Source organism: Comamonas guangdongensis (genome assembly GCF_041079535.1).
Lineage (GTDB): Bacteria > Pseudomonadota > Gammaproteobacteria > Burkholderiales > Burkholderiaceae_C > Comamonas > Comamonas guangdongensis.
In genome coordinates this window covers 168,655-225,639 of record NZ_JBFYGN010000003.1, presented here as the reverse complement: position 1 = coordinate 225,639, position 56,985 = coordinate 168,655, and the positions used below count along the sequence as shown (strand labels likewise).

Annotated in this window: 54 protein-coding genes (2 of these 54 cut by a window edge); 34 read left to right on the top strand and 20 right to left on the bottom strand. The window is 65.3% G+C overall.

Going from position 1 to position 56,985, the window contains the following annotated elements:
- A protein-coding gene (gene uraD / locus AB6724_RS04085; protein ID WP_369337225.1) for a 2-oxo-4-hydroxy-4-carboxy-5-ureidoimidazoline decarboxylase crosses the window boundary here: on the bottom strand, nt 1-146 show its 5' end (the start). It extends 406 nt beyond the left edge of the window; only the first 146 of its 552 coding nucleotides appear in the window; it begins with the start codon at nt 144-146; its stop codon lies off the left edge, out of view.
- A gap of 68 nt (nt 147-214) precedes the next feature.
- A complete protein-coding gene (locus tag AB6724_RS04080) occupies nt 215-1,147 on the bottom strand; it encodes a LysR family transcriptional regulator (protein ID WP_369337224.1) in 933 nt (310 codons plus the stop codon).
- A gap of 130 nt (nt 1,148-1,277) precedes the next feature.
- Here AB6724_RS04080 and AB6724_RS04075 point away from each other — a divergent pair, with 130 nt between their 5' ends.
- The 4 genes from AB6724_RS04075 to AB6724_RS04060 are packed head-to-tail and all read left to right on the top strand — an operon-like array spanning nt 1,278 to nt 4,024.
- A complete protein-coding gene (locus AB6724_RS04075) occupies nt 1,278-2,615 on the top strand; it encodes an MFS transporter (protein WP_369337223.1) in 1,338 nt (445 codons plus the stop codon).
- A gap of 12 nt (nt 2,616-2,627) precedes the next feature.
- A complete protein-coding gene (locus AB6724_RS04070; protein WP_369337222.1) occupies nt 2,628-3,143 on the top strand; it encodes a hydroxyisourate hydrolase in 516 nt (171 codons plus the stop codon).
- A 31-nt stretch (nt 3,144-3,174) separates the two neighbouring features.
- A complete protein-coding gene (gene uraH / locus AB6724_RS04065) occupies nt 3,175-3,510 on the top strand; it encodes a hydroxyisourate hydrolase (RefSeq protein ID WP_369337221.1) in 336 nt (111 codons plus the stop codon).
- Between the two features lie 25 nt (nt 3,511-3,535).
- Nucleotides 3,536-4,024, top strand: coding sequence for a nucleoside deaminase (locus tag AB6724_RS04060; RefSeq protein ID WP_369337220.1), 489 nt, complete (start codon nt 3,536-3,538; stop codon nt 4,022-4,024).
- 77 nt (nt 4,025-4,101) lie between these two features.
- On the opposite strand, the gene AB6724_RS04055 is transcribed toward AB6724_RS04060, so the two are convergent.
- Entirely contained in the window at nt 4,102-4,659 is a 558-nt protein-coding gene (locus AB6724_RS04055) for an HNH endonuclease (protein WP_369337219.1), read from the bottom strand.
- Nucleotides 4,660-4,826: 167 nt separating this feature from the next.
- On the opposite strand from AB6724_RS04055, the gene AB6724_RS04050 reads away from it, so the two are divergent.
- The 3 genes from AB6724_RS04050 to lspA all read left to right on the top strand — a co-directional run bounded on the left by AB6724_RS04050 (nt 4,827) and on the right by lspA (nt 9,477).
- Nucleotides 4,827-5,888: a bifunctional riboflavin kinase/FAD synthetase gene (locus AB6724_RS04050; RefSeq protein ID WP_369337218.1), complete on the top strand. Its 1,062-nt coding sequence runs from the start codon at nt 4,827-4,829 to the stop codon at nt 5,886-5,888.
- 105 nt (nt 5,889-5,993) lie between these two features.
- The gene (ileS, locus tag AB6724_RS04045) at nt 5,994-8,849 is read left to right on the top strand and encodes an isoleucine--tRNA ligase (protein WP_369337217.1); all 2,856 of its coding nucleotides are present in this window, start codon (nt 5,994-5,996) and stop codon (nt 8,847-8,849) included.
- A 112-nt stretch (nt 8,850-8,961) separates the two neighbouring features.
- The gene (gene lspA, locus AB6724_RS04040) at nt 8,962-9,477 is read left to right on the top strand and encodes a signal peptidase II (protein WP_369337216.1); all 516 of its coding nucleotides are present in this window, start codon (nt 8,962-8,964) and stop codon (nt 9,475-9,477) included.
- A gap of 49 nt (nt 9,478-9,526) precedes the next feature.
- On the opposite strand, the gene AB6724_RS04035 is transcribed toward lspA, so the two are convergent.
- On the bottom strand, nt 9,527-9,694 hold the full coding sequence (locus tag AB6724_RS04035; protein WP_369337215.1) for a hypothetical protein: 168 nt from the start codon (nt 9,692-9,694) through the stop codon (nt 9,527-9,529).
- A 290-nt stretch (nt 9,695-9,984) separates the two neighbouring features.
- Between AB6724_RS04035 and AB6724_RS04030 the strand changes: the two genes are divergently transcribed.
- Complete coding sequence (locus AB6724_RS04030) at nt 9,985-11,712, top strand: Na/Pi cotransporter family protein (RefSeq protein ID WP_369337214.1); 1,728 nt, start codon at nt 9,985-9,987, stop codon at nt 11,710-11,712.
- An 11-nt stretch (nt 11,713-11,723) separates the two neighbouring features.
- Here the strand turns inward: AB6724_RS04030 and AB6724_RS04025 are convergent, their stop codons facing one another.
- Nucleotides 11,724-12,527, bottom strand: coding sequence for an NUDIX hydrolase (locus AB6724_RS04025; protein WP_369337213.1), 804 nt, complete (start codon nt 12,525-12,527; stop codon nt 11,724-11,726).
- Between the two features lie 105 nt (nt 12,528-12,632).
- On the opposite strand from AB6724_RS04025, the gene AB6724_RS04020 reads away from it, so the two are divergent.
- A complete protein-coding gene (locus AB6724_RS04020) occupies nt 12,633-13,532 on the top strand; it encodes a DMT family transporter (protein ID WP_369337212.1) in 900 nt (299 codons plus the stop codon).
- A gap of 47 nt (nt 13,533-13,579) precedes the next feature.
- Here the strand turns inward: AB6724_RS04020 and AB6724_RS04015 are convergent, their stop codons facing one another.
- The 9 genes from AB6724_RS04015 to AB6724_RS03975 form a co-directional block, all read right to left on the bottom strand.
- Nucleotides 13,580-14,377 (bottom strand): SDR family oxidoreductase, encoded by a 798-nt coding sequence (locus AB6724_RS04015; protein WP_369337211.1) that lies wholly within the window; start codon nt 14,375-14,377, stop codon nt 13,580-13,582.
- Between the two features lie 95 nt (nt 14,378-14,472).
- Nucleotides 14,473-15,780 (bottom strand): DUF3422 family protein, encoded by a 1,308-nt coding sequence (locus AB6724_RS04010; protein WP_369337210.1) that lies wholly within the window; start codon nt 15,778-15,780, stop codon nt 14,473-14,475.
- A gap of 124 nt (nt 15,781-15,904) precedes the next feature.
- Nucleotides 15,905-17,416 (bottom strand): tripartite tricarboxylate transporter permease, encoded by a 1,512-nt coding sequence (locus tag AB6724_RS04005; RefSeq protein ID WP_369337209.1) that lies wholly within the window; start codon nt 17,414-17,416, stop codon nt 15,905-15,907.
- A 15-nt stretch (nt 17,417-17,431) separates the two neighbouring features.
- Nucleotides 17,432-17,920: a tripartite tricarboxylate transporter TctB family protein gene (locus tag AB6724_RS04000; RefSeq protein ID WP_369337208.1), complete on the bottom strand. Its 489-nt coding sequence runs from the start codon at nt 17,918-17,920 to the stop codon at nt 17,432-17,434.
- A 192-nt stretch (nt 17,921-18,112) separates the two neighbouring features.
- Nucleotides 18,113-19,915 carry a type IV pilus assembly ATPase TfpB gene (gene tfpB / locus AB6724_RS03995; RefSeq protein WP_369337207.1) on the bottom strand — a complete coding sequence of 601 codons (1,803 nt, stop codon included), beginning with the start codon at nt 19,913-19,915 and terminating at the stop codon, nt 18,113-18,115.
- A gap of 106 nt (nt 19,916-20,021) precedes the next feature.
- Nucleotides 20,022-20,360: a FlxA-like family protein gene (locus AB6724_RS03990; protein ID WP_369337206.1), complete on the bottom strand. Its 339-nt coding sequence runs from the start codon at nt 20,358-20,360 to the stop codon at nt 20,022-20,024.
- A 51-nt stretch (nt 20,361-20,411) separates the two neighbouring features.
- Nucleotides 20,412-21,269: a spermine/spermidine synthase domain-containing protein gene (locus tag AB6724_RS03985; RefSeq protein ID WP_369337205.1), complete on the bottom strand. Its 858-nt coding sequence runs from the start codon at nt 21,267-21,269 to the stop codon at nt 20,412-20,414.
- A 15-nt stretch (nt 21,270-21,284) separates the two neighbouring features.
- On the bottom strand, nt 21,285-21,812 hold the full coding sequence (locus AB6724_RS03980; protein WP_369337204.1) for a DNA-deoxyinosine glycosylase: 528 nt from the start codon (nt 21,810-21,812) through the stop codon (nt 21,285-21,287).
- A 153-nt stretch (nt 21,813-21,965) separates the two neighbouring features.
- On the bottom strand, nt 21,966-22,787 hold the full coding sequence (locus AB6724_RS03975) for a TatD family hydrolase (protein ID WP_369337203.1): 822 nt from the start codon (nt 22,785-22,787) through the stop codon (nt 21,966-21,968).
- A gap of 133 nt (nt 22,788-22,920) precedes the next feature.
- On the opposite strand from AB6724_RS03975, the gene AB6724_RS03970 reads away from it, so the two are divergent.
- Nucleotides 22,921-24,339: a methyl-accepting chemotaxis protein gene (locus AB6724_RS03970; RefSeq protein WP_369337202.1), complete on the top strand. Its 1,419-nt coding sequence runs from the start codon at nt 22,921-22,923 to the stop codon at nt 24,337-24,339.
- Nucleotides 24,340-24,388: 49 nt separating this feature from the next.
- Here AB6724_RS03970 and lolD read toward each other — a convergent pair whose 3' ends face one another.
- The 3 genes from lolD to AB6724_RS03955 all read right to left on the bottom strand — a co-directional run bounded on the left by lolD (nt 24,389) and on the right by AB6724_RS03955 (nt 26,865).
- Complete coding sequence (lolD, locus tag AB6724_RS03965) at nt 24,389-25,078, bottom strand: lipoprotein-releasing ABC transporter ATP-binding protein LolD (RefSeq protein ID WP_369337201.1); 690 nt, start codon at nt 25,076-25,078, stop codon at nt 24,389-24,391.
- Nucleotides 25,071-26,324, bottom strand: a complete 1,254-nt coding sequence (locus AB6724_RS03960) for a lipoprotein-releasing ABC transporter permease subunit (protein WP_369337200.1) — start codon at nt 26,322-26,324, stop codon at nt 25,071-25,073. Before AB6724_RS03960 ends, lolD begins: the two co-directional genes overlap by 8 nt.
- Before the next feature lie 67 nt (nt 26,325-26,391).
- Nucleotides 26,392-26,865 carry a MarR family winged helix-turn-helix transcriptional regulator gene (locus AB6724_RS03955; protein WP_369337272.1) on the bottom strand — a complete coding sequence of 158 codons (474 nt, stop codon included), beginning with the start codon at nt 26,863-26,865 and terminating at the stop codon, nt 26,392-26,394.
- Nucleotides 26,866-27,025: 160 nt separating this feature from the next.
- Here AB6724_RS03955 and AB6724_RS03950 point away from each other — a divergent pair, with 160 nt between their 5' ends.
- From AB6724_RS03950 to AB6724_RS03870, 17 genes are all read left to right on the top strand, one after another.
- Entirely contained in the window at nt 27,026-28,021 is a 996-nt protein-coding gene (locus AB6724_RS03950; protein ID WP_369337199.1) for a Bug family tripartite tricarboxylate transporter substrate binding protein, read from the top strand.
- Between the two features lie 57 nt (nt 28,022-28,078).
- Nucleotides 28,079-29,404, top strand: a complete 1,326-nt coding sequence (locus AB6724_RS03945; protein WP_369337198.1) for a sulfatase family protein — start codon at nt 28,079-28,081, stop codon at nt 29,402-29,404.
- A gap of 51 nt (nt 29,405-29,455) precedes the next feature.
- A complete protein-coding gene (locus AB6724_RS03940; protein ID WP_369337197.1) occupies nt 29,456-30,427 on the top strand; it encodes a phosphoglycerate mutase in 972 nt (323 codons plus the stop codon).
- A gap of 82 nt (nt 30,428-30,509) precedes the next feature.
- Complete coding sequence (recJ, locus tag AB6724_RS03935) at nt 30,510-32,225, top strand: single-stranded-DNA-specific exonuclease RecJ (protein ID WP_369337196.1); 1,716 nt, start codon at nt 30,510-30,512, stop codon at nt 32,223-32,225.
- A gap of 293 nt (nt 32,226-32,518) precedes the next feature.
- Entirely contained in the window at nt 32,519-33,106 is a 588-nt protein-coding gene (locus AB6724_RS03930; RefSeq protein WP_369337195.1) for an A24 family peptidase, read from the top strand.
- A 29-nt stretch (nt 33,107-33,135) separates the two neighbouring features.
- A complete protein-coding gene (cpaB, locus tag AB6724_RS03925) occupies nt 33,136-33,987 on the top strand; it encodes a Flp pilus assembly protein CpaB (RefSeq protein ID WP_369337194.1) in 852 nt (283 codons plus the stop codon).
- Between the two features lie 66 nt (nt 33,988-34,053).
- Nucleotides 34,054-35,709 (top strand): type II and III secretion system protein family protein, encoded by a 1,656-nt coding sequence (locus AB6724_RS03920; RefSeq protein WP_369337271.1) that lies wholly within the window; start codon nt 34,054-34,056, stop codon nt 35,707-35,709.
- Nucleotides 35,710-35,724: 15 nt separating this feature from the next.
- Nucleotides 35,725-36,054 carry a hypothetical protein gene (locus AB6724_RS03915; RefSeq protein WP_369337193.1) on the top strand — a complete coding sequence of 110 codons (330 nt, stop codon included), beginning with the start codon at nt 35,725-35,727 and terminating at the stop codon, nt 36,052-36,054.
- A gap of 155 nt (nt 36,055-36,209) precedes the next feature.
- Nucleotides 36,210-36,419, top strand: coding sequence for a Flp family type IVb pilin (locus AB6724_RS03910; protein ID WP_369337192.1), 210 nt, complete (start codon nt 36,210-36,212; stop codon nt 36,417-36,419).
- Between the two features lie 31 nt (nt 36,420-36,450).
- On the top strand, nt 36,451-36,651 hold the full coding sequence (locus tag AB6724_RS03905) for a Flp family type IVb pilin (protein WP_369337191.1): 201 nt from the start codon (nt 36,451-36,453) through the stop codon (nt 36,649-36,651).
- Between the two features lie 101 nt (nt 36,652-36,752).
- On the top strand, nt 36,753-38,003 hold the full coding sequence (locus tag AB6724_RS03900) for a pilus assembly protein TadG-related protein (protein WP_369337190.1): 1,251 nt from the start codon (nt 36,753-36,755) through the stop codon (nt 38,001-38,003).
- A gap of 5 nt (nt 38,004-38,008) precedes the next feature.
- Nucleotides 38,009-38,455 carry a TadE/TadG family type IV pilus assembly protein gene (locus tag AB6724_RS03895; RefSeq protein WP_369337189.1) on the top strand — a complete coding sequence of 149 codons (447 nt, stop codon included), beginning with the start codon at nt 38,009-38,011 and terminating at the stop codon, nt 38,453-38,455.
- Nucleotides 38,452-38,901: a TadE/TadG family type IV pilus assembly protein gene (locus AB6724_RS03890; protein WP_369337188.1), complete on the top strand. Its 450-nt coding sequence runs from the start codon at nt 38,452-38,454 to the stop codon at nt 38,899-38,901. The genes AB6724_RS03895 and AB6724_RS03890 overlap by 4 nt, the downstream gene beginning before the upstream one ends.
- Before the next feature lie 18 nt (nt 38,902-38,919).
- Complete coding sequence (locus tag AB6724_RS03885) at nt 38,920-40,080, top strand: CpaE/TadZ family protein (protein WP_369337187.1); 1,161 nt, start codon at nt 38,920-38,922, stop codon at nt 40,078-40,080.
- 120 nt (nt 40,081-40,200) lie between these two features.
- Nucleotides 40,201-41,529: a TadA family conjugal transfer-associated ATPase gene (locus AB6724_RS03880; protein WP_369337270.1), complete on the top strand. Its 1,329-nt coding sequence runs from the start codon at nt 40,201-40,203 to the stop codon at nt 41,527-41,529.
- Nucleotides 41,530-41,550: 21 nt separating this feature from the next.
- Nucleotides 41,551-42,540, top strand: coding sequence for a type II secretion system F family protein (locus AB6724_RS03875; protein ID WP_369337186.1), 990 nt, complete (start codon nt 41,551-41,553; stop codon nt 42,538-42,540).
- A gap of 27 nt (nt 42,541-42,567) precedes the next feature.
- Nucleotides 42,568-43,479 carry a type II secretion system F family protein gene (locus AB6724_RS03870; RefSeq protein WP_369337185.1) on the top strand — a complete coding sequence of 304 codons (912 nt, stop codon included), beginning with the start codon at nt 42,568-42,570 and terminating at the stop codon, nt 43,477-43,479.
- A 33-nt stretch (nt 43,480-43,512) separates the two neighbouring features.
- Here the strand turns inward: AB6724_RS03870 and AB6724_RS03865 are convergent, their stop codons facing one another.
- Together AB6724_RS03865 and AB6724_RS03860 are read right to left on the bottom strand one after the other, a co-directional pair.
- Nucleotides 43,513-45,225 (bottom strand): methyl-accepting chemotaxis protein, encoded by a 1,713-nt coding sequence (locus AB6724_RS03865; protein WP_369337184.1) that lies wholly within the window; start codon nt 45,223-45,225, stop codon nt 43,513-43,515.
- A gap of 315 nt (nt 45,226-45,540) precedes the next feature.
- Entirely contained in the window at nt 45,541-47,274 is a 1,734-nt protein-coding gene (locus tag AB6724_RS03860) for a methyl-accepting chemotaxis protein (RefSeq protein ID WP_369337183.1), read from the bottom strand.
- A 173-nt stretch (nt 47,275-47,447) separates the two neighbouring features.
- Here AB6724_RS03860 and AB6724_RS03855 point away from each other — a divergent pair, with 173 nt between their 5' ends.
- Both AB6724_RS03855 and AB6724_RS03850 read left to right on the top strand, forming a co-directional pair.
- Complete coding sequence (locus tag AB6724_RS03855) at nt 47,448-48,311, top strand: 3',5'-nucleoside bisphosphate phosphatase (protein ID WP_369337182.1); 864 nt, start codon at nt 47,448-47,450, stop codon at nt 48,309-48,311.
- Nucleotides 48,312-48,329: 18 nt separating this feature from the next.
- On the top strand, nt 48,330-48,974 hold the full coding sequence (locus AB6724_RS03850; protein WP_369337181.1) for an L-threonylcarbamoyladenylate synthase: 645 nt from the start codon (nt 48,330-48,332) through the stop codon (nt 48,972-48,974).
- Between the two features lie 60 nt (nt 48,975-49,034).
- Here the strand turns inward: AB6724_RS03850 and AB6724_RS03845 are convergent, their stop codons facing one another.
- On the bottom strand, nt 49,035-50,294 hold the full coding sequence (locus AB6724_RS03845; protein WP_369337180.1) for a methyl-accepting chemotaxis protein: 1,260 nt from the start codon (nt 50,292-50,294) through the stop codon (nt 49,035-49,037).
- 217 nt (nt 50,295-50,511) lie between these two features.
- Between AB6724_RS03845 and AB6724_RS03840 the strand changes: the two genes are divergently transcribed.
- From AB6724_RS03840 to AB6724_RS03820, 5 genes are all read left to right on the top strand, one after another.
- Nucleotides 50,512-51,180 carry a site-2 protease family protein gene (locus tag AB6724_RS03840; RefSeq protein WP_369337179.1) on the top strand — a complete coding sequence of 223 codons (669 nt, stop codon included), beginning with the start codon at nt 50,512-50,514 and terminating at the stop codon, nt 51,178-51,180.
- 37 nt (nt 51,181-51,217) lie between these two features.
- Nucleotides 51,218-52,522 (top strand): tryptophan--tRNA ligase, encoded by a 1,305-nt coding sequence (locus AB6724_RS03835; protein ID WP_369337178.1) that lies wholly within the window; start codon nt 51,218-51,220, stop codon nt 52,520-52,522.
- Between the two features lie 74 nt (nt 52,523-52,596).
- On the top strand, nt 52,597-53,307 hold the full coding sequence (locus AB6724_RS03830) for a response regulator transcription factor (RefSeq protein WP_369337177.1): 711 nt from the start codon (nt 52,597-52,599) through the stop codon (nt 53,305-53,307).
- Between the two features lie 74 nt (nt 53,308-53,381).
- Entirely contained in the window at nt 53,382-55,100 is a 1,719-nt protein-coding gene (locus tag AB6724_RS03825; protein WP_369337176.1) for a FecR family protein, read from the top strand.
- 116 nt (nt 55,101-55,216) lie between these two features.
- Nucleotides 55,217-56,985 carry the 5' portion of a CHASE2 domain-containing protein gene (locus AB6724_RS03820; RefSeq protein ID WP_369337175.1) on the top strand. The gene runs 589 nt beyond the window's last position, so 1,769 of the gene's 2,358 nt are visible here — the first part of the coding sequence; its start codon is at nt 55,217-55,219; its stop codon lies beyond the right edge, outside the window.

Below are 56,985 nucleotides of genomic sequence, written 5' to 3'. Positions count from 1 at the left end.
CTGTCGAACGGACGCTGGCGCGCGGCCGCTTCGGCCACCCAGGGGGCGTATTCGAAAACCTCGCCGAGCGCGGCCACAAAAGCGGCTGGCGTCATGGTGTTGAGCTCGTCGAGCGTGGGGATGAAGGAGGTAGTGGTGCTGGTCATGAGGCCAGTGTAGGAAGCGCATTTCCCGCCTCACAGTCCTGGCTTGTTATAGCCCGTATAGCAGCCGGCTACGTTGGCGCCGTCAGCACCTGCGAGGCCTGGCTCAGCAGCCCGCGCAGCCAGATATGGGAGGCATCCCGGTGCCGGGACGAATGCCAGAGCTGGTAGAAGCGCATGACGCGGTTGCCCATGGGCAGAGGCACCATGGCCAGCGGCAGGCGCCTGGCGTGATAGGCCGCGAAATGACGGCTGGTGGTCAGCAGCAGATCGGTGTCCACCAGCAGGTCCGGGGCCAGCGAGAAATGCGAGCACTGCACGCGGCCGTCGCGGCTCACCCGCAGGGTGCCCAGGCTGCTCTCCACCACGCCGCGCTGATCGGGCGAGTAAGGCGTGAACACCACATGGGCTGCCTGCAGATAGTGCTCGACCGTGAGCCGGCCCGGCCCGGCCAGCGGATGCTTTTCATCGAGCAGGCAGACCACCTCGTCCTCGAGCAGCGTGGACATGTGCAGATGCTCGGGCGGGCTCGGCCAGTTGCCGACGACGATGTCCACCTCGCCGCTTTGCAGGGCCTGCTCGTAGTCGAAGTTCTGGCCCAGCGGCAGCAGCACCAGCCGGGCACCCGGCGCCTGCGTGCGCATGAGCTGGACCACGCGCGCCATGAAGGGCGGCGCCAGATAGTCGGGCATGGCGATGGTGAAGCGCTGCTGCGTGGTCTCGGCCGCAAATTCCTTGCCGGCGCTCAGCAGCCCGTCGATCAACCCCAGCGCCGCACGCGCCTGCTCCACGGCCTGCAGCGCACGCGCCGTGGGCACCATGCGGTTCTTGTCCCGCACCAGCAGCGGATCGTTGAAGATGGCCCGCAGGCGCCGCAGCGCCGCGCTGATGGCCGGTTGCGACTGATTGAGGCGTATTGCCGCGCGCGACACGCTTTTTTCGCTGATCAAGGTGCACAGCACGCGCAGCAAATAGGTATCGAACGGATCTTCGCTGCGAGACACGTGTTTTCCCTAGAGATATGCATTCTGCTATGCGGCTCATAGCAGGCGCTTAGTTTCGCATATCGCCGCAAGCCGCGACCATGCAAGCGTCCGCCAACCCAACAACAAATTTCCGAGACAAGGACTTGCCATGAGTGCTCACCATGTGCCGATCAGCGGCGCGGCCGCTTCCGTCGACCAGATCGACGCCACCTACTCCAAGATTTCCTGGCGCCTGCTGCCCTTCCTGGGCGTGCTGTGGGTGCTGGCCTGGCTGGACCGCGTCAACATCGGTTTCGCCAAGCTGCAGATGCTCGACGACCTGAAGTTCAGCGAGGCCGTCTACGGCCTGGGCGCCGGCATCTTCTTCATCGGCTACTTCCTGTTCGAAGTGCCGTCCAATCTGCTGCTGCAGAAGATAGGCGCCAAGAAGACGGTGATGCGCATCACCATAGGCTGGGGCCTGATCTGCATCTTGCAGGCCTGGGTGACGTCACCGACCCAGTTCTACATCCTGCGCTTTCTGATGGGCGTGTTCGAAGCCGGCTTCTATCCCGGCATCATCCTCTACCTGACCTACTGGTATCCGTCCAAGCGCCGCGCCAAGGCCTTCGGCACCTTCATGTCGGCCTCGGCCATCGCGGGCGTCATCGGCGGCCCCCTGGCCGGCGGCATCATGACCTGGGCCGCAGGCGCGCACGGCATGCACGGCTGGCAATGGCTGTTCATCATCGAAGGCATTCCCTCGGTGCTGGCCGGTGTCTTCGCCTATTTCTACATGACGGACCGCCCCGAGCAGGCCAAGTGGCTCACCGACGCGGACCGCGCCGTCGTGCGCCAGCAGCTCGAGATCGACCAGAAGGCCCAGGGCGAACGCCACAGCGACTGGCGCACCCTGTTCGGCAACCCCATGGTGTGGCTGCTGATCGCCGTGTTCTTCTGCCTGCTGTGCGCCAACTCCACGCTGACCTTCTGGATCCCCACCGTGATCCGCGAAGCCGGCTTCACCTCCCCCATGGAAGTGGGCTGGATTGCCGGCGCCGCCTATCTGCTGGGGGCTGCAGGCATGGTGTTCAACGGCCGCCACTCCGACCAGCGCGGCGAAGTGCGCTGGCACTTCGCGGGCTCGGCCCTGCTGGGCGCCGGCGGCATGCTGGCCCTGGCCATCACCATGGGCATGGACAGCATCCCCGTAATCGTGGCTCTGACGGCCATGGTCCTGGCCCTGGTGGGCACCATGAGCGCGATTCCCGTGTTCTGGCAGATGCCCAATATGCTGCTCAGCGGCGGCGCTGCCGCCGTGGGCGTGGCGCTGATCAACTCGGTGGCCAACCTGGCCGGCTTCGGCGCCCCCTATCTGATGGGCGTGATCAAGGCCTCTACCGGCAAGGTTGCTCCCGGCCTGTACCTGGTCGCCGTCGTGGAAGTGCTGTCCGCCATCCTGGCCATTGCTTTCATCGCCCGCATCCAAGCTCGCAAGAACGCCTGAAGGAGCCACCGCATGCACCCCACCCAGAACCTGGCGCCGTCGCGCCGGCAATTCGCCCTCTCGGGCCTGGCGCTCGGCGCCTCGGCCCTCACGGCCGCACGCGGCGCACTGGCCGCCGGCACGCCCCCTGCAACGCCAGCCCAGTCCTCCGGGCCCATCGTGCTGCACGGCGTCAGCCCCCGCCTGACCATGCATGCCGTGGACACCTTCCATGGCTCTGCGGCCACGGGATTGCGCATCGACTTCTCGCGCTTCGACGGCGAAGCCTATGTGCCGGTACGCAGCTTTGTCGTGAACGCCAACGGCCGTGCCGACGAACCGCTGCTAATCGACGACAGCTACCGCTGCGGCCGCTACGAGATGCTGCTGCACGTGGACGAGTACTTTGCGGCCAAGGGCGCAAAGCTGCCGCGCCCGGCTTTTCTGTCCAAGCTGCCGGTGCGCTTCCAGATCGTGAACACGGCCGAGCGCATCCACCTGCCTATCCAGTTCGGCCCCTGGAGCTACACCTACTCGCGCGGCAGCTAGCCTGCCGCAACATCCCCATCGAAAGGCATATATGGCAGGCATCAGCACCCATGTACTCAATGTCACCACCGGCCGTCCCATTGCCGGCTTGCGGGTCGAGCTCTACGATGTCGCGCAGACGCCCGCGCAGCGCATCAACAGCACCCGCACCAATGCCGACGGCCGCACCGACGCCCCAATGCTGGCCGCGGCTGCGGCCCGCACCGGGGACTTCGAACTGCGCTTCTACACCGGGGAGCATTTCCAGGAACCCACGGCACTGTCGGAAGAAGTGCTGGTGCGCTTTTCCATCTTCGACGCGGCCCAGCACTACCACGTGCCCATGCTGTGCTCGCCCTGGTTTTTCACCACCTACCGTGGCAGCTGATTTTTTTACCAAGGAGAACGACTCGATGAACAACGATAACGACAGCGGCAAATACCTGCTCGAATCCATCCGCCTGGCCATGGGCAATGTCAAAGGCCGCCAGCAGGCCACCTGGCCCTTCGGCGCCGTGCTGGTCAAGGACGGCAAAGTCCTGGCCCGCGCCGTCAACCAGGTGGACGAGCTCTGCGACCCCTCGGCCCATGCCGAGATGCAGGCCCTGCGCATAGGCGCCAAGGCCCAGGGCAGCACCGATCTGTCGGGGGCCGTCATGCATGCCAGCGGCTACCCCTGCAGCATGTGCTACACGGCCATGCTGCTGGCCGGCGTGAAGAAGGTGTACTTCGCCTATTCCAACGAAGACGGCGAACCCTACGATCTGTCCGCCGCGCGCGGCTATGTGGAACTGGCCAAGCCCGAAGAACAGCGCGAGATGGCCCTGATCGGCCAGCGCGTGCGCGACGCCGGCGAAGACCTCTACGAGGCCTGGCAGAAAGCCGTCTCCACCACCGCCTGAGCGCTCTCCGCCTAAACGCTTTCCCCTTCCTCTATCTCCTGCCCCGCGTGCTCCGGCCCGGGGCTTTTTTTATGCCCCTAGCTGCGCCAGCGCGAATTGCGCGGCACATGGGCCACGAGAAACTCCATCTGGTCGGCCAGGATGCGGCGGTTTCTCAGGATGAAATCCTCCCACAGCGTGGGGGTGTAGGGGGTGTAGAGCAGCGGCATGCGTGCCTGCTCGGGCGTCCTGGCGCCCTTGCGGTGGTTGCAGGCGCGGCAGGCCGTGACCAGGTTCATCCAGGTGTGCAGGCCGCCCGCGCTCACGGGCACGATGTGCTCGCGTGTCAGATCGCTTTCGTGGAACTGGCGCCCGCAATAGGCGCAGACGCAGCGGTCGCGCGCAAACAGCTTGCCGTTGGTCAGGCCCGGCAGCAGCTCGTGCGGGTTGATATTGGGCACGCCCTTGGTGCCGATGATGGAGTTGATGTGAATGACTGACTGCTTGCCGGTCACCGCATTGTGGCCACCGCGAAAGCAGGCGATCTCGGCACCGGCTTCCCAGCGCACCTCTTCTGCTGCATAGTGCAGCGCCGCTTGCTCCAGCGTCACCCAGGACTGCGGCAGCCCCTGGGCTGTCAGCTTCAAGACTTTCACAACACGCCTCCAGTCAGATATCGACCACAGAAACGGCAGAGCGTCTTGGCGCTCTTGTGCTGCCTCCCCAGCTGCATGAATGGAAGCAATATACTCTGAAATTATGTCAAATTGACGGCTTGTGCCGCATGCATCGGCGCCAGCTGCTACAAATAACAAAGCAGCCCATGAAGATTTTCCGTGGAATCAAGCATCCCGGCCTGGCCCCAGCCTGCGCTGTGACCATTGGCAATTTTGATGGCGTGCACCGGGGACACCAGGCCATGCTCGGTCTTCTGAACGCAGAAGCGGCCCAGCGCGGCATTCCTTCCTGCGCCATGACCTTCGAGCCGCATCCGCGCGACTACTTCGCGCAGAAGCTGGGCAAGCCCGATCTGGCGCCAGCTCGCGTGGGCACGCTGCGCGACAAGCTCAGCCAGCTGGAGATCTGCGGCGTCGACCAGGTGGTGATACTGCCGTTCAACGAGGCCCTGGCCAGCCTCAGCCCCGAGGACTTCATCCAGGACGTGCTGATCTCGGGCCTGGGCGCGAAATACGTGCTGGTGGGCGACGACTTCCGCTTCGGCGCCAAGCGCGCGGGCGACTACGCCATGCTGGACAACGCCGGCCAGGCCCTGGGCTTCGACGTGGCGCGCATGAACAGCTACGAGGTGCACGGCCTGCGCGTCTCGAGCACGGCCGTGCGCGAAGCGATGGCCGCCGGCGATATGCAGCAGGCGGCCAAGCTGCTGGGCCACCCCTACCGGATTTCGGGCCATGTGGTCCATGGCCGCAAGCTGGGCCGCAAGCTCGCGGAGTCCGCGCAGGGCGCCAACGACGGCTTTCGCACGCTGAACCTGCGCTTCGACCACTGGAAACCCGCGGCCAGCGGCATTTTTGCGGTGCTGGTCCACGGCCTGGGCCCGACGCCCGTACAGGGCGTGGCCAACCTGGGCGTGCGCCCCTCGCTGGACCCCAGGGATGTCAACGGCGGACGCGTGCTGCTGGAGACCCACTGTTTCGATTGGCCCGCCCAGCTGGGTGGAGAAGAGGCCTACGGTAAAATCATCCGCGTGGAACTTCTGCACAAACTGCACGACGAGCTGAAGTACGACAGTCTCGATGCCCTGACGGCCGGCATCGCCAAGGACTGCGATGACGCGCGCGCGTTTTTCGCCTCCGCCTACACGCCTTCCCACACCTCGTCCCATACCGAGACCCGTCGCCAGACCACGCGCGACCGAATTTGACGCTCGCTGCTCGCACGCCACAGGCGCAGCAGCGCATCTGGCGCTCACCTCACATTCACGCCCAGGCAGTCCTGCCCGGGCACTGCATTGCTTTCAAGGTTCCCCATGTCTGATTCGAAGTCCAACAAGAACGAAGCGTCCGTCTACCGTGCCACGCTGAACATGCCCGACACCCCCTTCCCCATGCGCGGCGATCTGCCCAAGCGCGAGCCGGGCTGGGTCAAGGAATGGGAAGACCAGGGCACTTACCAGAAGCTGCGCGACGCGCGCCGCGGCGCGCCCATGTTCATCCTGCACGACGGCCCCCCCTACGCCAACGGCAAGATCCACATCGGCCACGCCGTCAACAAGATCCTCAAGGACATGATCGTCAAGAGCCGCCAGCTCGAGGGCTTTGACGCGCGCTATGTGCCGGGCTGGGACTGCCACGGCCTGCCCATCGAGAACGCCATCGAAAAGCTGCACGGCCGCAATCTGCCGCGCGACGAGATGCAGGCCAAGAGCCGCGCCTTCGCCACCGAGCAGATCGCCCAGCAGATGGTGGACTTCAAGCGCCTGGGCGTGCTCGGCGACTGGGACCATCCCTACAAGACCATGAACTACACCAACGAGGCGCTGGAGCTGCGCGCCTTGAAGAAGGTGATGGAGCGCGGCTTCGTCTACCGCGGCCTCAAGCCCGTGTACTGGTGCTTCGACTGCGCCTCCTCGCTGGCCGAGTTCGAGATCGAATACGCGGACAAGCAGAGCCAGACCCTGGACGTGATGTTCCCGGCCGCCGACCCGGCCAAGCTGGCGGCCGCCTTCGGCCTGGCAAAGCTGGACAAGCAGGCCTTCATCGTCATCTGGACCACCACGGCCTGGACCATCCCCGCCAACCAGGCGCTGAACGTCAACCCCGATCTGGAATACAGCCTGGTCGACACCGAGCGCGGCCTGGTGATCGTGGCCTCGGCCCTGGTCGAGAAATGCCTGGAGCGCTGGAAGCTGGGCGGCAAGGTCGTCGCCACGGCCCAGGGCAAGGCGCTCGACCATATGCCGTTCAAGCACCCGCTGGCCCATGTGGACAAGGGCTATGACCGCATCTCGCCCGTGTACCTGGCCGAATACGCCACGGCCGAGGACGGCACCGGCATCGTGCACTCGGCGCCCGCCTACGGTCTGGACGACTTCAACTCCTGCGTGAGCAACGGCATGGAGTACAAGGACATCCTGAACCCCGTGACCGGCAACGGCGTCTACGCGGCCGATCTGCCGCTGTTCGGCGGCCAGCATATCTGGAAGGCCGTGCCCGTCATCATCGACGCGCTCAAGCTCGCCGACCGCCTGATGGACACCACGGGCCTGACCCACAGCTACCCGCACTGCTGGCGCCACAAGACGCCGGTGATCTACCGCGCCGCGGCCCAGTGGTTCATCCGCATGGACGAGGGCGAAGGCGTGTTCACCGACCCGGCCCAGAAGCCCGAGAAGACCCTGCGCCAGATCGCGCTGGACGCCATCGACGACACCAGCTTCTACCCCGAAAACGGCCAGGACCGCCTGCGCGCCATGATCGCCGGCCGTCCCGACTGGTGCATCTCGCGCCAGCGCAGCTGGGGCGTGCCCATTCCCTTCTTCCTGCATGTGGACACGGGCGCGCTGCACCCGCGCACCATGGAGATCATCGACCAGGCGGCCGACATGATCGAGCAGGGCGGCATCGAGGCCTGGAGCCGTGTGAGCGCCGAGGAAATCCTGGGTGCCGAGGATGCCAAGCACTACACCAAGAGCACCGACATCCTCGAGGTCTGGTTCGACTCGGGCTCGACCTTCTGGCATGTGATGCGCGGCACCCATGCCGACATGCACCACGACCATGGCCCCGAGGCCGATCTGTATCTGGAAGGCCATGACCAGCACCGCGGCTGGTTCCACTCCTCGCTGCTGCTGGCCTCGGCCATCTTCGGCCGCGCGCCCTACAAGGGCCTGCTGACCCACGGCTTCACCGTGGACGGCCAGGGCAAGAAGATGTCCAAGTCGCTGGGCAACACCGTGGCGCCGCAGGACGTGAGCGGCAAGATGGGCGCCGAGATCATCCGCCTGTGGGTGGCGGCCACCGATTACTCGGGCGATCTGGGTATTGACGACAAGATCCTGGCCCGCGTGGTGGATGCCTACCGCCGCATCCGCAACACGCTGCGCTTCCTGCTGGCCAATACCAGCGACTTCGATGCGGCCAGCGACAGCGTGGCCTACCAGGACATGCTGGAAATCGACCGCTACGCGCTGGCGCGTGCGGCCCAGCTGCAAAAGGAAATCATCGGCCACTACCAGATCTATGAATTCCACCCCGTGGTCACCAAGCTGCAGCTGTTCTGCTCCGAAGACCTGGGCGGCTTCTACCTGGACGTGCTCAAGGACCGCCTCTACACCACGGCGCCCAAGAGCCTGGCCCGCCGCTCGGCCCAGACCGCGCTGCACCAGATCACCCAGGCGCTGCTGCGCTGGATGGCGCCCTTCCTGTCGTTCACGGCCGAGGAAGCCTGGAAGATCGTGGGCCGGAGCGAAACCATCTTCCTCGAGAAGTTCACCGACCTGCCCGAGGGCGATGAGGCGCTGCTGGCCAAATGGACGCGCCTGCGCGAGATCCGCGACGTGGTCAACAAGGACATCGAGGCCGTGCGTGCCGACGGCAAGGTCGGCGCCTCGCTGCAGGCCGAGGTCACCGTGGCCGCCGAGCCCGAGGACCTGGCCCTGCTGCAGTCGCTGGCCGACGACCTGAAGTTCGTCTTCATCACCTCGGCCGCGCAGGCCGTGGCGGGCAATGAGCTGGCCGTGAGCGTCACGCCCTCGGAAAAAGCCAAGTGCGAGCGCTGCTGGCACTACCGCGACGACGTGGGCGCCAATCCCGAGCACCCCACGCTGTGCGGCCGCTGCGACAGCAATCTGCACGGTGCCGGCGAGCAGCGCAGCAAGGCCTAATCATCCAGTGAGCACGCAGCGCTTGCCGGTCGCGATTTTCATGCAGGAAACTGCTTGGAAACGTTTCCAGACAAGCGCTGCCAGCTATCAAAACAAGTAGCGAAGAGCTGCCATGAGCAACACCCAGACTTCTTCCGCGGGCCTCGGCCGCATCTGGCCCTGGCTTTTGTGGGCGCTGGTCATCATCGGCCTGGACCAGATCACCAAGCAGATGATTCTGAGCCACTACCAGTACGGCGACTGGACCCCGATCACGGGCTTCTTCAACATCGTGCGCGCGCACAACACGGGCGCGGCCTTCTCCTTCCTGGCCGGCGGCAGCGGCTGGCAGCGCTGGCTGTTCGTGGGCATTGCCGTGGCGGCTACCATCGTCATCGTCTGGCAGCTGCGCAAGCACCCCGAGCAGAAGCTGTTCTGCCTCTCGCTGTCCAGCATTCTGGGCGGCGCCATCGGCAATGTGGTGGACCGATTGCAGCATGGCTATGTGGTGGATTTTCTGGACTTCTACTGGGGTGCCAGCCACTTTCCGGCCTTCAACGTGGCCGACATGGGCATCACCCTGGGTGCCATCCTGCTAATCCTCGACGAACTCCTCAGATCCAGGCGCGCCCAGGCACCTCGCAGCTAAGGCCGCGACCCGGCCTTGCCAACCCCGCTGAACCGAGAGGCAGCGGGGTTTATTTTTGGCCGCCGTAATCCGGCGCTTCGGCCCAGACCAGCTCGCCGCTTCGCCAGTGGCGCAGCGCAATCGGACTGCCCTCGAAGCAGCCGTCGAACACCCAGTCGGCCATCAGCAGCCGCTCGGGCGGGCTGCCGTAAAGCTGCTGCTCCAGCGTGGGCGCCACTCTGGGCCGCTCCCAGCAATGCGGCCAGCAACAGCAAGACTGCGCCCACCACCGCCGCTCCCGAAACCGCAGGAATCATCGACCACCTTTTTGATAGCTAAGAACTCTTCCCGAATACGCCTATGCCCCAGAAATGACAGAAACCGCCTTAGTAGAAACGATGTTCGAATTTTTCGTTTTTGTTCTATTTCGTTCCTTTATTTCGCACAAAATGGTGCGACATGGGAGAGCGAGCGCTGCAGGCCAATAGCTGCCGGGGTTATATTTGCCCGCTTCCCTGCTAGCAGCACATGAAGCATTTACTGAATCTCTTAGCCGCCATTGCCCTTCTGGTCTGGGGCTCGCAAATGGTTCGCACCGGCGTTTTGCGCGTCTTCGGTGCCAATCTGCGCAACATCCTGGCCCGCAGCATGAGCAACCGTTTCTCGGCGGCTCTGTCGGGCCTGGGCGTGACGGCTCTGGTGCAGTCCAGCACGGCCACCTCGCTGATGACCTCGGCCTTCGTCGGCCAGGGCCTGATCTCCCTGCCCTCGGCCCTGGCCGTGATGCGGGGCGCCGATGTGGGAACGGCGCTGATGGCGGTGCTGTTCTCCGCCGACCTCTCCTGGCTGTCGCCGCTGTTCATCTTTGTGGGCGTGGTGCTGTTCATCACGCGCCAGGACTCCAAGCCCGGCCGCATAGGCCGCGTGCTGATCGGCCTGGGCCTGATGCTGCTGGCCCTGCGCCTGGTCGTGGAAGCCACCGAGCCCCTGCTCCAGGCCGAGGCCGTGCGCACGCTGCTGGCCTCGGTCAGCAGCGATCTGTTCATGGAGCTGCTGCTGGGCGCCGTGCTAGCCGTGCTCGCCTATTCCAGCCTGGCGGTGGTGCTGCTGATCGCGGCCATGGCCAGCTCGGGCGCGATTCCCCTCGAGGTGGCGCTGGGCCTGACCCTGGGCGCCAATCTGGGCAGCGGCCTGGTGGCCGCGCTGACCACGGCCAAATCGGCCGTGGAGGAGCGCCAGGTCACCGTCGGCAATCTGCTGTTCAAGATCATGGGCGTGGCGATCGTGGCGCCGTTCATCGCGCTGTGGGTGCAGTATGTGAGCCCCTATATCGCCAACGCGGGCCAGAACGTGGTGATGTACCACCTGGCCTTCAACGTGTTCAACAGCCTGTGCTTCATCGGCCTGACCCAGACCGTGGCCCGCTGGGTCACGGCCCTGCTGCCCAGGCCCGCCGAGGAGAGCTCGACCCAGCTGCTGCGCCCGCGCCATCTGGACCCTTCGGCCCTGTCCACGCCTTCGCTGGCCATCTCCTGCGCGGTACGCGAGGCCTTGCACCAGGCAGACGTGGTGGAGTCCATGCTGATCGGCCTGCAGAAGGTCGCCGAGACCGACGACGCCAAGCTGTCCGAAGAGGTCCGCAACCTCGAGGCCACGGTGGACGATCTGTACTCGGCCATCAAGTACTACATGACCAAGATCTCGCGCGCCGAACTCGACGAGCGCGAGGGCCAGCGCTGGACGGAAATCATCAGCTTCACCATCAATATGGAGCAGATCGGCGACATCATCGAGCGCGTGCTGCTGGACCTGGAAGACAAGAAGATCAAGAAGGGCCGCCAGTTCTCGGACGCAGGCATGCAGGAGATCCACGAGCTGACCCAGCATCTGCTGGACAATCTGCGCCTGGCCATGAGCGTGTTCCTCAACGGCAATGTGCGCGAAGCGCAGAAGCTGCTCGAGGAGAAAGCGCGCTTTCGCGATCTGGAGCTGGCCTATGCGGCCAGCCATCTGCAGCGCCTGTCCCAGCACACCGTGTCCAGCATCGAGACCAGTTCGCTGCACATAGACATGATCAGCGACCTCAAGCGCATCAACTCGCTGCTGTGCTCCGTGGCCTATCCCATCCTCGAACAGGCCGGAGCGCTGGCGCCCAGCCGGCTCAAGCCCGTGGCGCTCGAAGGCCGGCGCAGGCCGGGCGGCCAGAGCCCCAAGCCCGCGCCAGCCGCCAGGCCGGTCACCCAAACCCGGGCCTGAGGCCGGCCCCCCTACCAGCGCAGATAGGCCGCCAGAATCAGCGAGGCTTCGGGCGTGAAGCGCCCCTGCACCAGCCAGTCCTCCAGCGTCGGTAGATCCAGCAGCTCGAAACGCTGGACCTCGCCATCCTGGTTGTCGGGCCGCAGCGGCTCCGGAACCAGGGCCGAGAACCAGTCTATGCGCTCGCGCATATAGCCCTGGCCCTCGGCCTCGCCGCAGGGGCGCGCAAATTCGACATGGCCGCCATAGCCCAGCGCCGCCAGATCCCGCACGCGCAAACCCGCCTCTTCCCAGGTTTCGCGCTCCAGCGCCTGCTCCAGGGTGTCGGCTGCGGAAATCATGCCGCCCATCAAGGTGTCCCACATGCCGGGGTTGGTCGCCTTGTCGTCGGCGCGCTGCTGGGCCCAGACGCAGCCGTTGGCCGCCGTGCCCACCAGGTGCACGGCCCGCGTGGCAATGCCCAGGGGCCGCACGGCGCCGCGCTCTATCGTGGCCACGGCCAGCCCGTTCTCGTCGCAGACGGCCAGCTGTTCGTTGCGCCAGGCACCGGCCACGCCGGCCACACGCATGGCCTGGGCCAGCCGGTTCAGGTTCTGGCTGGCGCTGCCGGACCCCAGCAATACCCAGCGGCCGTCGCGCCAGTCCAGATCCACGCCATGCGCGGCCAGCAGCTCGGCGCCCAGCTGGCGCGCGAAATGCGCCTCGACGCTGCCCACCAGCCTGCCATCCACCCTCAGCCCCTGGCGCGGCTGCCTGGGCTCTTGCCGAGCCAGGCAGCGCTGCGCTTGCAGCCATTGACTTGTTGTTTGCTTCATTGCATCTCTCCGCTGCAGTGATTGTCTCTGCCCTCGTCGACAGCCATGGCCCGCATCACTATTTACGGCCGGCGCGTCCATGGCCGAGGTTACAGTCCCTAGCCTATGAATTCCACTCTCAAGCCCTCCACCGTGGCCATGCTGACCCTGGCGCCGCTGCTGTGGGCCGGCAATGCCATTGTGGGCCGGCTGGCCCATGAGCTGATCTCACCGTTCGCACTCAATTTCGCGCGCTGGTGCCTGGCCTTTGTCCTGCTGCTGCCGCTGGCCTGGCAGGTGCTGCGCAGCAGCAGCCCGATCTGGCCGCTGTGGCGCGAATACCTGGTGCTGGGTCTGCTTGGCATAGGCTGCTACAACGCGCTGCTGTATCTGGCGCTCAAGACCTCCACGCCGCTGAACGTGACCTTGGTGAGCTCCAGCATGCCCGTCTGGATGCTGGCCATAGGCCGCCTGTGCTGGGGTATTGCGGTCAGCCGCCGGCAGGTGTATGGCGCGCTGCTGTCGGTGCTGGGCGTGGCCGTGGTCCTGTCGCGCGGCGACCTGCCCTCTCTGCTCAAGCTGCGCTTTGTGGCCGGCGATCTGTTCATGGTGCTGGCCACCATGGCCTGGGCCCTATACACCTGGCTGCTGTCGCGCAGCACGGGGCCGCAGGAGGTCAAAACCCAGTGGGCCGGTTTTCTGCTGGCACAGCTGGTGTTCGGCCTGGGTTGGTCGGGCCTGTTCACGGGCGGCGAGGCACTGCTGGGCGAGTTCCGCTTCGTGGCGGGCTGGCCCTTGTTGGGCGCGCTGCTCTTCATCGCCGTCGGCCCGGCCATTCTGGCCTACCGCTTCTGGGGCATGGGGGTGCAGCGCTCCACGCCCGCCATTGCCGGCTTCTTCGGCAATCTGATCCCGCTGTTCACGGCCCTGCTGTCGATTCTGGTGCTGGGCGAGACACCCCGCCCCTACCACGGCATCGCGTTTGCGCTGATCGTGGCCGGGATCGTGGTGTCCTCGCGCAAATAAAAAAGCCCCGCATTGCGGGGCTTTGCCGTTTAGCGATCGCTTGACTATCAGTAAGTGCCGGGGTAGAGGCCGCCGTCGGGCAGTATGTTCTGGCCCGTCATATAGCCGGCCTGGCGACTGCAGAGGAAGGCGCAGATGGCACCGAACTCTTCGGCCGTGCCGAAGCGCTTGGCGGGAATCTGTTCGGCCTGGGCCTTGCGCACGGCATCCACGTCCTGGCCGGTCTTGCTGGCCGTCGCGACATGGGTGGCGCCCAGGCGGTCGGTGTCGAACTTGCCGGGCAGGATGTTGTTGATGGTCACGCCGCTGGCCGCAATGCCCGAGCGCGCCAGGCCCGCCACAAAACCCGTGAGGCCGCTGCGCGCCCCGTTGGACAGGCCCAGGATGTCGATGGGCGCCTTGACCGCGCTGGAGGTGATGTTGACGATGCGGCCAAAGCCGCGCGCCGCCATGCCGTCCACCGTGGCCTTGATCAGCTCGATGGGGGTCAGCATATTGGCATCCACGGCCTTGATCCAGGCCTCACGGTCCCAGGTGCGGAAGTCGCCGGGAGGCGGGCCGCCGGCATTGGTCACGACGATGTCGTAGTCCTTGCCCGGTCCGCCCGCGGCTTCGAACACCGCCGAGCGGCCTTCGGGGGTGGTGATGTCGGCGGCCACACCAATCACCTTGATCTGCGGAGCGATGGCCTGCAGCTTCTGCACGGCCTGCTGCAAGGCCTCGGCGTTTCTGGCGTTGATGACCAGATTCACGCCCTCCTCGGCCAATGCCTTGGCGCAGCCAAAACCCAGCCCCTTGCTGGCGCCGCAGACCAGCGCCCAGCGTCCGGTGATACCCAAGTCCATATCAGTCTCCTTCTACACAGTTTCCGCCCGGACATGACCGGGAATACAAAAATAATAGCTAATAACGCAATCCAGCCATCGGCTTCATGCCAATTTCATGCATGACGCCCATGAAACAGCTTGTGGTGCAGCCGGCGCAGCGACCACCACACGCTGAAGGCCACCACCGGGATCGCGGCCGCGGCCGTCATCTCCGGCGATGCCGGCCAGCCCAGCTTCTGTGCCCCCTTGGCCAGATAGCTGATGAGCCCGGTGATGTAGTAGGTGATGGCCGCCACCGACAGGCCCTCGACCGTGGACTGCAGCTTCAGCTGCATGTCCTGGCGCTGGTTCATGGTGCCCAGCAATTGCTGACTGCTTTGCTGCTGCTCGATCTCCACCCGCGTGCGCAGCAGGCTGCTGACACGCGAGACGCGCTCGGACAGCGCGTTCTGGCGCCGCGTCGCCCATTCGCAGGTGGCGCGCGCCGGCGTCAGCCGCCGGTCCATGAATTCGCGAATGCTCTGGAAGCCGTTGAGCCGCGTTTCCTGCAACTCATGGATGCGCTTGTCCACGAGTTCGAAATAGGCGGAGCTGGCCGAAAAGCGCGAATGCGTGGCCGCATATTCGCTCTCCACCTGGCCGGCCAGGCGGGTCAGCCGGTCCAGCAGGGCCGGCTCGCTGTCGCGGTCCGCCACGCGTATCGCCTGCGCCAGCTCGGCCAGCTCGCGCTCGGCCGTGGCCAGCACGGAGGCGGCCTTGCGCGCGGCGGGCAGGCCCAGCAGCGCCGCCATGCGGTAGGTTTCGATCTCCAGCATGCGCTGCACCAATCGGCCCAGGCGACGCGGCGACAGGCCCGCCCCCGCCAGCAGCAGCATGCGCGAGAAACCGTCGGCATGGATGGCGAAATCGGTATAGATCTTGCCCGCATCGGCGGCCACGCAGGAGCCCACCAGGGTCTCGGTCTGCAGCAGATGGCGCACCAGGGCCGGCGCATCCACCTCCTGCTCATTGAGCACCCACAGATGCAGGCAGCTCAGGCACTGGCCCGGCAGGGCCGCCAGCCATTCATGGGGCACGGCATCGATCGCGGTCGCGGGCTCGCGCACCTCGGCCACCGCGGGCTGCTCCATGGGCGTGGTGAAGGTCCAGGCCACAAACTCCGTGTGCTGCTCCCAGCGCAGGCGAAATGCGCCGAGGTCGATCAGCACATGGGTGGTGGCCGCGTCGGGCAGAGGCTGGTGATGGTTGCGCAGCAGCTCGGCCACATGCTTGCGGCTGGCCTCGCGCTGGGCCGCATCGGCCAGCATCACGATATGGGTGATGGCCAGCGGCGCCTCCATGATCTCTGCGGGGCGCGCGTGGATTTCGTTGTGCAGCAAGACCCGCTGTGGGTGCTGCGCGGGCAAAAGAGATGAAGCCATGCAATCCTCTACAAACTGCGCCTATTGTGCCGCCTGCATCGGCATGGGCCCGCGCAAAACTGCCGGCATAAAAAAAGCGGCCCTTGCGGGCCGCTTTGGCTTGAATCAGCGCTCGGGTCGACTATCAGTCTTCCACGAAAGCTTCTTCGCGCTTGTTCTTCACCGCGGGCAGCAGCACGATGATCAGCAGAGCCAGGGCACCCAGCAGCAGACCTGCGGAGATGGGACGCGTCACGAACACGCTCCAGTCACCGCGCGACAGCAGCAGCGCACGACGCAGGTTCTCTTCCATCATCGGGCCCAGAATGAAGCCCAGCAGCAGCGGTGCAGGTTCGGTACCCAGCTTGTGGAACACATAGCCGATGAAGCCGAAGATACCCACCATCCACACGTCCCAGGCATTGTTGTTGGTGCCGTACACGCCGATCGCGCAGAACAGCACGATGGAGGGGAACAGCCAACGGTAGGGCACGGTGAGCAGCTTGATCCAGACGCCGATCAGCGGCAGGTTCAGGATGATCAGCATCAGGTTACCAATCCACATGGAGGCGATCAGACCCCAGAACAGTTCGGGGTTGCTGGTCATCACCTGAGGACCGGGCTGGATGTTGTGGATGGTCATGGCACCCACCATCAGCGCCATCACGGCGTTGGGAGGAATGCCCAGGGTCAGCAGAGGAATGAACGAAGTCTGCGAACCGGCGTTGTTGGCCGACTCGGGAGCCGTCACACCGCGGATATTGCCCTGACCGAAAGGAACTTCACCGGGCTTGAGCTTGGTCTTCTTTTCGATGGTGTAGGCAGCAAAGGCCGACAGCATGGCGCCGCCACCGGGCAGGATACCCAGGGCCGAGCCCAGGGCCGTGCCGCGCAGCATGGCGGGCAGCATGCGCTTGAAGTCTTCCTTGCTGGGCATCAGGCCGCTGACCTTGGCAGCGAACACTTCGCGCTCGTCTTCGGGCTGGGCCAGGTTGGAGATGATTTCACCGTAGCCGAACACACCCATGGCGATCACGACGAAGTCGATGCCGTCGGTCAGCTCGGGGATGTCAAAGCTGTAGCGGGCCACACCGGAGTTCACGTCGGTACCCACCATGCCCAGCAGCAGACCCAGCACGATCATGGCGATCGCCTTGAGCAGCGAGCCGGAAGCCAGCACCACGGCACCGATCAGACCCAGGGTCATCAGCGAGAAGTACTCGGCAGGGCCGAACTTGAACGCGACTTCGGTCAGCGGAGGAGCGAAGGCGGCCAGAATCACGGTACCCACGCAGCCGGCGAAGAAGGAGCCGATGCCGGCAGCCGCCAGCGCCGGACCCGCCCGGCCTTTTCGGGCCATCTGGTAGCCGTCGATCACGGTCACCACCGAGGACGACTCGCCAGGCAGGTTCACCAGAATGGCGGTGGTCGAACCACCGTACTGGGCGCCGTAGTAAATACCGGCCAGCATGATCAGCGCCGCCACGGGGGGCAGTGCGTAGGTCGCGGGCAGCAGCATGGCGATGGTCGCCACCGGGCCGATGCCGGGCAGCACGCCGATCAGCGTACCCAGCAGACAGCCCACAAAGCAGTAGATCAGGTTCTGGAACGTGAAAGCCACGCCAAAACCCGTCGACAAGTTCTGAATCAGATCCATGGACGATGCTCCTGATTAGCCTGCGATGAAGCTAGGCCATACGGGGAACTGCAAGTTCAGCGCCCACACGAAAGCGATATAGCTGCCGACCGCCAGGATGGTGGACAGAACAGCTGTTTCCTTGAAGTTGAACTTATCGCCGGCACAGCTGGCGATAAAGACCAGTGCGTAGATCGCAACGATCAGACCGAACTGGGGGATGCCCAGGCCGGGAACACCGACCAGCAGGATGCCGAAGGCAAAGTTGGCGGCAAGAATGAAGAACACTTGCTTCCAGGCCCACTTGCCGATCTTGTCACCGCCCTCGGGGCCCTTGGTCAGGCTGCCCACGCAGATGGCGGCGCCCAGGAGGGACATGAGTACACCCAGAATCAGCGGGAAGTATCCAGGACCCATGCGGGCTCCGGTGCCAATGTTGTAGTTGGATGCGCCGATCGCAAAAGCGAGGCCGACGACCAAGAACATCAGACCGGAGAAAAAGTCTTTCTGGCTCTTGATTTTCACAAAACGTCTCCTTACGGAAATCACGACTGGGCGATTTTCGTTTCATTACAAAGCCGACCTGATGTGGATTCCACCTACACAGGGCATACCCTAGTGCCGACGTTTTGCACACATTTCCCGTATCCAGAAAACGGCCATGGAATGCTTTGCCTGCCTGCATCAAGACGCAAGCAGGCGCACACATTGAGCAGCTCAGATTTCGCTCATCAACGGGGTGCAGGCCAGGACTTCCGGCAGGGTGGTCACGCCTTCGGCCACGCGCAAAGCCCCGGCCAGGCGCAGCGGCCGCATGCCGTCCTGCACGGCCTGGCGGCGCAGGGCGTCCATCGATGGCGCCTCATGGATCTGCTTCTTGAGAGCCTCTGTCACCATCAGCAGCTCGTACAGGCCCATGCGGCCGCGGTAGCCCGTCATGCGGCAGTCCTCGCAGCCAACGGGCTTGTAGGGCTGGTAGCTGCCGCTCAGCTTCCAGGGTTTGACGGTTTCGGCCAATTCCTCGGGCGAGGCCGCTTCATCGCGCTGCTTGCAGCTCGCGCACAGCGTGCGCACCAAGCGCTGGGCCAGCACCCCCAGCAAGGTGGCGTTGATCAGATAGGCGGGCACGCCGAGCTCCATCAAACGGCTGACCGCGCTGGGCGCGTCGTTGGTGTGCAGCGTGGAGAACACCAGGTGGCCCGTGAGAGCGGCCTGAACCGCCATCTCGGCCGTGGCCAGATCCCGGATCTCACCGACCATGATGATGTCCGGGTCCTGGCGCATCAGCGCGCGCAGGCCTTCGGTGAAATTGAAATCCAGCTGGGGCTGGACCTGGGTCTGGTTGAAGCTGGCCTCGATCATCTCGATCGGATCCTCCACGGTGCTGACATTGACCTCCTCGGTCGCCACGCGCTTGAGCGTGGAGTACAGCGTGGTCGTCTTGCCCGAGCCCGTGGGGCCGGTGACCAAAATGATGCCGTGCGGGCGCTTGACCAGCTCTTCCCAGCGCTGCGCATCGTGGGCGCTGAAGCCCAGCGCATCCAGATTCTTGACGGTGTTCTCGGGATCGAAGATGCGCATCACCATCTTCTCGCCGAAGGCCGTGGGCAGCGTCGACAGACGCATCTCCACCTCCTCGCCGCGCGGGTTGCGGGTCTTGATGCGGCCGTCGAGCGGCCGGCGCTTTTCCACCACGTCCATGCGGCCCAGCAGCTTGACGCGCGCCACCATGGCATTGAGCACGCCCATGGGCATCTGGTAGACGGGGTGCAGCACCCCATCGATGCGAAAGCGGATCACCCCCTGCTCGCGCCGCGGCTCGAGGTGGATGTCGCTGGCGCGCTGGTCGAAAGCGTACTGCCACAGCCAGTCCACCACCCTGACCACGCCCTGGTCGTTGGCATCGAGCTGCTTGTTGCTCTTGCCCAGTTCCACCAGTTGCTCGAAGCTGGCCGCCGCCGCGGCGCCGCCGGCTTTTTCCGCCGCGCGCACGGACTTGGCCAGGGCGAAGAACTCGGCCGTGTAGCGCTTGATATCGAGAGGATTGGCCACCACGCAGCGCACGCTGCGGCGCGCCTGGCGCTCCACCTCGCCGACCCAGTCGGTGATGAAGGGCTCGGCCGTGGCGATCACCACCTCCTTGGCGCTGACCTGCACCGGCAGCACCTTGTGGCGCTCGGCATAGCTGGCGCTCATGACCTCGCCCACCCGCCCCACGTCCACGCGCAGCGGGTCGATGCGCAGATAGGCCAGGCCGCTGCGCCGGGCCAGGTACTGGGTCAGGCTCTCCAGGTCCAGCGGGCGGCCGGTCTCAAGGCTCACCACCCCCACATTGGCCAGGCGCACCAGCGGCAGCTGCGCACTTTCGGCGGCCGAGCAGCGGGCCACCGTGCGCTGCGCCTCCTGCGCGCTGATCACGCCGTCCTGCTGCAGCCACTGCACCACCGTGCGCCAATCCAGCGGCCCCTGATGCAGGGCAGGCTTGATGGACTGGGAAAAGCTGGCTTCGGTCAGTGACATGGCGGACATGCGGCAACAAAACTGTCCCGAATGTAAACCCTCCGGCGCGCCCGCATCGCGGCGGCCATGTAAAGCTGGGCCCAGACGCCGGCCCGGCTGATCCAGCTCAGGCGTATTCGTCCACCAGGGCGCCCAGGCTGCCGCCGCTGCGGCGCTGCACGGCTTCGGCGCCCTGCTGCCCGGCGGCGCGCTGCGCAGACTTCTGCGCCTCCTGGGCCTGCTGGTTCTGCAAGGCCTCGATCTGCGCCTGCAGCATCTGGATCTTGGCCTGCAAGAGCTGAGTCTGGCGCTGCTTGGTCTCGGCGTCCGTATCGCTGCTCGCGACCTGCTTGAGTTCGTTGCCCGCATCCTGGATCTGCTTTTGCAGCTGCTGGATGCGCGACGCGGTGCTGGCGGCCGTAGCGGCCGGGCCCGAGGAGCTGGAAGAGATGGCGCTGATCGTCATGCACGGATGATCGGCACAAATCCGCGCGACTCAATATCCGCGGAGCCGGCTTTACACAGGCTTTGCAATCGGTCTGGCCTTGGGCTTGGCCGGCTTGGAGCCGGCACCGGCATCGCGCGCGGACACAAACACCTTGGCCCAGCGTGCGGTGGGCAGATCCCAGCGGGCCTGGACGCGGTCGCAGGCCGCATCCAGCTCGGCCGCATCCAGGGCCCGCGGCGTGCGCTGGGCCAGGACCACGGTATTGCCTTCGCGCGTGGGCCTGAAGGCCCAGAGCGCGTCCTCGCCAAAAGCCTGGGCCATCTGGTCCAGGCTTTTGTCAAAGCTGGACGAGCGGCCGAACAGATTGACGGTCATGATGCCGTCCTCGGTCAGCAGATTGCGGCAGTCGGCATAGAACTCGGCGCTGTCCAGCACCGGGGCCGCCGCCTCGTGGTCGTACAGGTCCACGGCCAGCGCGTCCACCGTGCCCTGCCATTCGGGCTTCTTGATTTCCTGGGCCGCGTCGGCCAGCACCACCTTGAGCGTGCTGCTGTCGGGCGGCAGCTTGAACCAGCTGCGGCACACGGCCAGCACCTGGGGATTGAGCTCGATGGCCGTGGTCTTCATGCGCAGCTTCTTGTGGCAGAACTTGGTGATCGCGGCCGCCCCCAGGCCCAGTTGCATCGCATGCTTTTGCGCCACCGAGGCAGGCTCGGCAAACAGCAGCCAGCCCATCATGCGCTGCACATATTCCAGATCGATATCGAACGGGTCCTTGATGCGCATCGAGCCCTGGACCCAGGGCGTGCCCAGGTGCAGATAGCGCACATCGCCGTCGTCGGAGACGCTGACTTCGGGCAGCTCCTGCGGGCCGGCGGCATTCTTGTCTTGCGCGGGCTTGGCACCGCCACGGGTTTTACGAATCACGTTTCTCACCAATCCTCAAAGCAGGCCGTGGCCGCTCAGCGCCTCGCGCCAGGCCTGCAGTTTTTTCTCGAATGACCAGCCGGCATTGGCCGGGCTGGTCGATGGCAGCTTGATGGCGACCAGCCCCAGGGCCTCGGTCTGGCGCGCATGCTTGAAGCTCTCGCCACCGTTGTGCAGCGCCAGCCTCAGATCCGGGCAACGCCGGCGCAGCCCCGCAAAGTCATTGACCGCGGCCGCGCGAATCGCACTGTCCAGGCTGCCCTCGCGCTCGCAGCTCGCGTACACATCCCACAGGCCCAGGCCGCGCGCCAGCAGCCATTCACAGCGGCCCGCGTAATCCTCGCGCGGCGGCTGGAGATGCTGCGGCCACAGGGCCTGCAGCAGCGGCCAGAACTGGTTTTGCGGATGGGCATAGTACTGCTGCAGCTGCAGCGAGCGCTCGCCCGGGAAGCTGCCCAGCACCAGGGCGCGCGTGCGCTCGTCGGCCACGGCGGCCAGGCCTTGCCTGCGCAGGCCGGGGGCAGAAGTGCAATCATGGGACATGGCCGATTGTCGCCCAGGCTGTATGCACCCGCGCTGCGCCAAGGCATTCAAAAGAGGAGCAGCTAGCGCTTTATCCACATGGCCTGAAGCCGGTTTTCGTATTCAAGCCCGCGCATACACCGGATACCGGCCTGGGTCCGGGCCTGGGCTTGACTAGGCCAGCGCGGGCAGACCGCCGAGCGCTGCGCGCGCATTGGCGCTGCTCGCTTCGGCCAACTGCTGCTCGGAGATGCCGCGCAGCTGCGCCACCTGCGCCGCAATGCGCGGCAGCTCCGCAGGGCTGTTGCGTCCCTGGGCCAGGCCGGCCGCGCGCTGCTCGGCCGTGGTGTAGAGCCAGTGCGGCGGAATATCGGGGGCATCGGTCTCCATGACCAGGGCCTCCAGCGGCAAAGTGGCCGCCAGCTCGCGCAGCTTGAGTGCACGTTCATAGGTCACGGCACCGCCGAAACCCAGCTTGAAGCCCAGGTCGATGAAGGCCTGCGCCTGCTGCGCGCTGCCGTTGAAGGCATGGGCTATGCCTCCCACAGGCTTGCCCGCGCGCAAGGCCTTGAGCAGGCGGTCGCTGCTCTTACGCACATGCAGGATGGCGGGAAGGGCGAACTCCCGCGCCAGCCCCAGCTGCTGCTCGTAGAACCAGATCTGTTTCTGCGCATCCAGCCCGGGCACGAAAAAATCCAGGCCTATCTCGCCGACAGCGACCAGCCGCGGATCCTCCCTGTGCTGCTGCAGGGCCTCGCGCAGGGCCGCGATATCGGACTCCTGGGCTCGCGGCGTATACAGCGGATGGATGCCCAGCGCATAGCTGTCGCCATGGCGCCGCGCCAGGGCCGCGACCTGGGGCCAATGGCTGCGCTGCACCGCGGGGATCACCAGATGCGCCACGCCCGCCTCCCTGGCGGCGGCGCGCACCGCGTCGCGGTCCGCCTCGAACTCGGCGGCATCGAGATGGCAATGGGTGTCTATCCAGCAAGGCATGAACGCATCATGCCACCGGCGCGGACCGGGCAGCACCGGCACCACACAGATGCAAGATTCAGCCTTGTCCTACGTGAAACATCTTGAAGCAAATCAACCATTGAGCCTCCGTGAACGGCGAAGGGAGCGCTTCATGACCGGTTTTCTGCACCGTGGCCTCTGGGAACATCTGCACCACAAGCAGCAGCGCAGCGACATGCTGGGAAAACTCGCGGCGCTGGACCAGGTTCAGGCCGTGATCGAGTTCGATCTGCAAGGCCATGTGCTTGCGGCCAACGACAATTTTCTGCGCACCATGGGCTACCGTGCCGAGGAAATCCTGGGCCAGCACCACCGCATGTTTGTTGACGAGGAGACCCGCAACTCGCCCGCCTATGCCGTATTCTGGCAACGCCTGGCCGCCGGGGAACATGACAGCGGCCGCTATCGCCGCATCAACAGCCAGGGGCAGGATGTGTGGCTGCAGGCCAGCTACAACCCCATCCTCGACACTCAGGGCCGGCCCTGCAAGGTCGTCAAATATGCGATCGACATCACCGCCCAGCAGCAGCGCGAGGCCGATGCGCGCGGCCAGCTCGAGGCAATCGCCAAGGTTCAGGCCATCATCGAGTTCGACCTCAACGGCACCATACTCACGGCCAATCCGCTGTTTCTGCAGACCATGGGCTATACGCTGGCCGAAGTGGTGGGCAAGCACCACGGGATCTTTGTGCCGCCGCATGAGCGGCAAAGCGCGGCCTACCAGCAGTTCTGGCGCAAGCTGGGCCAGGGCCAGCATGACACGGGGCAGTATTTGCGCCTGGGCAAGGACGGCCGCCAGGTATGGATAGAGGCCAGCTACAACCCCATCCTGGACGCCGATGGTCGGCCGTTCAAGATCGTCAAGTTCGCCACCAACATCACGCGCCGCGTGACGGCGGCCCAGACCCTGCGCCTGACGGTGCAGGGTCTGACCGACAGCGCCGACCATGCGCGCCAGGCCAATGACCTCGCCCAGGATGCCTGCCAGGTGGCGGAAACCGGGGGACAGACCGTGCAGCAGGTGGTGGCGACCATGGAATCCATCAGCGCCAGCTCGCGCAAGATCAGCGACATCATCGGCGTGATGGACTCGATCGCCTTCCAGACCAATCTGCTCGCCCTCAATGCCGCGGTGGAGGCTGCGCGCGCCGGCGAGCAGGGTCGGGGCTTTGCCGTGGTGGCCAGCGAGGTGCGCCAGCTGGCCCAGCACAGCGCCGAAGCCGCCAAGGAAATCAAGCAGCTGATACAGGCCTCGGTGCAGCAGGTCAGCCAGGGTGTGAGCCAGGTGCGCGCAGCGGGCTCGACCATGGAGGGGATCGTCAGCGCCTCGCGCCAGGTCACGCAGATCATTGCCGAAGTCGTTCAGGCCTCGCTGACCCAATCCGCCAGATTGCGCGAGGTGACCGACGACCTGACCGCCCAGGATGTGGACGGCGGCGGCCGGCCGGGGCCGACGCCCGCCGTCCTGCGCGCCCAGGCGCGCGAACAGGCCAGCCTCGCTATCAGAAACGCAGCTGCAGGCGCTTATTGATAAGCGGCCGCAGCCGCATCAAACTTCAAAGACCGGAAGTCCTGGCGCTTCAGCTCAGCTGACCGCGCACCAGCCTCACCACGCGATCGCAGCGCGCGGCCAGCGATTCGTCGTGGGTGACCATCACGAAGGCCGTGCCATGGCTGCGGGCCAGCTCCAGCATCAGGCCGAACACGGTCTCGGCCGTGCCGCGGTCCAGATTGCCCGTGGGTTCATCGGCCAGCACGCAGGCCGGACGGGTCACCAGAGCGCGCGCGATCGCCACGCGCTGGCGCTCGCCGCCGGACAGTTCCGCGGGGCGGTGGGCCAGGCGCTGCTCCAGGCCCACGGCACGCAGCATCTCGGCGGCGCGCTCCAGGCAGTCCTCCCGGGCATCGCGGCGAATCCGCAGCGGCATGGCCACGTTCTCCTGGGCCGAGAACTCGGCCAGCAGGTGGTGGAACTGGTAGATGAAGCCCAGATGCCGGTTGCGCAGCGCACCCTGCTTTTGCGGGCTGAGCTGATGCAGCGGCTGCTGCATCAGGGTCACGCTGCCCGTGGTCGGAGCATCCAGCCCGCCCAGCAGGTGCAGCAAGGTGCTCTTGCCCGAGCCCGAAGCCCCGACTATGGCCAGCGTCTCGCCGGCCTTGACCTGCAGGTCCACGCCCTGCAGCACGGTCACATCGAGCTTGCCTTCGGCAAAGCGCTTGGTCAGGCCCCGAGCTTCCAGCACGGTCTGGCCCATCACGGAATCATTCATAGCGTAGTGCCTCCGCAGGGTTCACGCGGCTGGCCCGCCAGCTGGGGTAGATCGTGGCCACAAAGGAAAGAATCAGGGAGATGACGGCGATAGGCACGATGTCGCTGCTCTGCGGCTCGCTGGGCATCTTGCTGATCAGATAAATGTCCTTGGGCAGGAAATGCGCGTGCAGCAGCTGCTCGATGGCGGGCACGATCACGTCGATATTGAAGGCGATCGCCAGACCGAGGGCCAGGCCGGCCAGCGTGCCGATCACGCCGACCATGGCGCCCTGCACCATGAAGATGCCCATGATGGACGAGGGCGAAGCGCCCAGGGTGCGCAGGATGGCGATGTCGGCGCGCTTGTCCTGCACGCTCATCACCAGCGTGGACACCAGATTGAAGGCCGCCACCGCCACGATCAGCGTGAGGATGATGAACATCATGCGTTTTTCCAGCTGCACGGCAGCGAACCAGGTCTTGTTCTGCTGGGTCCAGTCGCGGATGAAGAGGCGGTCCGTCAAGGTATTGGCCAGCTCGTGGGCCACGCGCGGCGCCTCGTGCAGGTCCTTGAGCTTGAGGCGGATGCCGGTCGGCCCTTCGAGGCGGAAGATGCGCTGCGCATCCTCGTAATGCATCATCACCAGGGCCGAGTCGTACTCGTAGTGTCCGGAGTCGAAGGTTCCCGCCACCGTCATCTGCTTCATGCGCGGCAGCACGCCGGCGGGCGTGACCTGGCCGCTGGGCGCGATCAACGTGATCACATCGCCTTCGCTCACGCCCAGGGAGCGGGCCAACTCTATGCCCAGCACCACCTTGAACTCGCCCGGGACCAGGCGCTTGAGCACCTCGCCGCTGGTGGCCGCCAGGTCCGTGACCTCGCCCTCGCGCGCCGGGTCTATGCCGCGCACCAGCGCACCCTTCATGTCCTCGCCGCGCGCCAGCAATGCCTGGGCCGAGACAAAAGGCGCGGCGCCGACCACTTCGGGGTTGGAGCGCGCCTCGCGCATGGTGCGCTCCACATCGGGCAACGGCGCGCCCTGCGGCGCAAAAATCTCCACATGGGAAACCACGCTGAGCATGCGGTCGCGCACTTCCTTCTGGAAGCCGTTCATCACGCTCAGCACGATGATCAAGGCTGCCACGCCCAGCGCAATGCCGAGCATGGAGACACCGGAGATAAAGGAGATGAAGCCGTTGCGGCGTGTGGCGCGCCCCGCCCGGGTATAGCGCCAGCCCACGGCCAGTTCGTAGGGGAATTGCATGTTGCCCGCATTGTGGCATTGCCCGCAATGCCTTGCCGACGGTGCCAGTCTTCTGGGGCTTTTCGCCCTAGCGGCCCGCTCGCTTGCTGCGGCCTATGCGCGGCAGATCGGCATAGCGCAGCTGCTGCTCCAGCGTCGCCGCATGGGCTTGCAGCTTGGCCAGCAGGCCGTCGAAAAGCGCCAGCTCCTCATCGCTGAGCGCGGAAACGATGTCGGCATGGATGCGGGCCATCTCGGGCAGGATGAGCGCGTACATGCGCCGCCCCTCCTCGGTCAGGTAGATGGCCACGCGCCGCCGGTCGCCCTCCAGCGGGCGGCGCAGCACCCAGCCCTTGCCCTCCAGCCCGCTCAGCGCACGCGAGGTGCGCGCCCGGTCCAGCAGCGCTTTCTGCGCCAGCTCCGAGGACAGCAGCCCCTCATGGGTGGCCACGGTCGCCATCACCCCCCACTCGCGGCGCGTGAGGCCGAAGCGGGCCTCGCACATGCGCATGGCCACACCGCCCGCCACGCCGAAGAAGCGGTTGATGCGAAACAGCAGCATCTGGTGAATGGAGGTCGGCTCTCGGGTATTCACGGAAATCAGTTGATTAGATCAATTGTGGTGCCGACTCCTACAGTCGCAGCTCCACCAACAGAGACAAGGGAAACCGGCCGGGATTTTCCCAAAGCCCCGCGGTTTCCGCAAACCAGAGAGTGATGCCATGCCCCATCCGATCGCCGTTCGCCGCCGTCTTCTCCAGGCCAGCCTGAGCCTGCTGCTGGGCTGCGCGGCCTCTGCCGGCCATGCCCAGCCCGAGCCGGCAGCCAGCTGGCCCAGCAAACCCGTGCGCGTGATCGTGCCCTTCGCGCCCGCCGGCGCCGCCGACATCCTGGCGCGCAGCGTCAGCAAGTTGCTGCAGCGCGAGACCAAGCAGGCTTTCGTGGTGGACAACCGTCCCGGCGCGGGCGGCAATATCGGCTCGGACAACGCGGCCAAGGCCGCCGCAGACGGCTACACGCTGCTGATAGGCATCGACACCACCCTCACCGTCAACCCCTTCATCTACAAGAGCATGCCGTTCAAGAACAGCGATCTGCGTCCCGTGATGCTGATCGCCTCGCAAGGCATGATGGTGGCCGTCAATCCCAGGACCGGCATCAAGACGCTGGGCCAGTTCCTGGAGCGCGGCCAGAAGGACGGCCTCACGCTCAGCTCGGCCGGCTACGGCACGCCCGGCCATCTGGCCTCGGCCATCCTGAGCAGCGAAACCGGCGCCAAGGTCAGCCATGTGCCCTACAAGGGCAATGCGCCGGCCAGCACCGCCATTCTGGCGGGCGAGGTGGATGGCGGCATCATCAGCTCCTCGGCCATGCTGGGCCAGGTCAGCGCAGGCAAGGTCATGCCGCTGGCCGTGACCACGGCCAAACGCAATCCGCTGGTGCCCAGCGTGCCCACCGTGGCCGAACTCGGCCACAAGAGCCTCGAGCAGGAAGTGCTGTTTGTGCTCTGGGTCCCGGCCGCCATGCCCGAGCCCCTGGTGCAGAAGATTCAGGCCGCCCTGGAGCAGGCCATGAAGGACCCTCAGCTGCGCGAGCGCATGCGCACCAACGACCTGGCCTACGAAGGTCTGACCGGCGATGCGGCCGCCAAGCGCCTGCAAAGCACGGCCAGCCGCTACAAGGCCGTGATCCAGGCCACCGGCATGAAGATGGAATAACGGCCCGGGGCCTGCCAGCGCCCCGGCCTCTCTACGCATAACAACTCCCCGCTTTCCATGACTCGCCCCAACATCATCTTCATCGTGGCCGACGACCTGGGCTATGCCGACCTGGGCTGCTACGGCGGCCGCGAGGCCGACTTCGGTCCTGTTTCACCCGTGCTCGACTCGCTGGCGAAAAACGGCCTCAAGCTCACCCAGGGCTATGCCAATTCGCCCGTGTGCTCGCCCACGCGCTTCGCGCTGGCCACGGCACGCTGGCAGTACCGGCTGCGCGGCGCGGCCGAGGAACCCATCAACAGCAAGACCCGCGGCACGCCGCTGGGCGCCAAGCTGGGCCTGCCTCCCGAGATTCCCACCGTGGCCTCGCTGCTCAAGGACGCGGGCTACCGCACAGCGCTGATCGGCAAATGGCATCTGGGCTACCCGCCCCACTTCGGCCCGCTGCGTTCAGGCTATGAGGAATACTTCGGCCCCATGTCGGGCGGCGTGGACTATTTCACCCATCTGAGCTCGGCCGGCCAGCACGACCTGTGGGTGGGCGAGGAGGAACACCACGACGAGGGCTATCTCACCGACCTGCTGTCGCAGCGCAGCGTGGACTTCGTCAACCGCATGAGCGAGGGCGATGCCCCCTTCTTCCTGAGCCTGCACTACACGGCCCCGCACTGGCCCTGGGAGACCCGCGACGACCGCGAAGCCGCCGAGCAGCTGGGCGCGGGCATCACCCATCTGGCCGGCGGCAACATCCACCAGTACCGCCGCATGATCCATCACATGGACGAAGGCATAGGCTGGATCGTCGAGGCGCTGCGCAGCAACGGCCAGCTGGACAACACGCTGATCGTCTTCACCAGCGACAACGGCGGCGAGCGCTTCTCGGACAGCTGGCCTCTCGTGGGCGGCAAGATGGACCTGACCGAAGGCGGCATCCGCGTGCCCTGGATCGCACACTGGCCCGCCGTGATAGGCGCGGGCCGCAGCAGCACCCAGCAATGCATGAGCATGGACTGGTCGGCCACGGTACTCGATGTCGCGGGCGTGGCCGCCGATCCCGGCTATCCGCTGGACGGCATCTCCATCCTCCCGGTCCTGCAGGGCGAAGGCGCGGAGTTCGCCCGCCCGCTGTACTGGCGCATGCTCTACCGCGGCCAGCGCGCGCTGCGCGTGGGTGAGTGGAAATATCTGCAGGTCGAAGGCAATGAATACCTGTTCAATCTGTCCCGGGACGAGCGCGAGCGCGCCAATCTGGCGGCTCAGGAGCCCGAGCGGCTGCAGCGCATGCGCGCCGACTGGGAAGCCTGGAACGCCGGCATGCCGGCGATTGCGGACGATGCCAGCTACAGCCTGGTCTACACGCTAAAGAACATGCCCGCGAGGTGACAAACCGCCGGGCAGCAGCCCGGCCGGCGGCCATGCACGACAATAGCGCCCATGTCTTTGACCGCGCCTTTGCATCCTGCCGCCCAAGCCCTGGCCGCAGGCGCTTCCGAAATCATTGTTGCCTATGCCGACGGTCCCGCCGATGCGACCAAGGCCTGGGATGGACTGAACCTGCCCCATCTGCAAGCCCTGCTGGCCACGCTTGCGCCCAGCAGTGTGGTGCAGGGCAGCGAACTGGATTTCTCTCCCCCTCACGAACGCGTGCTGGCCGGCGCCATGCAGCTGCCCGATACCGCGGGCCTGATTCCCTGGGCCGCTCTGGCGGCGCGCGAAACGGCGCAGGCCTGCGCCTTCATCACGCCATGCCACTGGCATATCACGCCCGATCAGGTCCACCAGACCGACCCGGCGAGCACGCCGCTGAGCGAGGACGAATCGCGCCAGCTGCTGGCGCTGATCCAGCCCTGGTTCAGCGACGACGGCATCGAACTCGAATATCTGCGTCCCGACACCTGGCTGGCGCGCGGCGCGGCTTTCGAGAAGCTGGCCACAGCCTCCATGGACCGGGCTCTGGGGCGCGATGTGCGCCCCTGGTTTCCCGACCCGATTCAGGGCGCCGTCATCCAGCGCCTGCAGACCGAGCTGCAGATGCTGCTCTACACCCATGTCTTCAACGACCGGCGCAGCGAACGCGGCCTGCCCCCCATCAACTCCTTCTGGGTGCATGGCACGGGCAGCCTGCCAAGCCTGCCCGCGGCGGCGCCGCAGGCCGTGTGCATCGACGATCTGAGCCGACCCGCGCTGCAAGGCGATGTGCAGGGCTGGCGCCAGGCCTGGCAGCAGCTCGACGCGGGCCTGATCGCCCAGCTGCAGCAGCGCGCCGCCCGCGGCGAGCCCGTCACGCTCACGCTCTGCGGCGAGCGCAATGCCGTGCAATGGACGAGTGCATCACGCGGCTTCATGGACAGAATCAAGAACCTTTTCAGCCCCAAGCGCTTACCTGATCTGCGAGAAATGCTATGAAAAATGCCACCCACGCTTTCTCGCTTCGCGTAGTTCGCTGCCCCCCGAGGGGGCCGCATTTTCATCTTGGGGCGGCCCGGCGATGAAAATCATTACTCGCGATATTCCCGGCGACAGCGTCTCGGCCCTGCAGCAGGCCGGCATTCATCCGCTGCTGGCCCAGCTCTATGCGGCGCGCGGCGTGTGCTCGCCCGACGAGCTCGATGAGGCACCGGCCCGGCTGCTGGCACCGTCCGGCCTGCGCGGCATCGATACCGCCGTGCAGTTGCTGGCCGATGCCATCGCACAGCAAAAGCGCCTGTGCATCGTGGCCGACTATGACTGCGACGGCGCCACCGCCTGCGCCGTGGGCCTGCGCGGCCTGCGCCTGCTGGGCGCGGCACATGTCGACTATCTGGTGCCCGACCGCGTGGTCGACGGCTACGGCCTCACCGCCCCCATCTCGCGCCGCGTCAAGGAAACCGGCGCCGACCTGCTGATCACCGTGGACAACGGTATTGCCAGCGTCGAGGGAGTGGCGGTAGCCAAGGAGCTTGGCCTGTCCGTCCTGGTCACCGACCACCACCTGCCGGGAGAACATCTGCCGCGGGCCGATGCCATCGTCAACCCCAACCAGCCGGGCTGCGGCTTCGAGAGCAAGTCCATGGCCGGCGTGGGCGTGATGTTCTACGTGCTGCTGGCCCTGCGCACCGAGCTGCGCGCGCGCGGCCGCTTCGATCGCCACAACCAGCCGCGGCTGGAGACCCTGCTGCCGCTGGTGGCCCTGGGCACCGTGGCCGATGTGGTCAAGCTCGACGCCAACAACCGCCGCCTCGTGGCCCTGGGCCTCAAGCAGATCCGCAAGGGCCAGATGCAGCCCGGCATACGCGCGCTGTTTGACGCCGCGGGCCGTCGCTTCGACGCCGCCACCACCTTCGACTTCGGCTTCGCTTTAGGCCCGCGCATCAACGCGGCCGGCCGTCTGGCCGACATGACGATCGGCATCGAATGCCTGAGCACCGAGGACGCGGGCCGCGCCGACAATCTGGCGCGCATGCTGGACAGCATCAACCGCGAGCGTCGCGAGATCGAGGTCGGCATGCGCGAGCATGCGCTGCTCATGGCCGAGGGCCTGTGCGAGGATGGCATGACGCCGCCGCCGGCCATCAGCGTCTTCGACCCCGACTTCCACGAAGGCGTGGTCGGCATCGTGGCCTCGCGCATCAAGGACAAGCTGCACCGCCCCAGCTTTGTATTCGCTGCCAGTGGCGCACCCGGTAAGGAGCATGAGCTCAAGGGCTCGGGCCGCTCGATTCCCGGCTTTCATCTGCGCGATGCGCTGGATCTGGTCAGCAAGCGCCACCCCGGCCTGCTGCTGCGCTTTGGCGGCCATGCCATGGCGGCCGGCTGCACCATCGAGGAGGCACGCTTCGACGAATTCGAGCAGGCCCTGGCCCAGGTGGCCCAGGAATGGCTAGACGCCGCCACGCTCACGCGCCGCCTCGAAACCGACGGTCCGCTCGCTCCGCAGTGGCTGGATACCGAACTCGTGGACCAGCTGCAGCTGGCCGTCTGGGGCCAGGGCTTTGCGGCCCCCACTTTCAGCGAGGAACTGGAAGTCATGTCGCAGCGCCTGGTCGGCGAGAAGCACCTCAAGCTTGAGCTGCTGCACCACGGCGCCAAGGTCGACGGCATCTGGTTCAACCACACCGACCCTCTGCCCAGCCGCATGACCCTGGCCTACCGCCTGGACATCAACGAGTGGCGAGGCGAACGCAGGGTGCAGTTCCTCGTGGAGGCCGCCGCCTCAAGTGAGTGAAGGAGTTTTTCTTACTCGGCCCCAGCCCCCCTCTAGGGGGCTCTTTTTTGCCCTAGAAATACCTTTTAACTAACGACAGAAAAAGCTTGATTGGAATTTTTTTGATCAATACCATTTGCTCAACGAGTTTGAGTAATTGATAGATATTTTTAATTTTGTTGCATGTCTTCTGAAGCGTGAACCGGCACGGATGACTAGAACACGGCCCCCAGGTCGGCAGCCCATCTGATGCCCAGCGTCAACAGCTGACGCGGAACGCGCTTCGCAAGACCCATAGCGAATGGGGGTGTACCGTGAACTTCTCCGAATTCCGAGCCGCAACCGAGTTGGTCGGCACGCTTCTCGCCGATCCGCGCTCGCTCACGCTGCTGCTGCTTTTGCTGGCAGCCTCCATCTGCGATCTGCGCTCCCGCCGCATCCCCAATCTGCTGACCTTCGGCGGCACCGCCCTGGCGCTGCTGTTCAGCTTCTTTGCCCCGCACCATGGCGGCGGTCCGCTGTGGGCCCTGGGCGGGCTGGCCACGGGCCTGGCGCTCATGCTGCCGCTGTATGTGCTGCGCGCCATGGGCGCCGGCGACGTCAAGCTGATGGCCATGACCGGCGCTTTCCTAGGTCCCAACGGCGCCTGGCATGCAGTGATTTTCGTCTTCATCGCAGGCGGCATTGCGGCGGTGACCTACGCACTGTGGCATCGCATGGCCGCCAAACTTATACGCAATGTGCAGCAAACCACGCAACTGCTGTTCATCACGGTCGCCGCAGGGGGCCTGCCCGACGCCCGAACAGCTTCGGCGCAGTCGGTAGGCAAGCTGCCTTACGGCGTCAGCATCGCCCTCGGAACCACTGCGTTCCTGGTGGCTAGGCAGTTCGCTTGGATTTAACACTTACAACGGCATAGCGGGAGGTCCCCATGAAAAACCTCAAGGCTCTGGGCTTGTTCGTCTTGGCTGCACTCGCCAGCCTGGCCGCTGCGGTCTACGCAGCGAACTGGGTCGCCCGGCGGGGCAGCATAGACGCCGACAAGGTGGTCGTCGCGGTCACCGATATTCCACTGGGCAGCAGGATCACGCCCACCATGCTGGATACCGCAGACTGGCCCCGTGGCTCGATTCCGGCCGGCGCTTTCCACGACGTACAGAAGCTGCAGGATCGCGTCGCCAAGGTCGGCGTTCTGCGCGGCGAAGCCGTGCTGGAAGGCAAGCTGGCGCCCGAGGGTACCAAGGGCGGACTGGCCGCCATCATCGCTCCGGGCAAACGGGCCATGACGGTGCGCGTCAACGATGTGGTCGGTGTCGCGGGCTTTGCGCTGCCCGGCAACTACGTGGACGTGGTGGTCAACGCCCAGCAAGAGCAGAACGGCAAAATGGAAGAGGCGCGCCAGATCAGCAAGACCGTGCTGGAAAACGTGCTGGTGCTGGCCGTGGCACAGGAAGCGGGCCGCGATGAGACCAAGCCCAAGGTGGTGAGCGCCGTGACGCTGGAACTCAGTCCCGAAGATGCCGAAAAGCTGGACCTGGCACGCAGCGTGGGCAATCTCTCTCTGGTACTGCGCAACCAGGTCGACAAGGACCCGGTGACTACCGCCGGCATCACCAAGCACCAGCTGTTCGGCACGCCCGAACCGGTTTCGGCAAGCGCTCCCGTCAAGGTGGCGGCCTCCGCCAAACCCGCGGTGCAGCGCGCACGGCCCGCTCCGCAGTCCTCGCCAGCCACATGCGTCGAGGTGATCCAGGACGGCAGCCGCACGCTCAACTGCTTCTGACTTCCAACAACCAACAACTTAGAGAGGTAGGCCGTGCAATACCATCACCTATACATGGCAGCCAGCATGCTGCTCGCCGGTGCCGCACCGGCACTGTCCGCCGAGGCCCAACCGGCTGGTACCCCTGCGCCCGCCGCGCCCCGCGCCGCCGCCCCCTCTGCAGCCTCGGTGCCGGCTCGGCGTTGCACGGCCATCCGCATGGAAGATCCGGCCACCGTCACGCTGGGCAAATCCGTGGTGATTCCGCTGAGCTCCCCCATGGCTCGCATTCTGGTCAGCGGGCAGACGCCCGGCAACAACCAGGCGGCGGCGCCCGCCGGCGGCCAGATGCAAATGCAGACGCAGGAGCAGACAGGCATCGGCGACATCGAGGTGCAGCTGCTCAGTCCCAGGGATCTGTTCTTTCGCGGCCGCAGGTCCGGCGCCATGAACGTCATCCTGCAGAATGCCCAGGGCACCTGCTTCATCAAGGATGTGGTCGTGACCATCGACCCCGGTCCGCTGCAGGCCAAGCTCTCCGAACTCATGCCCGAGGAACGCGGCATCCGTGTCCAGGGCGCCGACAACGCCCTGGTGCTCAGCGGTGAAATCAGCAACCCGCTGCGCCTGGATGACGTGGTGACGCTGGCCAGTGCCTACAGCGACAGCAAGAAGATCGTCAACCTGCTGCGCACCACCTCGCCGCATCAGGTGATGCTAGAAGTCAAGATCGCCGAGGTCAGCAAGACCTTGCTCGACAAGCTGGGCTCCAGCATTGCCGGCCAGCGCGTGACCAGCAATGGCATGAACACCTACACCATTCTCTCCAGCTTCCTGAGCAATGGCGGCGGACTGCTGAACGCCATGCGCATAGGCAAGGCCTCGCTGAGCATAGACGGCCAGAAGGACGACGGCCTGGTGCGGGTTCTGGCCGAGCCCAACATCATGGCCATCAGCGGCCAGCAGGCCAGCTTTCTCTCGGGCGGCAAGATCTTCATTCCCGTGGCTCAGACCAACACCACCGGCATACCGGTGATGACGCTGGAGGAAAAAGAGTTCGGCATAGGCGTCAAGTTCACGCCCACCGTGCTCGGCAATTCACGCGTCAACCTCAAGCTGGTGTCCGAAGTGTCCGACCTGTCACAGACCGGCTCGCCCTTCACCACGATCAACGGCGTCACCTCCATCATCCCTTCGCTCACGGTGCGGCGCGCCGACACCACGGTGCAGCTCAATGACGGGCAAAGCCTGGTGATTGCCGGCCTCATCAAGAACAACATCACCGAAGCCGTCAAGCGCTTTCCGGGTCTGGGCGAAATCCCCGTGCTCGGAGCTCTGGCCCGCAGCACGGAATTCCAGACCGATCAGACCGAGCTGATGTTCGTCATCACCCCGCGCCTGGTACAGGCTCTGGCCGAAGCACCGCGCGTACCCACCGACAACCATGTGCCGCCCTCGCGCACCGAGGTCTATCTGAACGGCGCACTTGAAGGCTCCAAACCGGCCCCCGCCCCGCAGACACAGGCCCCCGCAGCCATGCCTGCCGCAACGCCGGCCTCCATGACGGAGCCCGCTCCGGCGCCCGCGCCGCTGACACAGGCCCCTGCGGCAATGCCGGCCTCGATGCCTGCGGCCATGGCCGAGCCCGTACCGGCTGCGGCCGCCTCCCCCGCGGAGCTCCAACCTCAATCGCCGGCAGAGCCCGCCGCCGGGCGCACCGATCCCCAGAACTCGCCCTCATAACAGCGGAGGCTCGCCATGATCAAGAACACCATCCTGCTTCCACTGGCCACCACCGCCTTGCTGGCCGGCTGCAGCACCACCACCCCGAACTATGACGCCCATTTCGGCGAGGCCGTGCGCACCGCCCGCATGCAGATGACCATCAACCCCGATGCCGGCAAGACCGTTGGCGTCGGCACCGATGGCGCCACCGGCATGGACGGCCGCGCCACACGGCGCACCATGGAGAGGTACGAGCAAAGCTACAAGACCCCGCCGCAGGTGGTCAACGTCATCAACATCGGTGGCTCGCTGACCGGTAACAACTCGGGCAGCGGCAGCGGTACCGGTGGAAGCACGCCCTGAACCGCGAAGTTTCGACCACAGGCTTAACAATTTCAGCCAATCAGATCCCGAAAGGAGTCCAGATCGCACACCGGCCTTGCACGCCAGCCACCGGCCTCACACGCCGACGTTTCCGATATGTCTCCAATCCCTTTATCCACTTACGAGGTTTCATCATGTCCAACATCGCTCATCAATTTGGCAATTCCCTGCTGTCCTTCGCCCGTGACGAGGAAGGCGCTCAAGTCGTCGAATACGCACTGATCATCGCCGTGGTCTCGATTGCGCTGGTGGTTGCGCTCAAAGCCCTCACCGCCTCCGGCGGCGGCTTCAGTTCCTTCATCACGCGCGTTTCCAACTGCCTGACCACCACCACCTGCTCGTAACCGGGACCCGTCCTGGATACAGGAGAACGCCATGTACCCGTCCGCTCTATGGAACGATCACCTGCGCCGCCTCGCGCAGGATGATGAAGGCGCGCAGGTTGTCGAATATGCGCTGATCATCGCCGTTGTATCCATCGCGCTGGTACTGGCATTGCAGGGCCTGGCCGGTGGCAAGTTCGCAGATTTCATCACCCGAGTCACGAACTGTCTGACCACCAGCACATGTACCTGAAAGCCATGTCAACGCGGGAAGGCGCGGCGGCCATGCTGCCGCGCCGACCGCCCCCGACATGCCACCACATAACCGCTTATCCCGTCCAATGAGAGTCCATCATGAGCACCCGCATTCTTGCCTCGATTCTGGCGCGGCGTGCCGGAGGCACCGGCCGCCGCGGCGCACAGCGCCGGCAACATGGAGCCATCATCATCACAGCGGCTCTGGCCCTCTTGCTACTGCTGGGCTTCATGGGCATCGCCCTGGACTTCGGCCGCATGTTCATCGTCAAGACCGAGCTGCAAACCGCGCTGGACAGCTGCGCGCTGGCCGCCGCGCGTGAACTCAATGGACAGTCAGACGCCATCACCCGCGCGGTCAGCGCGGGCAGCGCGGCCGGCAATCTGAACGGTGTGAATCTGCAGTCGGCCAACTGGAGCGGCCAGGGCCAGATCACGGCTGCCGATATCAGCTTCCTCGACAAAAACTACGCGGCCACCACGGCCCCGGCGTCCGCCGTCTATTCGCAGTGCACGCACACGCAATCCAATATCCACCTGTGGCTGATGCAGGCCATGGGGGCTTTCTCGGGAAACACCGCCGGCTTCCCCGCCAACGGCAGCGTAAGCACCCGCGCCGTGGCGACCCGCGCCCCCTCTCAAACAGCTTGCATCATTCCCGTTGTGCTGCCGCAGGGCTCCTACGTCACCGGCCAATGGATCACCTTCGACCCCAAGAACGGCCCCATGACCTGGGGCAATCTGGACGGCACAACCGACGCCAACACAACCAACAGCGAAATGCGCGACGGCTACTGCATCTCGCCCTCGCCCAATCAGTCCATCACTACGCCAGGCACCAAGACCACGGTGGTCGAATACTGGAACTTCCGCTTCGGCATCTACAAGAGCAACCCCAGCTCTCCCACGGGCCAGCCCGATTACTCCAGCTTCATCTACAACACCTCCAATTGGCAGGGGCACGACGGGGCAGGCAATATCGGCAATGCCTATCAGGGAAGCTCTGCCAATGGCACGCCCAACTTTCTGGCCCAGCGCTTGGCCTTCACGCCTTGTGGAGCCACCCCGGCGGCATGCGGCATCAGCACCGGCGGCTACCAGACCGTGGCCCAGACACCCACCCTCAAGGCTACGGGTGCCGACCGCCGCATCGTGCCCATACCCATTGTTGGTGGCGGCATTTTCAAGAACCAATTTGCCTGCATGCTGATGCTGGACCCCCTTCAGCCTAGCTCTACGGTGGCGCATTTCGAGTACCTGGGCTTGGCGAGCGCACCCAACAGCCCCTGCTTTACCAGCGGCTTTGCAGGCGGAACCATAGGCCCGTTGGTACCGGTACTGGTGAGGTGAACATCATGCGCACAGACCATAGACAACGAGGGGTAGAGCTGGTCGAGCTGGCTTTGACTCTTCCTTTTCTGATCCTGATGAGCATCCTGGTCGCCGAATTCGGCCGTGCGCTGTATGAGTACAACACCGTCACCAAGTCGGTGCGTGATGGTGCGCGCTACCTCTCGGCCCAGCTGCCCAACACCAATTGCACCCAGGCACAGAATCTGGTGGTCTACGGTCAGACCACGGCCGGCACCACGCCGCTGGCACCTGGGCTGAACACCGGCGCGGTGAGCTGCGCCTGGCAAAGCAGCGGCACCTACCCGCAAAACATCAGCACCGTGACGGTGACGGTGACCGCCTACCGCTTCAAGTTCATGCTGGGCAGCGTCTTCGGCACCAAGCTGGGCGACGCCAGCGGAGGGCTGACCTTCAGCAATATCGCCGCCACGATGAGGACAGAGACATGAAAGCGCTGCACCACTCCCGCGCCGCACATGGCGCCACGACTATCGAGTTCGCCCTCGCCCTGCTCGTCTTCCTGATGTTTCTGTTCGGCGTCCTGGATTTCAGCCGCATGCTTTTCACCTGGGTGGCCGCCAACGAAACGGCGCGTGCGGGCGCGCGCTACGCGGCGGTATGCGACGACACCACCCATCAGGCCCAGGTGCTGGCCCATATGCAGGCCCTGCTGCCCCAGATCAGCACCATCAACACGAGCTGGCTGCCGTCCGGCTGTACCAGCGCGACCTGCCAGAGCGTCACCGTCACGATTACCGGGCTGAAGTTTCAGTGGATCTCGCCCATCGCGGGCGCGGGTCTGCGAGCCGCCATTCCCATGCCGAGTTTTTCCACCACGCTGCCCCGGGAGGTCATGCGTCAGGACCCCAACAGCAGCACGGCCTGCGCCAGCTAAACCAAGAGTGAGCACATCATGAAAATCACCATCATCTCCCCCAACACCCTCCATCTCCAGGAGATGGTCCATGTGCTGCAGCAACATTCGCATCAGGTGCGAACCTTCGAGGGAGGCAAGACGCGCATGCCGGCGATCGCCGAGCAGGAGCTGCCGGACCTGATGATCGTCGACGGCATGTGCTGCGATCCCGCAGACCTGGCCCCGGTGGAATATGTGACCACACATCACCCACGCACCACCGTGGTCCTGCTGTGCGCCCAGCAGACGCCAGAGTTCCTGCTGCAGTCCATGCGGGCGGGCGTGCGCGAGGTTCTGCCCTCGCCCCCGCCGCCGCAGGCTCTGCTGGAGGCCGTGCAGCGCATCGCCACCAAGCTGCAGGACAGCGCGCCGCAGCGCTCTCAGGGCCAGATCATGGCTTTTCTGCCCTGCAAGGGCGGCAGCGGAGCCACTTTTCTGGCCACCAATCTGGGCTGGATGCTGGCGCGCAAGCATTCCGTGCTGCTCGTGGATCTGAACCTGCAGTTTGGCGACACCCTGGCCTATCTGCATGAAGGCAGGCCGGCCTCGACGCTGGCCGATGTGGCGCGCGACATCCATCGCCTCGATGCCTCGTTTCTGACGGCCAGCACGGTCAAGATCACGCCGCGCCTGCATGTGCTTGCCGCTCCCGAAGAGGCCACCCATGCCATGGAGGTCGAGCCGCTGCATGTGGATGCCATCCTGCAACTGGCCGCCACGCACTATGACTTCGTGCTGCTGGACATGGGCCGCGTGCTGGACCCGCTGGCCCTGCGCGTGCTGGACCGGGCCCAGCTCATCGTTCCCGTGCTGCTGCCCAATGTACCTGCCGTGCGCAATGCGCAAAAGCTGCTGCGCATGTTTCGCGACCTGGGCTACCCGGAAAGCCGCCTGCATCCGGTGCTCAACCGCATGGACAGGCGCAGCGAGATCGGCCTGCCCGAAGTGCGCAAGGCACTGGGCCTGGCCCAGCAATGGCACAGCATTTCCGATGCCCCCCACGAAGTGCAGTCAGCCATCAACGCGGGCGTGCCTCTGGCCGAAGCCAGCCGCGGCAGCAGCGTGGTGCGCGAGCTCACAGCCTGGGCCGACGAACTGTCGCCCCAGACCCAGGAAGACGGCGGCAGCTTCTTGAACCGGCTCTTCCGCCGGGCCTGAACATTCCCTATCGCGCAGAAGGAGACGGCCATGTCATTACGCGACTTTCTTGCCACACCAGCGACACGCGCTCCCAAGCCTGCGCTGCAGATCGTTCCCGAATCAACGGAGATGGAGTCCATGCCCGCGGAGGAAGCGGTACCCGCCCCTTCCGCTCCGATCTACGGTCACTCCCCCGCCTATCTGGCGCTCAGAAGCCGCATCCACGCCAAACTGGTGGAGCGTTTCGACCTGGCCGCCCTGGAGTCGCTGCCCACACAGACGCTGCAGCAGGAAATCGCGACCATGACCGAGCGCCTGCTGACCGAGGACGCAGCGGTCATCAACGATCTGGAACGAAAGCTGCTGATCCGGGACATCCAGCACGAGATGCTGGGTTTCGGCCCCCTGGAGTTGCTGATGGCCGACCCTGCGGTCTCGGACATTCTGGTCAATCGCCACGACCGCATCTATGTGGAGCGCCACGGCCGGCTGGAGCTGACCCCCGTGGTCTTCACCGATGACAAGCATCTGCTGCGCATCATCGACAAGATCGTCTCGCGCATAGGCCGGCGCATCGATGAATCCAGCCCCATGGTCGATGCCCGCCTGCCCGACGGCTCGCGCGTGAATGCCGTCATCCCGCCGGTTGCGCTCGACGGCCCCATGATGTCGATCCGGCGCTTTGCGCGCACGCCGCTGCGCATGGAGAACCTGATCAATGACCTCAAGAGCCTGACGCCGGGCATGGCCGCGGTGCTGGAGGCCCTGGCCAAGGCCAAGGTGAACATGATCATCTCGGGCGGCACCGGCGCCGGCAAGACCACGCTGCTCAACATCCTCTCGGGCTATATCCCTGCGGCGGAACGCGTGGTCACCATCGAGGATGCGGCCGAGCTGCAGCTGCAGCAGCCCCATGTGGTGCGCATGGAAACACGCCCACCCAATATCGAAGGCCGCGGCGAGATCACTCAGCGCTCGCTGGTGCGCAACGCACTGCGCATGCGGCCGGACCGCATCATCATCGGCGAGGTTCGCGGTGCCGAGGCCGTGGACATGCTGCAGGCCATGAACACCGGCCATGAAGGCTCATTGACGACGATTCACGCCAATACCCCGCGCGATTCTCTGGCGCGGCTGGAAAACATGGTCGGCATGGCGGGCCTGAATCTGCCCCACCAGGCCGCACGCCAGCAGATTGCCTCGGCCATCACGGTGATCGTGCAGGTTCTGCGGCTGACGGACGGCAAGCGCAAAGTCACCAGCATTCAGGAGATCACCGGCATGGAGGGCGAGGTCGTCACCATGCAGGAAATCTTCTCCTACACCCAGACCGGCGTCGGTGCCGGCGGCGAGGTCCAGGGCTATTTCCATGCCTCGGGCGTCAGGCCCAAGTTCGCCGATAGGCTCAAAGGCTTTGGCATCGCATTGCCGGACACCATCTTCGATCCCGAGCGCCACTATCAGTGAACGCCCTGAAAAGGAGCCGCCATGCCATCCTTTTTTTCCTCCCATTCGGTCCTCATGATCGTGGTCCTGGTGTTTGCCGCCATGCTGCTGCTGCTCGAAGCTTTGCACATGATGTGGAAGCAGTACAAAGGCCCCGAGGCAAAGCGGCTTGAGCGCCGCCTGCAGGCCTTGTCCGCGGCCCATGACAGCAGCACGCAGACCAAGCTAGTCAAGGAACGCGTGCTCAGCGATATGCCGCTGCTGGAGCGCATGCTGCAGCGCATGCCGCGTGCCCACCAGTTGGACCGTTTCATCCTGCAGTCCGGTCTGGAGTGGACGGTTTCGGGCCTGCTGCTCAGCTGTTCGATACTGTTTGCACTCGGCATGCTGGCGGCAGTCATGCTGCGCCAGTCCATGGAGCTGGGTGCCATCGTGGGCGCCGTACTGGGCTCCCTGCCCTGGCTCTATCTGCAGCGCAAGCGCCGCCAGCGCCTGGGCCTGATGGAACGCCAGCTCCCCGAAGCCCTGGATCTGATTGCGCGGGCGCTGCGCGCCGGCCATGCATTCTCCGCCGGCCTGCAGATGGCCGGCGAGGAACTGGCCGAGCCCATCGCCAGCGAATTCCGCCTGGTGCATGACGAGATCAACTACGGCACTTCACTGCAGCAGGCCCTGAGCAATCTGGGCGAGCGGGTACCGGTCACCGATCTGCGCTACTTCATCGTGGCCGTACTCATACAGCGCGAATCCGGCGGCAACCTGACGGAGATGCTGAGCAATCTGAGCCACCTTATCCGCGAGCGGCTCAAGCTCCATGCCAAGGTCCGCGTGCTGTCTTCCGAAGGACGGATGTCGGCCTGGATTCTGGGGCTCATGCCTTTCGCGCTGGCCGCGCTGCTGAATCTGTTGAACCCCGAGTTCATGTCCGCGCTGTGGACCGATCCCATCGGCATCATCATCCTGAAATGGCTGGCCGTGCTGATGCTGATCGGCATGCTGATGATGCGTCGCATCATCCGCATCCGGGTATGAGCCCATCTGGAACGCAAGGAGTCCGTCATGCTGATCGTCGCCCTGCTCACCTTCACTGCCGTCATGCTGGCCGCAGGAGCCCTGTTCTTCTGGATCACTCCAACGACTACGGAACAGCGCCTGCAGGCACTGGCGCCAACTACCGACGATAGAGGCTGGACGGAAACCGCGGTCAAGCTGGTCGGCCCGTTTGCCCAGCTGTCATCGCCCACTGCGGGTATCGACGCCACGCCCTTGCGCCTGCGCTTTCTGAACGCCGGCATCCGCAATGAGAGCGCGCCCCTGCTGTACTTCGGGGTCAAGACGCTGCTGCCCGTGATTGCGGCGCTGGCTGTGTATTCGCTGATGCTGGCCTCCGGCACGACGGATAGCACCCAACTCCTGCTCTGCACCTTGGTGGCGGCCCTTGTGGCCTGCTACCTGCCCAATCTGGTGCTGCGCTGGATGGCGTCGCAACGCAGGCGCGAGATCTTCGAGAACTTTCCCGATGCGGCCGACCTGATGCTGGTCTGCGTGGAAGCCGGCATGGGGCTGGATGCCGCCCTGGGCAAGGTCACCGAGGAGATCCGCATCAAAAGCGAAGCCCTGGCCGAGGAGCTGCACTGGACCAATCTGGAGATGCGCGCCGGCAGCACCCGCGAGAAATCCCTGCGCAACCTGGCAGCGCGCACCGGCGTGGATGAGATCCACACCTTCGCGGCCATGCTGACCCAGGCCGACCGGTTCGGCACCAGCATCGGCGAATCGCTGCGCGTGTTCTCCGACGACCTGCGCCACAAGCGGCAGATGCGCGCCGAAGAACTGGCTGCCAAGATTCCCACCAAGATGCTGCTGCCGCTGGTGACCTGCATCTTCCCGGCCATCGTGATGGTGGTTCTTGGCCCGGCCATAATCCGGATCGTGCGCATGATCATGCCCATGATTGCCGGGAGCATTTGAAGGAGAGCCTGCGTCGGGCACGCAAGTTCGTTTTCAGAAGCTCGCCCAGCTCTCGCCCTGCGCGTGCGAATGACTGACGGCCAGTGGCTGCGCCTTCCTCATCACGAACGCGGGCTGGCCCTGAGAACGCAGCCTGGCAGGCTGTGCCATGGCGGGCGCCAGCTTGGGCACCGGCATCTGTGTGACAGCCGCCTGCTCTTCACGCCCCAGCCGGAAAACCGCCACCACCTTGGCCAGGCGCCGTGCCTGCTCCTGCATCGACAGCGCCGCCGCACTGGACTCCTCCACCAGCGCCGCATTCTGCTGCGTCATCTGGTCCAGATTGCTCACCGCCTGATTCACCTGGCCGATGCCGTCGCGCTGCTCGGTCGACGAGGCCGTGATCTCGCCGATCAGATCGCTGACCCGGCGCACGCTGGAGACGATCTCGTTCATGCTCTTGCCCGCCAGTTCCACCTGCTGCGAGCCCGATTGCACGTTGTCCACGCTGGTGGTGATGAGCTGCTTGATCTCTTTGGCCGCCTCGGCGCTGCGCTGGGCCAGGCTGCGCACCTCGCCCGCCACCACCGCAAAACCGCGGCCCTGCTCGCCGGCGCGGGCCGCTTCCACGGCTGCGTTGAGCGCCAGGATATTGGTCTGGAAGGCAATGGAGTCGATCACGCCGATGATGTCCGCAATCTTGCGGCTGCTGTCGGTGATCTGCGCCATGCTCTGCACCACCTGCTCCACCACACGGCCGCCCTGCTCGGCGGCCTGAGCCGCTGTCGAGGCCAGCTGGTTGGCCTGGCGCGCCGTATCGGCGGACTGGGTGACGGTGGCCGTCAGCTCTTCCATGCTGGCCGCGGTTTCCTCAAGGTTGGCCGCCGTCTGCTCGGTGCGGGCCGACAGGTCCTGGTTGCCCGTGGCAATCTGGCCCGAGGCCGAGGACACGGACTCCACGCCCGAGCGCACCTGGCCGACCACCGAGCGCAGACGCTCGGTCATGGCGTTCAGCGACTGGTGCAACTGGCCCAGCTCGTCATCGCGCCCATGCCGGGTGCTGGCGCTCAGATCGCCGCCGGCGATCGCGTCGGCCAAGCCCACGGCCTGCACCAGCGGCTGCGTGATGGAACGCATGATGAAGGCCGCCGTCACCAGGCCCAGCAGGATGAGCAGGCCACAAGCCGCGACGATCACCACATAGGCCTGCGCCCGCCTGGCCACGCCTTCTTCGATGGCCTCGCTCTTGTAGCGCTCCTGCAGCTCCACGTAGGCATCCAGCGCTTCGTAGTACTTTTGCGCCAAAGGGCTGAGCTTCTGCTCGATCAGCTGCTGCGAACGCTCGAATTCACGCGTGCGACGGGCCTCGTCCACCTCTTTGTTCACGGCAAACAGCTTGTCGCGGTACCCACCGACTTCGGCCATGCGTTGGCGAGCCTCGTCGGTAGTGACCTGCGCCTCCACGGCCTGGCGCAGGGTATTGATGCGGCCGATGAGCTTGCTCATCTCCTTGTACTGGTGCTCGACCAGGTTTTCCTCGGTGGACATGGCGGCCGCCGTGAAGCGGTCCATGCTCATCTGCGTCAGGATGTGCCACTCCTTGGCCTGCGCCGCCGCATTTTGGGCTCGCACGACCTCGGCCAAGATGCCCTCGTTGACACGCTTTGAATACCAGAGACTGCCGGCCACTACCAGCAACATGCCCGCCAGCAGGGCGATCACCAGCGCCCACAGCTTCTGGGCCACGGTGAATTGAAACAACTTCATGAACCAACCAATCCAGACAAGAACAGCCACACACAGGTACGTCCGCATCGTGAACTTCGGGCTGACTTTTCCATGACTCTGGCGGTCAATTCCTGGCCCCTGACGTCCTCCCCAATCAATTACAGCCAGGCGGAATAGGTCCGGCCGGCTGTAATTAAATATTAATAATTGTTACAAGCATTTTCCAGACGACTCGCGACTCTTGTTATCAGGGCTTTCCCGCTTTCCACATTTCGTGAACTCATTAGGCAGACATGAAAAAGCCCACAGCTGCACGAACGCAGATGTGGGCCTAAATGGGAAGGACAGGGCTATTTAGAAAGTTTCCCAGTCGCCGTCATTCGCCTCCGCAGTCGGCTTGGACTTGGCCGCCGCCAAGGCGGGGGCACTGGCCGCAGGCTTGCTGACCGGCTTGCCGGCGGCCACGGGCTTGACGGGAGCCATGGCCGGCACGGGACGGCTGGCCGGGCGTTGCCCCGCAGCGCCCCTGGCATAACCGTGCTCCTGGCCCAGCTTGAAGACGGCCACCACCTCGGCCAGGCGCCGTGCCTGCTCCTGCATCGACAGCGCCGCCGCACTGGACTCCTCCACCAGCGCCGCATTCTGCTGCGTCATCTGGTCCAGATTGCTCACCGCCTGATTCACCTGGCCGATGCCGTCGCGCTGCTCGGTCGACGAGGCCGTGATCTCGCCGATCAGATCGCTGACCCGGCGCACGCTGGAGACGATCTCGTTCATGCTCTTGCCCGCCAGTTCCACCTGCTGCGAGCCCGATTGCACGTTGTCCACGCTGGTGGTGATGAGCTGCTTGATCTCTTTGGCCGCCTCGGCGCTGCGCTGGGCCAGGCTGCGCACCTCGCCCGCCACCACCGCAAAACCGCGGCCCTGCTCGCCGGCGCGGGCCGCTTCCACGGCTGCGTTGAGCGCCAGGATATTGGTCTGGAAGGCAATGGAGTCGATCACGCCGATGATGTCCGCAATCTTGCGGCTGCTGTCGGTGATCTGCGCCATGCTCTGCACCACCTGCTCCACCACACGGCCGCCCTGCTCGGCGGCCTGAGCCGCTGTCGAGGCCAGCTGGTTGGCCTGGCGCGCCGTATCGGCGGACTGGGTGACGGTGGCCGTCAGCTCTTCCATGCTGGCCGCGGTTTCCTCAAGGTTGGCCGCCGTCTGCTCGGTGCGGGCCGACAGGTCCTGGTTGCCCGTGGCAATCTGGCCCGAGGCCGAGGACACGGACTCCACGCCCGAGCGCACCTGGCCGACCACCGAGCGCAGACGCTCGGTCATGGTGTTCAGGGATTTGAGCAGACGCCCCAGTTCATCATGGCGCTGGTTGTTGACCGAAGCGGTCAAATCGCCCTCGGCAATGCTGTCGGCCAAAGCCACGGCATCATGCAGCGGACGGGTGATAGTGCGCAGGATCAGGGTCGCGGCAATCAGCCCCAGCACCACGATCAGGCCACAGGCCACGGCAATTACCACATAGGCATGGCGCTGGCTTCTCTCGCCGTCGGCAATCGCCTGATCACGACGCTGCTCCTGCAACTGCTCAAACTTCTGCTGCGCATCCAGGTATTCCCGGGTCACGGGCCGCAGCCGCTTTTCCACGATATCGATCGCACCAGCAAAGTCGCTGCCGGTGCGTGCCTGCTGCGCGGCCGAATTGGCTTCCAGGGTCTTGCGGCGCAGCTCGGCAATCTGCTCCAGCAACTTGCGTGAGTCGGCATCGCTCGCCATCTCGACCACCTGCTTTTGCAATTCGTTGTTACGCGTGATGCCATCGCTCATCAGCTTGCGCTGCTGCTCAACCAGTGTTTCCTCGGTGGACGTGGCCGCCACAATGGAGCGGTCCACGCTGAGCTCGGCCAGATGACGCCACTCATTGACCAGATTGGCAGCCCTCTGGGCCTGATCGACCTGACGCGCCGTCTCGCCAAAGACATTATTCAAATACACCAGGCTGCCAGCGGCCAGCAGCAACATGCCGGCCAGCAGACCGAGCACCAAGGCCCATAGCTTCTGGGCCACCGTGAACTGATTCAATCTCATGTACTCTTTTGCCTCATCAACCGCAGGTCTGCTTCGCCAGCTCATCTGGCCAATACGTGCATGCGTTCCATCGTTCATCGGCGGCTTGCCGAAAAAATTAAACTTTGTTACACAGCCGGCACCCCAGGGTTGCCGTCAGGCCTCGGGCTCCAGGGCGCGCCTACAATGAAGCAGTGTCCAGAACCTACTTGAACGCCGATCTTCACTGTCACTCCGTGGTGTCGGACGGCACTTTGACTCCCGAACAGCTGGCCGAGCGCGCCGCAGCGCGCGGCGTGGAGCTGTGGGCGCTGACCGACCACGACGAGGTCGGCGGTCAGCACCGGGCGGCCGCAGCGGCCAATGCCGCAGGACTCGACTATCTGACCGGTACCGAGATCTCGGTCAGCTTTGCGGGCCATACCGTGCATATCGTGGGCCTGGGTTTCGATGCCGACGATGCGGCCCTGAGCCAGGGCCTGTACGACACCCGCAACGGCCGCGGCCCGCGCGCCCGCGAAATGGCGCAGCAGCTGGAGCAGGCCGGCATTGCCGGAGCCTACGAGGGCGCGCTGCGCCATGCGGGCAACCCCGAGCTGATCTCACGCACGCATTTCGCCCGCTATCTGGTGGAAACCGGGGTCTGCAGCGACACCTACGATGTCTTTCGGCACTACCTGACCGAGGGCAAGCCCGGCTATGTTCCCCACACCTGGGCCAGGCTGCGCGATGCCGTGAGCTGGATCGTCAACGCCGGAGGGCTGGCCGTGATCGCCCATCCGGCCCGCTATGACTTCAGCGCCAACGAGGAATACGCGCTGTTCTCGGAATTCAAACAGCTGGGCGGCCGGGGCGTCGAAGTCATCACGGGCAGCCACCGCCCGCACGAATATCTGAGCTATGCCGATCTGGCCCGGGAGTTCGACCTGGCCGCATCGCGCGGCAGCGACTTCCACAGTCCCGATGAGTCGCAGGTCGACCTCGGCCAGCTGCCCTATCTGCCCGCCAGCCTGACACCGGTGTGGGATCTGCTGCAGGACCGCATACAACGCGCATGAACACCAAGGGAAGCAAGCATGACGACCCGCTTTGAAGTCTATCCAGAGAACCCTCAGCCCCGCATCATCAAGCAGGCCGCAGAAATGCTGCGCAAGGGCGCGATCTTTGCCGTGCCCACCGACTCCAGCTATGCGCTGGTCTGCCACCTCGACGACAAGAATGCCGTCGACCGGCTGCGCCGCATTCGCCAGATCAATGACAAGCACCACCTCACGCTGCTCTGCCGCGATCTGTCGGAACTCGCCAACTACGCACGCGTGGACAATCGCCAATACCGTCTGCTCAAGCTGGCCACGCCCGGCCCCTACACCTTTATTCTCGAGGCCAGCAAGGAAGTACCCAAGCGCCTGAGCCACCCCTCGCGCAAGACCATCGGCCTGCGCGTGCCGGACCGCAAGGGGCTGCAGCTGCTGCTGGCGGAGCTGGGCGAGCCGCTGCTGGCCACCACCCTGATCGCCCCTGGCGAAACCGAGCCGCTCAACGATGCCGACGCCATCCTCGAGCGCTTTCCGCATGAGCTGGATGCCGTGGTGGACTCCGGCGCCTGCCCGCAGCAGCCGACCACCGTGCTGGACCTGACTCCCATGGCCATGAACAATCCGCCCATCGTGGTGCGCCAGGGCCTGGGCAGCCTGGAATCCCTGGGCCTGCAGGCTGGCTGAAGCAATATTGAAGCTGATCGCGCTCTGCAACACTAGGCTGCAGCGCGATTTCGCTTCAGTTCAAGACTCTTCGTAAGCCAAGGCCGGCCTGGCCTGCGCCGCAGGCTGGGCACGCATGCCCACGGGAGCCAGCGACGGCCGCGACATGGGCACAGCCGCGGGCGTCTCGTCATCATCGAGCTTGAAGGCCCCCACGGCCTGCTGCAGATCCTGGGTGCGGGCGTTGAGCGCCACGGCCGCCTGTGTGGCCTGCATGACCAGGGCTGCATTTTCCTGATTGGTGCTGTCCATATGCGCCACGGCCGTGTTCACATGGGCAATGCCTTCGCTCTGCTCCCGTAGCGCCTGGGAGATCTCGCCCAGCAGGCTGGTGACCTGGCCCACGGATTGCATGATGTCCTGCATGGTATCGCCGGCCTGGCCCACCAGACCCGCGCCGCTTTCCACCTGGCTCACGCTGGCCGTGATCAGCTCCTTGATCTGCTTGGCCGCTTCGGCGCTGCGCTGGGCCAGGGAACGCACCTCGCTGGCCACCACCGCAAAGCCGCGGCCCTGCTCGCCAGCACGGGCGGCTTCCACGGCCGCGTTCAGCGCCAGGATATTGGTCTGGAAGGCGATGCCCTCGATCACCTGAATGATGTCCACGATCTTGCGCGAGCTGCCGCTGATCGCGTCCATGGTGTGCACCACCTGCCCCACCACATCGCCGCCGCGCTCGGCCGTGGCCGAGGCCGTCACGGCCAGGGAACTGGCCGAATGCGCGCGCTCGGCATTCTGGCGCACCGTGGCGGTGAGCTGCTCCATGCTGGCCGCGGTCTCGGTCAAGGCGCTGACCTGCTGCTCGGTGCGGCTGGAGAGATTGGCATTGCCGGCATCGATTTCGTAGGCCGAAACCGCCAGCGAATCCGTGGACTTCTTGATGCGTCCCACCAACTCGGTCAGCGTGTCCTCCATGGTGCTCAGCGCGGTGAGCAGACGGCCGAACTCGCCCTGGGCATTGGACGAGAACTCCTGGCTCAAATCCCCGGCTGCCACGGTTTCAGCGATCAAGATGGCTTCCTGCAAAGGCTGGACGATGCGCCGGCGCAGGCTGATCCAGGACCAGGTGCAGCAGATGCAGACCCAGACACCCAGCCCCACCAGCCACCAGCGCGAACGCTGCACTTCCTGCATCAGGTTCTGCGACTGCTGCGCCGTCAGCGAGCCCGCCTGCAGCACCTCCAGAACATCGGACATCGCCACCCAGGCAATTCCCATCAACCCCAGCACAAACATGCTGATGCTGGCAAACGCAATCATCAGACGATTGCTCACTGTCATATTTGATCCCCTTGCCCGGTCCAGCCGAACCTCTAGTTATGTGTTGACCTCGCTACCCAGCACATGGTCCCCGACCACCATCCAGGCTGATGTGCGGGTTGCATTTTGCTACAAATGGTTTGCAACACAACTATGCGCAACCCGTATTTCTGCCGACGCAGCTGGCCGGCGACCCGGCGAGACAACGCAAAAGCGCAGCGTCTGAGACAATCAGAGCGTGGAATTCACTGAACTCATCCAAACCGTACTGATCTACGCCCTGCCCGTGCTGTTCGCCATCACCATTCATGAGGCGGCACACGGCTACGCGGCGCGTCATTTCGGCGACAACACCGCGGCCATGATGGGGCGCATCACGCTCAACCCCATCAAGCACATAGATCCCGTCGGCACCATCTTGATGCCGCTGCTGCTGTACTTCGCGACTTCGGGCGCGTTTCTGTTCGGCTATGCCAAGCCCGTGCCCGTGCGCTTCGATCAGTTGCGCCATCCCAAGCGCGACATGATCTGGGTGGCGCTGGCCGGTCCGGCGTCGAACTTCGTGCAAGCCGTGCTCTGGGGCCTGGCCCTGGTGTTGATGGTGGGGGTAGGACTGCACGAGCGCTTCTTCCTCGAGATGTGCCGCGCCGGCATCACCGTCAATCTGGTGATGTGGGCCTTCAATCTGTTTCCGCTGCCGCCGCTGGACGGCGGCCGCATTCTCGTCGGCCTGCTGCCCTGGAGACAGGCGCAGGCCGTGGCCCGCATCGAGCCCTATGGCTTTTTCATCGTCATGGCGCTGGTGATTGCCGGCGTGGTGGGCAGTTACTGGCTGCGCCCGCTGATGAGCCTGGGCTACTCGGCCATCGATCTGATCCTCTACCCCTTCATGGCCTTGCTGCGCTGAGCGCGGCGCCCCGCCACTGATATTTGCTGTTGATCCTATGAGCACTACCCGTTTTCTGACCGGCATCACCCCCAGCGGCACGCCGCACCTGGGCAACTACGCAGGCATGATGCGCCCCGCCATCGCGGCCAGCCGCGACAAGAATGTGGAGAACTTCTACTTCCTGGCCGACTACCATGCCCTCATCAAGTGCCAGGACCCGGACCGCGTGCAGCGCTCCACCATCGAGATTGCAGCCAGCTGGCTCGCGGCCGGACTGGATCCCGAGCACGTCACCTTCTACCGCCAGTCGGACATCCCCGAGATTCCCGAGCTGACCTGGTTCCTGACCTGCGTGACCGGCAAGGGCCTGCTCAACCGCGCCCACGCCTACAAGGCCGCCGTGGACAAGAACCATGCGAGCGGCACGGAGTCCGACGACGGCGTGACGGCCGGCCTGTTCATGTATCCGGTGCTCATGGGCGCCGACATCCTGATCTTCAATGCCCACAAGGTGCCCGTGGGCCGCGACCAGGTCCAGCATCTGGAGATGGCGCGCGACATGGCCTCGAGCTTCAACCACATCTATGGCAGTGAATACTTCACCCTGCCCGAGGCCGTGGTCGAGGAAAGCGTCGCCACCCTGCCCGGCCTGGACGGCCGCAAGATGAGCAAGAGCTACAACAACACCATCCCCCTGTTCGCACCGCGCGAGCAGCTGAGGAAGCTGATCAACAGCATCACCACGGACTCGCGCGCGCCCGGCGAGCCCAAGGAGGTCGAAGGCTCGGCCCTGTTCCAGATCTACCAGGCCTTTGCCAGCGAAGAGGAAACCGCGACCCTGCGCCGGCAATATGCCGAAGGCATTGCCTGGGGCGATGCCAAGCAGGTGCTGTTCGAGCGCATAGACCGCGAACTCGCGCCCATGCGCGAGCGCTATGAATACCTGATCGCCCATCCCGGCGAGCTCGAGGAGATTCTGCAGGCCGGCGCCGCCAAGGCGCGCAAGCTGGCCACGCCGTTTGTGCAGACCTTGCGCGGCGCCGTGGGCCTGCGCAATCTGGCCAAGGCACAGACCAGCACCAAGGCCAAGACCGCCAAGACGGCTCTGCCGCAGTTCAAGCAGTATCGCGAAGCCGACGGCCAGTTCTACTTCAAGCTGGTGGCCGCCGACGGGCAGCTGCTGCTGCAAAGCCAGGGCTTCACGGCCCCCAAGGAGGCGGGCCAGAGCATTGCCCAGCTGCAGCGCGAAGGCGCAGCGGCCCTGGCCGCACTCAAGCCGCGCCTGCAGGCCCTGGACGGCATCAGCGACAATCAGGTACTGCAAGCGCTGGAACAGCTGCGCGAAGCCGCCGAGCAGTAAGCTGCTTGCAAAGAGGGTTGCCCGGCACCGACCGGGCAGCATGGATGCAATCCTTCGCACAAAAGGAACGATGAATGCGTATTGCCGCTCTGGACGATGATCCATTGCAACTGGAAATGCTGCGCCAAGTCGCGACCGAGGCGGGCCACAGCTGCCACACCTTCCTCAAGGGCACGGCTCTGCAACAGGGGTTGCGCCGTGAAAGCTTCGATCTGCTGCTCATCGACTGGGAGCTGCCCGATATCCAGGGCACAGAGATCGTGCGCTGGGTACGCGAGCAGGTCAGCAAGCAGGTGCCCATCATCTTCATCACCCACCGCAGCGAGGAGGCCGATATCGTCGAAGGCCTGAGCTGCGGCGCCGATGATTTCATGATCAAGCCCGTGCGGGCGGCCGAGCTGCGCGCACGCATCTCCGCTCTGCTGCGCCGCGCCTATCCGCTGTCGGCCCAAAGCGTGCTGACCTTTGGCCCCTACCGTTTTCTCTCCGCCACCAGCTGCATCGAAATGGACGGCCAGCCCGTGGAGGTCACGCACCGCGAATACACGCTGGCGCTGACGCTGTTCCAGAACCAGGGCCGCCTGCTGTCGCGCGACCATCTGCGCGAAGCCATCTGGGGCCATAACGCCGAGGTGCAGTCGCGCTCGCTGGACACCCATGTCTCGCGCCTGCGCAATCTGCTCAATCTGCGAGCGGGCCAGCCCTACTCGATTTCCGCCATCTATGGCTACGGCTACCGGCTGGACGTGCCGGAGACCGACGACTCTACCGCCAGCGCCGACTGAGGCCGTTTCATCACACCCGGCCTGCCCTACCTCGATACCTCATGCCACTCCCTATCCCCACCAGGTTTGTCTTCATGCAGCTCCCTGGACTGCGTGCCGCCCTGGTGGGCTCGGGAGTTGCGGGGCTGACGCTGGCGGGCAGCGCCATCGCCCAGATCCGGCCCATGCCGCGCAACGGCGATGTGATCGAGCATCGCGTCGTCAGCGGCGACACGCTGGAACAACTGGCCGCGCGTTACCTGGGCGACCATCGCCGCTGGACCACGCTGCAAAGCCAGAACCACGTGGCAGACCCTTTCCGCCTGCGCCCCGGCTCGGTGCTGGAGATTCCCGCGCGCCTGTTGCGCGCCGCAGCCGCCTCGGTGGAGTTCGTGCAGGGCGATGTGCGCAGCTCGCACTCGCTCAGCCATCTGGCCGGGCCTGCGGATGCGCCAGACCAGCCCGTGCAGAAAGGCCAACTGCTGCAGGAAGGCGACGCACTCAAAGTGCCCGCCAACGCCTTTGTTGCCGTGCGCCTGGCCGATGGCTCGCTGGTGCGCGTGCAGTCCGAGTCCGATGTGGAGCTGCGCCAGATGCGTCGCAAGGGGCGCGCCGGCAGCCTGCAGTCCGTGCTCGATCTGCACGCGGGCGGTGTCGAGGCCTCGGTTCCCAAACAGGCCGATGGCGAGCGCCGTTTCGAGGTCCGCACCCAGGCCGCATCGACCAGCGTGCGCGGCACGCAGTTCATGGTCTTGACGGACGACCAGGGCGGGACGGCCGCAGCCGTGGACGAGGGCTCGGTCGCCGTGCACGCCGGCGCGCCGGGCGCCTTGCTCAAACCCGGTCAGGGCATTGCCGTGGCCGCCGATGGCCGTCTTGGCAAGACTCTTCCCATGCTGCCCGCCCCTGATACGACGGCCTGGCCGACACTGGTGGAAGACGCGAACTGGGTCAGCCTGACGCTGCCGGCCATGCCCGCGGCCCTGCGCTTTCAGGTGCAGCTGGCCGGGGACCGAAGCTTCACCCGGACGCTGCGCAGCGGCATGTTCTCGCAGTCACCGGCCCGCCTGACCGGCGTCGAAGACGGCGAGTATTTCGCCGCCATTCGCGCCATTGATGCCAACGGCGTCCCCGGCGCGCGCAGCGTGCAGCGCATCCGCGTCAAGGCGCATCCGGTGCCGCCGCTCTACGCCTCGCCCGCGCCCGGCGCCGTGATCGGCCTGGGCCAGCAAGGCCTGGAGTGCACCAAGGTGCAGGAAGCCTCGGCCTACAGAATCCAGGTGGCGGCCGCCGGCGCCGATTTTTCCCGCCCGGCCATAGATGCCAGCGAACTCCGGGACTGCCTGCTGCCCGCCGATACCCTGGCCCAGTTGCCGGCCGGCGACTATCAGTGGCGCGCCGCCAGCATCCGCATCTTGGCCGATGGCGGGCAGGACCCGGGCCCGTTTGCGCCCGCGCTCAAGCTGAAGCTGGCCCAGGCTCCGCGTTCGCCCGAGCTGCAGATGGGCGGCGGCCCGGGACAAGGCAGCAGCCATATCCACTGGGCCGGCGAGCCAGGCCAGCGCTACCACATCGTGGTGGCCAGCGAACCCGGCTTCGCCAACCCGCTGGTCGACACCTGGGTCAGCGAGCCGCAATGGTCTACCGGTGATTTGCCCCCGGGCAGCTATTTTCTGCAGATGCAGGTGGAAGACAGCAACGGCCTGCGCAGCAATTTCTCGGCAGCGCGCGAATTCCTGACCGGCAACTGGGTCACCACGGGCGACGGCCAGACGCTGAACTCCGGTGATGGTTCGCGGCTGCTGCGCCAGTAAATTCGATAGCTGGCAACGCATGGATATCGTGATGTTTCATTGAGTCCACGCATAAGTTCGATGCAGAGCCAGCGCTATAAGCTATCGATTCATGAGCCCAATCCAGCACACAGCCCATGCTTGAAGCCGCAACACCCCGCAAGCGCGAGGACCAGCGCTACGGCTGGCTGCTGCTGGCCGCCTTCCTGCTGGCGCTGGTGTACTGGCTCAGCGGCCCCGGGCAGCTGGCGCGCATCAACGGCCTCATCCAGGACACCTCGGCCTGGCTGCACCAGCGTCCGGCCTCGCCCGATATCGTCATCGTGGCCGTGGATGACGCCAGCATAGACACCATAGGCCGCTGGCCCTGGCGCCGCGCCCTGCATGCCGCCGTGCTGGAGCGCATTGCCCAGGGCCAGCCGCTCGCCATAGGCATGGACATCGTCTTCAGCGAAGAGGACCTGGACTACCCCGGCGATGACCTGCTGCTGCAACATGCTCTGCGCAACAGCGGCAAAGTCGTGCTGCCCCTGGCCCTCAGCGCACAAGGCGGCGTGACCCTGCCGCTGCCAAGCCTGAGACAGGCCAGTGCGGCGCTGGGCCACACGCAGATGCCCATGGATGCGGATGGCAATGTCCGGCGCTTCTATGAGCTTGAAGGCAGCAGCCAGCAGCTCTGGTGGCATATGGCCGTCAGCCTGCACTGCGTGGGAGTGACCGGCCGCGCCTGCAGCCAGGCCGAGACCGCCGCCACCATGCCCTCCCCATCATGGCAGCGCCTGCAGCCCCAGGTGATTGCGCTGGCAAAGCCCGCCGGTAACCGTGCCCAGCGCCCCGCCTCCCCGTTCACGACCTATGCCTATATCGACGTGCTGCGCGGCAATATCCCGGCCGCTGCATTTCGCGGCAAATACGTGCTGATCGGTGCCACGGCCGCCGGTCTTGGCGAAAACATCAGCGCCCCCGCAGGCTTTGATGCGCATCTGGTCTCCAATGTGGAGATGCTGGGCCATGTGCTCAACGGCATCCTGCTGGACACGCATCTGGAGCCGGCCTCGCCCACGCTCGACCGCATCCTGAACCTGGTGCCCGTGGTGCTGGGCCTGCTGGCCCTGGTCTGGTTCGGCCCTTCCGGCGGCCTGCTCGCCTGTGCGGGCCTGGGCATCGCCTGCCTGCTGGTGGCCGGCCTCGCCCCGCGCTGGAGCCAGGTGCAGACGGCGCCGGCCGCGGCCCTGCTGGGCCTGGCTCTGGCCTACCCGCTGTGGAGCTGGCTGCGCCTGCGCGCCGCCACGCGCTTTCTGGCCCTGGAGCTGCGCGATCTGCAAGGCCAGGGCCTGCCGGTGAGCAGCGCCGGCTCCTTGAGGAGCGATGTACTGGACCGGCGCATCGCTGCCGTGGAGCAGGCTTCGCGCCAGTTGCGCAGCCTGCATCATTTTGTGAGCGAAAGCCTGCGCCAGCTGCCATCGCCCACCTTTGTCTGCGACCGCGACGGCAAGGTGCTGCTGGCCAATACGGCGGCCCACAGCTATATCCAGAGCCTGGGGCGGAGCCTGCGCCACGGCGACGATCTGCTCCTGCTGCTGTCGGGACTGAGCCGCGTCGACGACGCGGATCGCTCCGGCTCCAACGCCCTGACAGCCGGCAGCGCGCCGCTGCTCGATCGCGAGGCCATGCTGGCGGCCCGATTGCCGCGCCAAAGCGAGGGGCGCGATGCGCAGGGCCGCTTTCTGATGCTGCTGAGCCAGGCCTTCGAGTCCCAACCCACATCGGGCTGGCTCATCACGCTGGTGGACATCAGCGACCTGCGCAGCGCCCAGGCCCAGCGCGACCAGGCCATGCAATTCATTTCGCACGATATCCGTGCGCCCATAGGCTCCATCATCACGCTGCTGGAGATGCAGCGCGG

Bases quoted from the DNA above. Each gene is read 5' to 3' on its own strand.
- AB6724_RS04075 (WP_369337223.1), top strand. From the start codon at position 1,278: ATGAGTGCTCACCATGTGCCGATCAGCGGCGCGGCCGCTTCCGTCGAC.
- AB6724_RS04070 (WP_369337222.1), top strand. From the start codon at position 2,628: ATGCACCCCACCCAGAACCTGGCGCCGTCGCGCCGGCAATTCGCCCTC.
- uraH (WP_369337221.1), top strand. From the start codon at position 3,175: ATGGCAGGCATCAGCACCCATGTACTCAATGTCACCACCGGCCGTCCC.
- AB6724_RS04060 (WP_369337220.1), top strand. From the start codon at position 3,536: ATGAACAACGATAACGACAGCGGCAAATACCTGCTCGAATCCATCCGC.
- AB6724_RS04050 (WP_369337218.1), top strand. From the start codon at position 4,827: ATGAAGATTTTCCGTGGAATCAAGCATCCCGGCCTGGCCCCAGCCTGC.
- ileS (WP_369337217.1), top strand. From the start codon at position 5,994: ATGTCTGATTCGAAGTCCAACAAGAACGAAGCGTCCGTCTACCGTGCC.
- lspA (WP_369337216.1), top strand. From the start codon at position 8,962: ATGAGCAACACCCAGACTTCTTCCGCGGGCCTCGGCCGCATCTGGCCC.
- AB6724_RS04030 (WP_369337214.1), top strand. From the start codon at position 9,985: ATGAAGCATTTACTGAATCTCTTAGCCGCCATTGCCCTTCTGGTCTGG.
- AB6724_RS04025 (WP_369337213.1), bottom strand. From the start codon at position 12,527: ATGAAGCAAACAACAAGTCAATGGCTGCAAGCGCAGCGCTGCCTGGCT.
- AB6724_RS04020 (WP_369337212.1), top strand. From the start codon at position 12,633: ATGAATTCCACTCTCAAGCCCTCCACCGTGGCCATGCTGACCCTGGCG.
- AB6724_RS04015 (WP_369337211.1), bottom strand. From the start codon at position 14,377: ATGGACTTGGGTATCACCGGACGCTGGGCGCTGGTCTGCGGCGCCAGC.
- AB6724_RS04010 (WP_369337210.1), bottom strand. From the start codon at position 15,780: ATGGCTTCATCTCTTTTGCCCGCGCAGCACCCACAGCGGGTCTTGCTG.
- AB6724_RS04005 (WP_369337209.1), bottom strand. From the start codon at position 17,416: ATGGATCTGATTCAGAACTTGTCGACGGGTTTTGGCGTGGCTTTCACG.
- tfpB (WP_369337207.1), bottom strand. From the start codon at position 19,915: ATGTCACTGACCGAAGCCAGCTTTTCCCAGTCCATCAAGCCTGCCCTG.
- AB6724_RS03990 (WP_369337206.1), bottom strand. From the start codon at position 20,360: ATGACGATCAGCGCCATCTCTTCCAGCTCCTCGGGCCCGGCCGCTACG.
- AB6724_RS03980 (WP_369337204.1), bottom strand. From the start codon at position 21,812: ATGTCCCATGATTGCACTTCTGCCCCCGGCCTGCGCAGGCAAGGCCTG.
- AB6724_RS03975 (WP_369337203.1), bottom strand. From the start codon at position 22,787: ATGCCTTGCTGGATAGACACCCATTGCCATCTCGATGCCGCCGAGTTC.
- AB6724_RS03970 (WP_369337202.1), top strand. From the start codon at position 22,921: ATGACCGGTTTTCTGCACCGTGGCCTCTGGGAACATCTGCACCACAAG.
- lolD (WP_369337201.1), bottom strand. From the start codon at position 25,078: ATGAATGATTCCGTGATGGGCCAGACCGTGCTGGAAGCTCGGGGCCTG.
- AB6724_RS03960 (WP_369337200.1), bottom strand. From the start codon at position 26,324: ATGCAATTCCCCTACGAACTGGCCGTGGGCTGGCGCTATACCCGGGCG.
- AB6724_RS03955 (WP_369337272.1), bottom strand. From the start codon at position 26,865: ATGCTGCTGTTTCGCATCAACCGCTTCTTCGGCGTGGCGGGCGGTGTG.
- AB6724_RS03950 (WP_369337199.1), top strand. From the start codon at position 27,026: ATGCCCCATCCGATCGCCGTTCGCCGCCGTCTTCTCCAGGCCAGCCTG.
- AB6724_RS03945 (WP_369337198.1), top strand. From the start codon at position 28,079: ATGACTCGCCCCAACATCATCTTCATCGTGGCCGACGACCTGGGCTAT.
- AB6724_RS03940 (WP_369337197.1), top strand. From the start codon at position 29,456: ATGTCTTTGACCGCGCCTTTGCATCCTGCCGCCCAAGCCCTGGCCGCA.
- recJ (WP_369337196.1), top strand. From the start codon at position 30,510: ATGAAAATCATTACTCGCGATATTCCCGGCGACAGCGTCTCGGCCCTG.
- cpaB (WP_369337194.1), top strand. From the start codon at position 33,136: ATGAAAAACCTCAAGGCTCTGGGCTTGTTCGTCTTGGCTGCACTCGCC.
- AB6724_RS03920 (WP_369337271.1), top strand. From the start codon at position 34,054: ATGCTGCTCGCCGGTGCCGCACCGGCACTGTCCGCCGAGGCCCAACCG.
- AB6724_RS03915 (WP_369337193.1), top strand. From the start codon at position 35,725: ATGATCAAGAACACCATCCTGCTTCCACTGGCCACCACCGCCTTGCTG.
- AB6724_RS03910 (WP_369337192.1), top strand. From the start codon at position 36,210: ATGTCCAACATCGCTCATCAATTTGGCAATTCCCTGCTGTCCTTCGCC.
- AB6724_RS03905 (WP_369337191.1), top strand. From the start codon at position 36,451: ATGTACCCGTCCGCTCTATGGAACGATCACCTGCGCCGCCTCGCGCAG.
- AB6724_RS03900 (WP_369337190.1), top strand. From the start codon at position 36,753: ATGAGCACCCGCATTCTTGCCTCGATTCTGGCGCGGCGTGCCGGAGGC.
- AB6724_RS03895 (WP_369337189.1), top strand. From the start codon at position 38,009: ATGCGCACAGACCATAGACAACGAGGGGTAGAGCTGGTCGAGCTGGCT.
- AB6724_RS03890 (WP_369337188.1), top strand. From the start codon at position 38,452: ATGAAAGCGCTGCACCACTCCCGCGCCGCACATGGCGCCACGACTATC.
- AB6724_RS03885 (WP_369337187.1), top strand. From the start codon at position 38,920: ATGAAAATCACCATCATCTCCCCCAACACCCTCCATCTCCAGGAGATG.
- AB6724_RS03880 (WP_369337270.1), top strand. From the start codon at position 40,201: ATGCCCGCGGAGGAAGCGGTACCCGCCCCTTCCGCTCCGATCTACGGT.
- AB6724_RS03875 (WP_369337186.1), top strand. From the start codon at position 41,551: ATGCCATCCTTTTTTTCCTCCCATTCGGTCCTCATGATCGTGGTCCTG.
- AB6724_RS03870 (WP_369337185.1), top strand. From the start codon at position 42,568: ATGCTGATCGTCGCCCTGCTCACCTTCACTGCCGTCATGCTGGCCGCA.
- AB6724_RS03865 (WP_369337184.1), bottom strand. From the start codon at position 45,225: ATGAAGTTGTTTCAATTCACCGTGGCCCAGAAGCTGTGGGCGCTGGTG.
- AB6724_RS03860 (WP_369337183.1), bottom strand. From the start codon at position 47,274: ATGAGATTGAATCAGTTCACGGTGGCCCAGAAGCTATGGGCCTTGGTG.
- AB6724_RS03850 (WP_369337181.1), top strand. From the start codon at position 48,330: ATGACGACCCGCTTTGAAGTCTATCCAGAGAACCCTCAGCCCCGCATC.
- AB6724_RS03845 (WP_369337180.1), bottom strand. From the start codon at position 50,294: ATGACAGTGAGCAATCGTCTGATGATTGCGTTTGCCAGCATCAGCATG.
- AB6724_RS03835 (WP_369337178.1), top strand. From the start codon at position 51,218: ATGAGCACTACCCGTTTTCTGACCGGCATCACCCCCAGCGGCACGCCG.
- AB6724_RS03830 (WP_369337177.1), top strand. From the start codon at position 52,597: ATGCGTATTGCCGCTCTGGACGATGATCCATTGCAACTGGAAATGCTG.
- AB6724_RS03825 (WP_369337176.1), top strand. From the start codon at position 53,382: ATGCAGCTCCCTGGACTGCGTGCCGCCCTGGTGGGCTCGGGAGTTGCG.